The 57357-nt window shown below is 61.5% G+C and carries 50 protein-coding genes, 1 tRNA gene and 1 pseudogene (1 of these 52 only partly in view); 32 read left to right on the plus strand and 20 right to left on the minus strand.

Features of this window, described 5'->3' with window-relative positions; all coding sequences use genetic code 11:
- Nucleotides 1-68: 68 nt before the first annotated feature.
- A complete protein-coding gene (locus tag IM760_RS07820) occupies nucleotides 69-1424 on the minus strand; it encodes a KamA family radical SAM protein (protein ID WP_204428113.1) in 1356 nt (451 codons plus the stop codon).
- 317 nt (nucleotides 1425-1741) lie between these two features.
- On the opposite strand from IM760_RS07820, the gene IM760_RS07825 reads away from it, so the two are divergent.
- Together IM760_RS07825 and IM760_RS07830 are read left to right on the plus strand one after the other, a co-directional pair.
- Nucleotides 1742-3193, plus strand: coding sequence for a phospholipase D-like domain-containing protein (locus IM760_RS07825; RefSeq protein WP_204428115.1), 1452 nt, complete (start codon nucleotides 1742-1744; stop codon nucleotides 3191-3193).
- Between the two features lie 25 nt (nucleotides 3194-3218).
- Nucleotides 3219-3707, plus strand: coding sequence for a hypothetical protein (locus tag IM760_RS07830; RefSeq protein WP_204428117.1), 489 nt, complete (start codon nucleotides 3219-3221; stop codon nucleotides 3705-3707).
- A gap of 17 nt (nucleotides 3708-3724) precedes the next feature.
- Here IM760_RS07830 and IM760_RS07835 read toward each other — a convergent pair whose 3' ends face one another.
- Nucleotides 3725-3904, minus strand: coding sequence for a PLD nuclease N-terminal domain-containing protein (locus IM760_RS07835; RefSeq protein WP_204428118.1), 180 nt, complete (start codon nucleotides 3902-3904; stop codon nucleotides 3725-3727).
- Nucleotides 3905-4137: 233 nt separating this feature from the next.
- On the opposite strand from IM760_RS07835, the gene IM760_RS07840 reads away from it, so the two are divergent.
- The 7 genes from IM760_RS07840 (at nucleotide 4138) to IM760_RS07870 (ending at nucleotide 7772) form a co-directional block, all read left to right on the plus strand.
- A tRNA-Arg gene (locus tag IM760_RS07840) sits at nucleotides 4138-4214 on the plus strand.
- 94 nt (nucleotides 4215-4308) lie between these two features.
- Complete coding sequence (locus IM760_RS07845; RefSeq protein ID WP_204428120.1) at nucleotides 4309-4539, plus strand: hypothetical protein; 231 nt, start codon at nucleotides 4309-4311, stop codon at nucleotides 4537-4539.
- Nucleotides 4540-4638: 99 nt separating this feature from the next.
- A complete protein-coding gene (locus IM760_RS07850) occupies nucleotides 4639-4860 on the plus strand; it encodes a hypothetical protein (RefSeq protein ID WP_204428122.1) in 222 nt (73 codons plus the stop codon).
- Nucleotides 4861-4979: 119 nt separating this feature from the next.
- Nucleotides 4980-5942 carry an arsenosugar biosynthesis radical SAM (seleno)protein ArsS gene (gene arsS, locus IM760_RS07855; protein ID WP_204428124.1) on the plus strand — a complete coding sequence of 321 codons (963 nt, stop codon included), beginning with the start codon at nucleotides 4980-4982 and terminating at the stop codon, nucleotides 5940-5942.
- Entirely contained in the window at nucleotides 5939-6646 is a 708-nt protein-coding gene (locus tag IM760_RS07860; RefSeq protein ID WP_204428126.1) for a TIGR04283 family arsenosugar biosynthesis glycosyltransferase, read from the plus strand. Before arsS ends, IM760_RS07860 begins: the two co-directional genes overlap by 4 nt.
- Before the next feature lie 2 nt (nucleotides 6647-6648).
- The gene (locus IM760_RS07865; RefSeq protein ID WP_204428127.1) at nucleotides 6649-7308 is read left to right on the plus strand and encodes a TIGR04282 family arsenosugar biosynthesis glycosyltransferase; all 660 of its coding nucleotides are present in this window, start codon (nucleotides 6649-6651) and stop codon (nucleotides 7306-7308) included.
- Between the two features lie 119 nt (nucleotides 7309-7427).
- On the plus strand, nucleotides 7428-7772 hold the full coding sequence (locus tag IM760_RS07870; RefSeq protein ID WP_228234228.1) for an Hpt domain-containing protein: 345 nt from the start codon (nucleotides 7428-7430) through the stop codon (nucleotides 7770-7772).
- Between the two features lie 575 nt (nucleotides 7773-8347).
- On the opposite strand, the gene fdxA is transcribed toward IM760_RS07870, so the two are convergent.
- Nucleotides 8348-8677, minus strand: coding sequence for a ferredoxin FdxA (gene fdxA / locus IM760_RS07875; protein WP_204428128.1), 330 nt, complete (start codon nucleotides 8675-8677; stop codon nucleotides 8348-8350).
- Nucleotides 8678-8880: 203 nt separating this feature from the next.
- Nucleotides 8881-11406: a DNA mismatch repair protein MutS gene (gene mutS, locus IM760_RS07880; RefSeq protein ID WP_239549692.1), complete on the minus strand. Its 2526-nt coding sequence runs from the start codon at nucleotides 11404-11406 to the stop codon at nucleotides 8881-8883.
- 305 nt (nucleotides 11407-11711) lie between these two features.
- Between mutS and IM760_RS07885 the strand changes: the two genes are divergently transcribed.
- Nucleotides 11712-13061 carry a tyrosine-type recombinase/integrase gene (locus tag IM760_RS07885; RefSeq protein WP_204428130.1) on the plus strand — a complete coding sequence of 450 codons (1350 nt, stop codon included), beginning with the start codon at nucleotides 11712-11714 and terminating at the stop codon, nucleotides 13059-13061.
- A 10-nt stretch (nucleotides 13062-13071) separates the two neighbouring features.
- Here the strand turns inward: IM760_RS07885 and IM760_RS07890 are convergent, their stop codons facing one another.
- Nucleotides 13072-13596: a hypothetical protein gene (locus IM760_RS07890; RefSeq protein ID WP_204428131.1), complete on the minus strand. Its 525-nt coding sequence runs from the start codon at nucleotides 13594-13596 to the stop codon at nucleotides 13072-13074.
- A 407-nt stretch (nucleotides 13597-14003) separates the two neighbouring features.
- Between IM760_RS07890 and IM760_RS07895 the strand changes: the two genes are divergently transcribed.
- From IM760_RS07895 to IM760_RS07905, 3 genes are all read left to right on the plus strand, one after another.
- Entirely contained in the window at nucleotides 14004-15380 is a 1377-nt protein-coding gene (locus tag IM760_RS07895; RefSeq protein WP_204428132.1) for a helix-turn-helix domain-containing protein, read from the plus strand.
- 348 nt (nucleotides 15381-15728) lie between these two features.
- Nucleotides 15729-16295, plus strand: a complete 567-nt coding sequence (locus tag IM760_RS19120) for an inovirus Gp2 family protein (protein ID WP_420838121.1) — start codon at nucleotides 15729-15731, stop codon at nucleotides 16293-16295.
- A gap of 48 nt (nucleotides 16296-16343) precedes the next feature.
- On the plus strand, nucleotides 16344-16559 hold the full coding sequence (locus tag IM760_RS07905; RefSeq protein ID WP_239549693.1) for an AlpA family phage regulatory protein: 216 nt from the start codon (nucleotides 16344-16346) through the stop codon (nucleotides 16557-16559).
- Between the two features lie 153 nt (nucleotides 16560-16712).
- Here the strand turns inward: IM760_RS07905 and IM760_RS07910 are convergent, their stop codons facing one another.
- Nucleotides 16713-17630, minus strand: a complete 918-nt coding sequence (locus IM760_RS07910) for a GTPase family protein (RefSeq protein WP_204428136.1) — start codon at nucleotides 17628-17630, stop codon at nucleotides 16713-16715.
- A 92-nt stretch (nucleotides 17631-17722) separates the two neighbouring features.
- A complete protein-coding gene (locus IM760_RS07915; RefSeq protein ID WP_239549694.1) occupies nucleotides 17723-20506 on the minus strand; it encodes a PKD domain-containing protein in 2784 nt (927 codons plus the stop codon).
- A gap of 253 nt (nucleotides 20507-20759) precedes the next feature.
- On the opposite strand from IM760_RS07915, the gene IM760_RS07920 reads away from it, so the two are divergent.
- A complete protein-coding gene (locus IM760_RS07920) occupies nucleotides 20760-21086 on the plus strand; it encodes a helix-turn-helix domain-containing protein (protein WP_204428139.1) in 327 nt (108 codons plus the stop codon).
- Between the two features lie 48 nt (nucleotides 21087-21134).
- Here the strand turns inward: IM760_RS07920 and IM760_RS07925 are convergent, their stop codons facing one another.
- The 7 genes from IM760_RS07925 to IM760_RS07955 form a co-directional block, all read right to left on the minus strand.
- The gene (locus IM760_RS07925) at nucleotides 21135-21575 is read right to left on the minus strand and encodes a hypothetical protein (protein WP_204428140.1); all 441 of its coding nucleotides are present in this window, start codon (nucleotides 21573-21575) and stop codon (nucleotides 21135-21137) included.
- A gap of 69 nt (nucleotides 21576-21644) precedes the next feature.
- A complete protein-coding gene (locus IM760_RS07930; RefSeq protein WP_204428141.1) occupies nucleotides 21645-22604 on the minus strand; it encodes a DUF932 domain-containing protein in 960 nt (319 codons plus the stop codon).
- 94 nt (nucleotides 22605-22698) lie between these two features.
- Nucleotides 22699-23199 (minus strand): JAB domain-containing protein, encoded by a 501-nt coding sequence (locus IM760_RS07935; RefSeq protein WP_204428142.1) that lies wholly within the window; start codon nucleotides 23197-23199, stop codon nucleotides 22699-22701.
- Nucleotides 23200-23697: 498 nt separating this feature from the next.
- Nucleotides 23698-23853 carry a hypothetical protein gene (locus tag IM760_RS07940; protein WP_204428143.1) on the minus strand — a complete coding sequence of 52 codons (156 nt, stop codon included), beginning with the start codon at nucleotides 23851-23853 and terminating at the stop codon, nucleotides 23698-23700.
- A gap of 232 nt (nucleotides 23854-24085) precedes the next feature.
- Complete coding sequence (locus IM760_RS07945) at nucleotides 24086-24484, minus strand: YkvA family protein (protein ID WP_204428144.1); 399 nt, start codon at nucleotides 24482-24484, stop codon at nucleotides 24086-24088.
- A gap of 181 nt (nucleotides 24485-24665) precedes the next feature.
- Nucleotides 24666-25709 carry a helix-turn-helix transcriptional regulator gene (locus IM760_RS07950; protein WP_204428146.1) on the minus strand — a complete coding sequence of 348 codons (1044 nt, stop codon included), beginning with the start codon at nucleotides 25707-25709 and terminating at the stop codon, nucleotides 24666-24668.
- 202 nt (nucleotides 25710-25911) lie between these two features.
- Entirely contained in the window at nucleotides 25912-26802 is an 891-nt protein-coding gene (locus IM760_RS07955) for a helix-turn-helix transcriptional regulator (protein WP_204428148.1), read from the minus strand.
- A 212-nt stretch (nucleotides 26803-27014) separates the two neighbouring features.
- Here IM760_RS07955 and IM760_RS07960 point away from each other — a divergent pair, with 212 nt between their 5' ends.
- Nucleotides 27015-27461 (plus strand): hypothetical protein, encoded by a 447-nt coding sequence (locus IM760_RS07960; RefSeq protein WP_204428150.1) that lies wholly within the window; start codon nucleotides 27015-27017, stop codon nucleotides 27459-27461.
- A gap of 84 nt (nucleotides 27462-27545) precedes the next feature.
- Here IM760_RS07960 and IM760_RS07965 read toward each other — a convergent pair whose 3' ends face one another.
- Together IM760_RS07965 and IM760_RS07970 are read right to left on the minus strand one after the other, a co-directional pair.
- Nucleotides 27546-27821 (minus strand): type II toxin-antitoxin system RelE/ParE family toxin, encoded by a 276-nt coding sequence (locus IM760_RS07965; protein ID WP_204428152.1) that lies wholly within the window; start codon nucleotides 27819-27821, stop codon nucleotides 27546-27548.
- Complete coding sequence (locus IM760_RS07970) at nucleotides 27821-28093, minus strand: CopG family ribbon-helix-helix protein (protein WP_204428154.1); 273 nt, start codon at nucleotides 28091-28093, stop codon at nucleotides 27821-27823. The genes IM760_RS07965 and IM760_RS07970 overlap by 1 nt, the downstream gene beginning before the upstream one ends.
- Before the next feature lie 235 nt (nucleotides 28094-28328).
- Here IM760_RS07970 and IM760_RS07975 point away from each other — a divergent pair, with 235 nt between their 5' ends.
- The 6 genes from IM760_RS07975 to IM760_RS08000 all read left to right on the plus strand — a co-directional run bounded on the left by IM760_RS07975 (nucleotide 28329) and on the right by IM760_RS08000 (nucleotide 40406).
- Entirely contained in the window at nucleotides 28329-29258 is a 930-nt protein-coding gene (locus IM760_RS07975; protein ID WP_204428156.1) for a metallophosphoesterase, read from the plus strand.
- Nucleotides 29259-29348: 90 nt separating this feature from the next.
- Entirely contained in the window at nucleotides 29349-30011 is a 663-nt protein-coding gene (locus IM760_RS07980) for a HEPN domain-containing protein (RefSeq protein ID WP_204428158.1), read from the plus strand.
- A gap of 46 nt (nucleotides 30012-30057) precedes the next feature.
- A complete protein-coding gene (locus IM760_RS07985; protein ID WP_204428160.1) occupies nucleotides 30058-31404 on the plus strand; it encodes a hypothetical protein in 1347 nt (448 codons plus the stop codon).
- Entirely contained in the window at nucleotides 31395-34271 is a 2877-nt protein-coding gene (locus tag IM760_RS07990; protein ID WP_204428162.1) for a helicase-related protein, read from the plus strand. The genes IM760_RS07985 and IM760_RS07990 overlap by 10 nt, the downstream gene beginning before the upstream one ends.
- Entirely contained in the window at nucleotides 34258-37278 is a 3021-nt protein-coding gene (locus IM760_RS07995; protein WP_204428164.1) for a site-specific DNA-methyltransferase, read from the plus strand. Before IM760_RS07990 ends, IM760_RS07995 begins: the two co-directional genes overlap by 14 nt.
- The gene (locus tag IM760_RS08000) at nucleotides 37278-40406 is read left to right on the plus strand and encodes a BPTD_3080 family restriction endonuclease (protein ID WP_204428166.1); all 3129 of its coding nucleotides are present in this window, start codon (nucleotides 37278-37280) and stop codon (nucleotides 40404-40406) included. The genes IM760_RS07995 and IM760_RS08000 overlap by 1 nt, the downstream gene beginning before the upstream one ends.
- Before the next feature lie 345 nt (nucleotides 40407-40751).
- Here the strand turns inward: IM760_RS08000 and IM760_RS08005 are convergent.
- A pseudogene (locus tag IM760_RS08005) lies at nucleotides 40752-41138 on the minus strand (IS66 family transposase); the annotation flags it as partial.
- A 129-nt stretch (nucleotides 41139-41267) separates the two neighbouring features.
- Here IM760_RS08005 and relB point away from each other — a divergent pair.
- The 9 genes from relB to IM760_RS08050 all read left to right on the plus strand — a co-directional run bounded on the left by relB (nucleotide 41268) and on the right by IM760_RS08050 (nucleotide 51156).
- On the plus strand, nucleotides 41268-41561 hold the full coding sequence (gene relB, locus IM760_RS08010) for a type II toxin-antitoxin system RelB family antitoxin (RefSeq protein ID WP_204428168.1): 294 nt from the start codon (nucleotides 41268-41270) through the stop codon (nucleotides 41559-41561).
- A 600-nt stretch (nucleotides 41562-42161) separates the two neighbouring features.
- A complete protein-coding gene (locus tag IM760_RS08015) occupies nucleotides 42162-42431 on the plus strand; it encodes a CopG family ribbon-helix-helix protein (protein ID WP_204428170.1) in 270 nt (89 codons plus the stop codon).
- A gap of 56 nt (nucleotides 42432-42487) precedes the next feature.
- Nucleotides 42488-42715 carry a type II toxin-antitoxin system RelE/ParE family toxin gene (locus IM760_RS08020; protein WP_338021387.1) on the plus strand — a complete coding sequence of 76 codons (228 nt, stop codon included), beginning with the start codon at nucleotides 42488-42490 and terminating at the stop codon, nucleotides 42713-42715.
- Between the two features lie 41 nt (nucleotides 42716-42756).
- Complete coding sequence (locus tag IM760_RS08025; RefSeq protein ID WP_204428174.1) at nucleotides 42757-43029, plus strand: winged helix-turn-helix domain-containing protein; 273 nt, start codon at nucleotides 42757-42759, stop codon at nucleotides 43027-43029.
- 67 nt (nucleotides 43030-43096) lie between these two features.
- On the plus strand, nucleotides 43097-44629 hold the full coding sequence (locus IM760_RS08030) for a type I restriction-modification system subunit M (protein ID WP_204428176.1): 1533 nt from the start codon (nucleotides 43097-43099) through the stop codon (nucleotides 44627-44629).
- A complete protein-coding gene (locus IM760_RS08035) occupies nucleotides 44619-45839 on the plus strand; it encodes a restriction endonuclease subunit S (protein ID WP_204428178.1) in 1221 nt (406 codons plus the stop codon). The genes IM760_RS08030 and IM760_RS08035 overlap by 11 nt, the downstream gene beginning before the upstream one ends.
- A 348-nt stretch (nucleotides 45840-46187) precedes the next feature.
- Nucleotides 46188-47123, plus strand: a complete 936-nt coding sequence (locus IM760_RS08040) for an Abi family protein (protein WP_204428180.1) — start codon at nucleotides 46188-46190, stop codon at nucleotides 47121-47123.
- 3 nt (nucleotides 47124-47126) lie between these two features.
- Nucleotides 47127-50414 carry a type I restriction endonuclease subunit R gene (locus IM760_RS08045; protein WP_338021382.1) on the plus strand — a complete coding sequence of 1096 codons (3288 nt, stop codon included), beginning with the start codon at nucleotides 47127-47129 and terminating at the stop codon, nucleotides 50412-50414.
- Nucleotides 50407-51156 (plus strand): M48 family metallopeptidase, encoded by a 750-nt coding sequence (locus IM760_RS08050; protein ID WP_204428182.1) that lies wholly within the window; start codon nucleotides 50407-50409, stop codon nucleotides 51154-51156. Before IM760_RS08045 ends, IM760_RS08050 begins: the two co-directional genes overlap by 8 nt.
- A gap of 34 nt (nucleotides 51157-51190) precedes the next feature.
- Here IM760_RS08050 and IM760_RS08055 read toward each other — a convergent pair whose 3' ends face one another.
- The gene (locus IM760_RS08055; RefSeq protein WP_204428184.1) at nucleotides 51191-51982 is read right to left on the minus strand and encodes an AraC family transcriptional regulator; all 792 of its coding nucleotides are present in this window, start codon (nucleotides 51980-51982) and stop codon (nucleotides 51191-51193) included.
- Between the two features lie 109 nt (nucleotides 51983-52091).
- On the opposite strand from IM760_RS08055, the gene IM760_RS08060 reads away from it, so the two are divergent.
- Nucleotides 52092-53486, plus strand: a complete 1395-nt coding sequence (locus IM760_RS08060; protein ID WP_204428186.1) for an MFS transporter — start codon at nucleotides 52092-52094, stop codon at nucleotides 53484-53486.
- A gap of 24 nt (nucleotides 53487-53510) precedes the next feature.
- Here the strand turns inward: IM760_RS08060 and IM760_RS08065 are convergent, their stop codons facing one another.
- Nucleotides 53511-54110, minus strand: a complete 600-nt coding sequence (locus tag IM760_RS08065) for a YqaA family protein (protein WP_204428188.1) — start codon at nucleotides 54108-54110, stop codon at nucleotides 53511-53513.
- Between the two features lie 92 nt (nucleotides 54111-54202).
- Between IM760_RS08065 and IM760_RS08070 the strand changes: the two genes are divergently transcribed.
- Entirely contained in the window at nucleotides 54203-55402 is a 1200-nt protein-coding gene (locus IM760_RS08070; protein ID WP_204428190.1) for an MFS transporter, read from the plus strand.
- Here IM760_RS08070 and IM760_RS08075 read toward each other — a convergent pair whose 3' ends face one another.
- On the minus strand, nucleotides 55403-57357 hold the 3' portion of the coding sequence (locus tag IM760_RS08075; RefSeq protein ID WP_204428192.1) for an ATP-binding protein. Its footprint extends 1696 nt past the window's final position; the window shows 1955 of its 3651 coding nt (coding positions 1697-3651); its start codon lies beyond the right edge, outside the window; it ends in the stop codon at nucleotides 55403-55405.

Raw genomic sequence — 57357 nt, forward strand, 5'->3', positions numbered from 1 at the left:
CGGGCTGACAGGGGATGGTAGCTAATCATCTCCCTGCGGAGAGACACAAGGAGCGGCTTGGCGCGGGCTCAGTTTTCCAGCGCCGCCAGTTCCTCCTCGAAGAAGAAGCGGTCTTCGCCGAGGGCCGGCTCCAGGTGGTTGAGCCAGGTGGCGTCGGGATTGTATTTGGCGAAGAACGGCCGCTGCACCCAGTCCGCGTTGCGGCCCTGGATCAGGCGCAGCACGAACACCTTCTCGCCATGGATCTCGGTGACGCCCTGGATCTCCACCTTGCCCGGGTGGCTGGACATGCTCGGGCCGCGGGCGGTGCGCGCCAGGCCGGAGACCTGCTGCATGGCGTCCCGGTAGATCTCCCAGGCGCGGGCCAGGGGCACTTCGAAATAGTGGCGGGCGCCGGTGTCGCGCTCCACGAACATGTAGTAGGGCACGATGCCCAGTTCCACCTGGGTCTGCCACAGCCGTGCCCAGTCCTCGGCGTTGTCGTTGATGTGCGCCAGCAGCGGGCCCTGGGCGCGGATCTGGGCGCCGGTCTCGCGCACCCGGCGGATCGCTTCCCGGGCGATGGCCGGTTCCATTTCCCGCCAGTGATTGTAGTGGGCCATCAGCGCCAGATGCTTGCCGGCGGCGCGCACTTCGCGGAACAGGGCCAGCAGATCGTCCGCGTCGGCGTCGGACACGAAGCGCTGCGGCCAGAAGGTCAGTGCCTTGGAACCGATGCGGATGGTGCGCACCTGCTCCAGTTCCAGCAGCGGCTCGATATGGGCGCGCAGGTTTTTGGTTTTCATCACCAGCGGGTCGCCGCCGGTGATCAGAATGTCGGTGATTTCCGGGTGGGCCTGGACGTACTTCTTGAGCTGGCCGGCTTCCTTGGTGGCGATCTTCAGGTCGTTGTCGCCGATGAACTGGGCCCAGCGAAAACAGAAGGTGCAGTAGCTGTGGCACACCTGGCCCTGGCTGGGAAAGAACAGCACGGTTTCGTTGTACTTGTGCTGAATGCCGTCGATCTTCTCGCCGTCCACTTCCGGAATATTGTGTTCCATCTGGCCGGCCGGGTGCGGGTTGAGCGCCTCGCGCACCGCCGCCACGGTGGCGTCGATCTCCGCCTTGTCGCCGCCGCGCAGGGCCGCCGCCACGCGCTCGAAATGCTCCGGAGCGAGCATGTCCTTTTGCGGAAAGGTGAGCTGGTAGATGGGGTCGTCGGGCACCCGGTCCCAGTCGATCAGTTCCTCGATCACGTACTCGTTGACGCGAAACGGCAGCACGCTGGCCACCACCCGCATGGCGAACCGGGTGTCCTCGTCCAGGCGTTGCAGCGGTTCGATCTTGTCCAGTTGGCGCGCGGTGAACACCTTGAACCGGCGGGGTTCCCATTGCTCCGCTCGCGGCTGTTCGCGCAGGGGGATGATCTTGTTGGCGTTTGACATGGTTTTCGCTCCTGATCATGTGCCGGCGTCGACACACGCGCGCCGGTACACTGGCCGCTTAACCAGCGTTGTGGATGTACATCACTGACGACGGCCGGTGACACCGGCCGGAAAACGGGCTCCGGGAGCCCCATGTGGCTCCGGCGGAACAGCGGCCGGAGCAAAGGCGCGTAACGGGACGCGGCGGGTATCGAAGGGCGGCGGGCCGGCCTTCGAGGCGGCGTATTCTACGGTCCACCCCGGCAAAGCGCAAAAACGCGACGGACCGCAACGACGCCATCCGTGTTATGTTTCTCCCCGTCATCAGGGAGGGATCCATGCAGGATTTGATCATCAGGCTGGCGGCGCCGTTGGAGCACGCTCTGGCCTGGCTGTACAGCTTCTGGCCGGCGGTCGCCGGGGTGGTCGGCATCACTCTGGCGGTGATGGTCACGCTGCATGTGGCCCAGCACAAACGCGACGCCCGCGCCGCGGCGGCCTGGACCGGGCTGGTCTGGCTGGTGCCGTTTCTGGGGGCCGCCCTGTACCTGATGCTGGGCGTCAACCGTATCCAGCGCCGCGCCCGGCAGCTCACCGGCGGCGGCATCGACGCCGCCCTGCGCGCCGGCCAGGAACAGGGCACGCCCCTGCAGACCGACCGCCTGCAGGTGCTGGCGCGGCTGGTGGGCCGGCTCACCCGGCTGCCCCTCACCGGCGGCAACCGGGTCACGCTGATGGAAGCACCGGAGGCCCTCGACGCCATGGTGCGGGCGGTGGATAACGCCACCGAAAGCGTCTATCTGGCCACCTATATCTTCGGCAACGACGCCGCCGGCCGCCCCCTGGCCGACGCCCTGGCGCGGGCCCACCGGCGCGGCGTGCGGGTGCGGGTGCTGCTGGACGGGGTGGGCGCCCTGTATTCCCTGCCGCCGATCACCTTCCGGCTGCGCCGCCAGGGTGTGTCGGTGCAGCGGTTTTTGTATTCCATCGCGCCCTGGCGCATGCCCTATATGAACCTGCGCAACCACCGCAAACTGATGGTGGTGGACCGGGCCCTGGGCTTCACCGGCGGCATGAACGTGCGCGCCGGCTATGTGGCCGAGCCGGCCACCATCCAGGACCTGCACGCCCGGGTGGAAGGCCCGGCGGTGGCCCACCTGCTGCTCAGCTTCGCCGCCGATTGGGCCTTTACCTGCCGGGAAGAACTGAACGACAACTTTGCCGGCGACATGGACCTGGGCACGGTGCAGGCCCGCGGCGTCAACACCGGCCCGGACGCCGACTTCGACAAGCGCCGCCTGACCATACAGGCCGCCATCGGCGCCGCCGAACGGGAAATCCGCCTGGTGACGCCGTACTTCGTGCCCGGTCAGACCCTGCTGGCCAGTCTGCAGCTGGCGATCCTGCGTGGCGTGCGGGTGGTGATCCTGGTGCCGGAGAAGAACAACCTGCGGCTGGTGCAATGGGCCAGCCTGCACGCGCTCAAATGGCTGGCCAAGGAAGGTGCGGAAATCCACGCCTCGGCGCCGCCCTTCGACCACACCAAGCTGTTCACCGTGGACGGCCACTGGGTACAGCTCGGCTCCGGCAACTGGGATGCCCGCAGCCTGCGTCTGAATTTCGAGTTCGACCTGGAATGCTATGATGACCCCCTGGCGGCCGACGCCAACGCCCTGATCGACCGCAAACTGGCCCGGGCCCGTCCGCTGGCCGACGCCGACTTCCGCGCCATGGCGCGCTGGCGCCACGTCCGCAACGCCCTGGCTCACATGCTCGAACCCTATCTCTGACCCACCGACAAGGACCCGAGACCCTATGCGCCTGCCCCGTGCCCCGGAACTGCCGGATGCTCTGGTGACGCTTTCCCGACTGCAATTTCTGCACGGCTTCGTGGTGGTGGCGGTGGCCTCCGCCATCTGGCTGCCCGACCCGGTCACCGCCCGGCCCTGGCTGGACATCGTGCCGCTGCTGGCGGCCCTGTACGTGCTGCTGCAGACCGGACTCTACTTCGGCGCGGAACTGGCCCGGGAGGGTCGCACCCTGGCGCCGGCGGCGAGTCTGCTGCTGGTGATGGCTACGGCCACGCCGTTCCTGCCGGCCTGGCTGTCGGTGCCGCTGATGGCGGTGGCGGTGATGATGCTGTTCGGGCTGGAGAAGGTGGGGGCGGTCCGCGAGCACTGGCCGGAAGCCTGGCTGCGCGGCCGCAAACAACACATGCAGTTCGTGATGGTGTCCCTGGCCAGCGTGCTGTTCTGGCTGATCAGCCAGGACAACCGGGCCCTGCTGAACGCCGCCGGCGGCTGAGCGCCGGCGGCGGCCGGTCACTTCTTGGCGGGCCCGCCCGGGCCCAGCAACGCCCAGATGATCAGGCCGATGACCGGCAGCACCAGCACCAGAATCACCCACAGAATTTTCTCGCCGGTGCTGGCACCGGACTGCACGATCTTGATGATGGCCAGAATATCCAGCACCAGAATGATCAGACTGATGATCTTGCTCATGTCCCGCTCCCTAGGTGTGATTGAACAACCCCTCCGACGCTAGCCCGCCCCCGCCCCCCGGTCCAGCGCCGCAAGGTAAAAGCCGGTAAAGCCCCGGACTGGCGTCCCCCCACCGAATCATTACAATGGACCGCCGCGAAGCTGAAGCCCGAAGGGCGAGCAAGGGCCGCATAAAGAGTGCTTGCTCCAGCCCAAGTGCGATGAACTTGCACATACAATGACAGTTTAAAAATGCCCCGGTAGCTCAGTCGGATAGAGCAAGCGCCTCCTAAGCGCTAGGTCGCAGGTTCAATTCCTGCTCGGGGCGCCATCTTCCGACCGATCCGAATTTACCCACCTTTACAGACACCGCCCGCCGCTCGCGGCATGCTTTGCCGCATCCCAGACAGCAGTGGTGAAGTCTCATGAACGTCAGCACCTTGAACCCGCGACGCGGCCGGTTCTTCAACAGCACCGATCAGCGGGAAGTGGAGCGCCTGGCCCGGCAGTACGGTGACCACAGCGAGCAGGTGCGGGCGTTTATCGACGAGCTCCGCTCGGTGGACGAGATCGACCATCTGACCCATCAGGCGGTGCATCAACTGGTGGCCAGCGAGCTGGCACTGCCGTTGCCCCGGGGCTACGCGGCGGCCTGATCCGGGTGATGTGAAATTTTCTGAAAGAAGGTCAACGACTTTCACGTGAAAATGACGTGACCGGCCTCATTCTCCTGGCACCACCCAGGAGGTCGCGTCATGATCGGCTTCACCTTTCTCAGCAAGCGGTTCGACAGCAGCAACCCGGACGATGTGGACGCGATCGCCGACCCGTACGGCGTGTTCGCCGACGACGTCCGCGCCTTTATCGATGAGGCCCGCCGCCACGGCGAAGTCGACAAGCTGAGCCACCAGGAAGTGCACCGCCTGATCGCCAGCGAACTGGCCCTGCCGGTACCCGACGCCGGCGTGACGCTTTGATCCAGTCTGGCTGATCCGATCCGGTTCGCGCCGGGACGGCTTTTGACGTAACGTTCCCTCCGATCGTGCATCCATGGTTCCATACGCCCAGGATCGCCACCCACCCGGAGGAGCCCGCCATGAAAGACACCCGGCCTCTGCTGCTGCGCAGCGGCACCGACTTTCCGCCGGTGCGGCGGCGGCGCACTCGTATTCTGCAGGTCAATCTGGGGTACCTCTGCAACCTGAGCTGCGTGCACTGCCACGTGAACGCCGGGCCCACCCGCACCGAGCAGATGAGCCGGGAGGTGGTGGACCAGGTGATCGCCGTGCTCGACCAGGGTCAGGTGCGGGTGCTGGACCTGACCGGCGGCGCTCCGGAAATGAATCCCCACTTTCGCGATCTGGTGCGCGCCGCCCGTGCCCGGGGCGTCACCGTGATCGACCGCTGCAATCTGACCATCGTGCTGGAGCCCGGCTACGAGGACCTGCCCGCCTTTCTGGCGGAGCAGGGCGTGCAGATCGTCGCCTCGCTGCCGTGCTATCTGGAAGACAACGTCAACCAGCAACGCGGCAAGGGCGTCTATCAGGGCAGCATCGAGGCCATCCGCCGGCTCAACGCCGCCGGCTACGGCGACGATGACGCCCTGCCGCTGGACCTGGTGTACAACCCGGTGGGCGCCCACCTGCCGCCGCCCCAGGCCGCCCTGGAGGCGGACTACAAACGCGAACTGGACGAGCGCTTCGGCGTTCGTTTCAACCGGCTGCTGACCATCACCAATATGCCGATCAGCCGCTTCGGCGCGGTGCTGCTGGCCCAGGGCGCCTTCAACGACTACATGCAACTGCTGCGCGACAACCACAATACCGCTAACCTGGACGCGGTGATGTGCCGCGACACGCTCAGCGTGGATTATCGCGGCTATCTCTACGATTGCGATTTCAACCAGATGCTGGATCTGCCCCAGGGCGGCGGCCCACGCCACCCCCATCTCGGCGAGCTGCTGGCGGCGGATAAGGACGGCGAGGCGGTGTTCGTGGCCGACCACTGTTTTGGCTGCACCGCCGGCGCCGGCAGCAGTTGCGGAGGAGCCCTGGAATGAGTGTGAGCGTGGTGGTCCCGGTGCTCGACGAAGCCCGGTGCCTGGACGATTTTCTCGCTGGTCTGCGCGAGCGCCTGGGCGAGCAGGACGAAATCATCGTGGTGGACGGCGGCAGCGAAGACGGCAGCCCGCTGATCGCCCGCGAGCACGCCGACCTGGTGCTGCACTGCGACCGGGGCCGGGCCCGCCAGATGAACCTGGGCGCGGAGCGCGCCAAGGGCGACTGGCTGTGGTTTCTGCACGCCGACTGCGGCAGGGTCAAGCGCGGCCACCTGGCGGCGCTGCGGGCGCTGCCCGAGGACGCCCAGTGGGGCCGCTTCGACGTGCGCCTTTCCGGTGATCACCGTCTGTTCCCGGTGATCGGCCACGCCATGAACCTGCGCTCGCGCTGGACCGGCATCGCCACCGGCGACCAGGGCATCTTCGTGCGCCGCGAACTGTTTCTGGAGCTGGGCGGCTTTCCGCTGCAGCCGCTGATGGAGGACGTGGCCCTGAGTACCCGCCTGCGCGGCCGCGCCCGGCCGGTGTGCCTGCGCCCGCGTCTGGTGGCGGACAGCCGCCGCTGGGAAGAGAACGGCGTGCTGCGCACCACCTTGCTGATGTGGCAGCTGCGCTGGCGCTACTGGCGCGGTGAGGATCCGGCGCGTCTGCACCGGGACTATTACCGCCACCATTACCGTCAACCGCACACCGGCACGCGCTGACCATGGGCGCGCCGGACCCGCGTTCCGACACCCTGCTGATGGTGTTCGCCCGGGCGCCGCGCCTGGGCGAGGTGAAGACCCGGCTGGCCCCGGCCCTGGGCGACCAGGGCGCCCTGGCGGTGTACCAGCGCCTGCTGGACCGCACCCTGACCGTGGCCGCCGGCCACCCGGGCCCGGCCCGGCTGATGCTGGACCGGGACGACCCGGCCCTGGCCCGTCGCGCCGAGGCGCTGGGGCTGACCGTGGGCCGCCAGCGCGGCGCCGACCTGGGCGAGCGCATGGCCCGGGCTCTGGCCGAAGGCCTGAGCCAGGCACCCCGGGTGCTGCTGGTGGGCTGCGATTGTCCGGTGCTGGATCAAACCTACCTGGCCCTGGCCGACGATCACCTGCGCCGCCGCCGTGTGGTGCTGGGCGCCAGCGAAGACGGAGGGTTCGTGCTGATCGGCGGCAGCGACGCCACGGTCTGGCGGCCGGACCGGTTCAACCGGGTGCGCCTGGGCGGCGCCTATGCCCTGGCCGATACCCTGGTGGCGCTCAACGACGTGGCGCTCAACGACCTTTCCCAAGACGACGAAACCGGCGTGGCGGTGCTGCCGCCGCTCTGGGATGTGGATCACCCGGAAGACGTGGCCCGGGCCCGCCAGTTGGGCGTACTTCCCTGAAATCGTCCCACTCCTTGGGACGCCGACGATGAGCTGGTGATTTTTTGGCCGTATACTCGGGAACCATGGCGGTGCGTCCCGGTGTCCGGGCGCGCCCCCCGCATTCAAGGGAGTGACACATGCAAGAGCCAGCGGTGCTCAACGACGGCGTGATCGCCGAACTGCGCGATATCATGGGCGGCGATTTCGAAACCCTGGTGGAATCCTATCGTCAGGACGGCCGCCAGCGGCTCGACGCCCTCCAGCAGGCGATCCGCGAAGGCCACGCGGAAGGGGTGCGCCAGCAGGCGCACAGCTTCAAGGGCAGCAGTGGCAATCTGGGCGCCCAGCGAGTGTCGGCGCTTTGTCTGGAAATGGAACAACTGGCCCGGGACGATCAGGTGGACGCCGCCGGCGACCGGCTGGCGGCGCTGGAACAGGCTTTCGAGGAATCCTGCCAGGCCCTCGGCGCGCAACCCGCCTGAAAAGCAGGCCCCAAAAAAAACCCCTCTTCCAAAGGGGGTGGAAGAGGGGGGGTTGTGAGCGCTATTTCTAGCGCCTTGGGGGGATACCTGTTGATGTGTTAAATGCTACCGACCATCACCCCCGGGTGCTGTAAAAACCGGTGAGCGATTGTAAAAGTTGGCGATAGTGTGGCGGCAATCTGTAGCCCGCCGTCGACGACGAACGGGGGATCCGTACCGCCCGTTGATCGGAATTTGTAAGAGATATCTTACAAGGCTGTAAGCATTTGTACCATTCTTACGTGCGTTTTTGTCTCTTCGTTACCTCACGCCTTTCTCTAAGCGATTGATTCCAAAGAGCTATCACTTTTTCGGTGGTTTTTCGGGCCCAGATTTTATGGATGTTTAACCCGCGGCGCGGAAACGGGTTGCTATAGTGTCTCCCGTGTTCAGGGAAATCAGAGCACAGGGAATGGCTAAGGAAGGCGGACACGGAAGTCCAGGTGAGCGCAATCGGGTAAGGACAACTCGACGCAAAAGGGCGGCAGGATGCCGCCCTTTCTCGTTTCCGGCTACCGAATTACCGGTTCACCGAATCACCATTCGCGAATCAGCTTGTCACGCTTGTTGGGCACGCCATCCCACTCCTCGGCGTCCTCCGGCGAATCCTTCATCTCGGTGATGTTCGGCCACTTCTCGGCCAGCTCCGCATTGATTTCCAGGAAGTCCTGCTGATCCTCCGGCAATTCGTCCTCGGAGAAGATCGCGTTCACCGGGCACTCCGGCTCGCACAGCGCGCAGTCGATGCACTCGTCCGGGTGAATAACCAGGAAATTGGGGCCTTCATAGAAGCAATCCACGGGGCATACTTCCACGCAGTCCGTGTGTTTGCACTTGATGCAGTTTTCACCTACTACGAACGTCATTAGCCTGTCCTCGCCAGGGGTGTTCTCGTCTCGTTCCGCGCCGGCGTCGCGCCGACGCCATGCGACTTGGGGGCGGCGCTAGTCTACCGGACTGCCAGCTTCAGGCAAGCGCCGCAACCGGTCCGCGAACGCATATGGATATAACGCCTGCACCGCCCGATCAACGCCGGCGGCAGCGGCTTCAGCCGCGAAACGCCGCGAAATCATTCCTTCAACGCCTTAAGCGCGTACAACCGCTCCAACGCCTGCCGGGGGGTCAGCTCGTCCGGGTCGATGTCCGCCAGGGCCTTCTCCACGGCGCTGGGCGCGCCGAACAGATCCGCCTGGGCCGGCGCCGTGGCCGGGGCGGGGGGCGCCGACTTGGGTCGCTCGCCCTGTTCCAGCTCCGCCAGTTTGTCGGTGGCGCGGCGGATCACTCCCGCCGGCACCCCGGCCAGCTGCGCCACCTGTAACCCATAGCTGCGGCTGGCCGGCCCCTCCTGCACCCGGTGCAGAAAGACGATGCGGTTATCGTGCTCGCTGGCGGTCAGGTGGGCGTTATAAACCCCGGGCAACTGCTCCGGCAACTGGGTCAGCTCGAAATAATGAGTGGCGAACAGGGTGAATGCCTTCAGATTAAGCGCCAGATGCTCCGCCGCCGCCCACGCCAGGCTGAGCCCGTCGAAGGTGCTGGTGCCACGGCCGATCTCGTCCATCAGCACCAGGCTTTCACGGGTGGCGTTGTTGAGAATATTGGCGGTCTCCGACATCTCCACCATGAAGGTGGAGCGGCCGCCGGCCAGATCGTCGGAGGAACCGATGCGGGTAAAGATGCGGTCCAGCTTGCCCACCCGGGCGCTGGCCGCCGGCACCGCGCTGCCGATATGGGCGAGCAGGGCGACCAGGGCGGTCTGGCGCATATAGGTGGACTTACCGCCCATGTTCGGGCCGGTGATGATCACCATGCGGCGCTGGTCGTCCAGATGCAGGCTGTTGGGCACGAAGGCATCGTCCAGCACCTGCTCCACCACCGGGTGGCGACCGTCGACGATCTCCACCACCGGCTCTTCCACCAGATGCGGCTGCACCCAGCCCAGCGCCTCGGCGCGCTCGGCGAAGGCGGCCAGCACGTCCAGCTCGGCCACCGCCGCGGCGCTGCGCTGCAGCCCGGCCAGCTGTGACGCCAGGGTCTCGATCAGCTGCTCGTAAAGCCGTTTCTCCAGGGTCAACGCCTTGCTCGACGCGGACAACGCCTTGTCCTCGAACTCCTTGAGTTCCGGGGTGATAAAGCGCTCCGCGTTCTTCAGGGTCTGGCGGCGCTGGTAATCCATGGGCGCGTTGTCCGCCTCGCGGCGGGACAGCTCGATGTAGTAGCCGTGCACCCGGTTGTACTTCACCCGCAGGGTGGAGAAGCCGGTGCGCTCGCGCTCCCGGGTCTCGATGTCCACCAGCACCTGGCCGGCGTTCTCGCTGATCGAACGCAGCTCGTCCAGCTCGGCGCTGTAGCCTTCGGCGATCACGCCGCCGTCGCGGATCAGCATGGGCGGGTTCTCGATCACCGCCTCCGCCAGCAGCGCCGCCTGCTCGGGAAACTCCCCCAGCCGATCGTGCAGCGCCGCGAACGCCTCGTCGTCCGGCAACGCCGCGTGCAACGCCGGCAGCGCCTCCAGGCTGGCGCGCAGGCGGGTCAGATCCCGCGGCCGCGCCGAGCGCAACGCCACCCGACCCAGAATCCGCTCCATATCGCCGATCCGGTCCAGCACCTCGCGCACCGCCTCGAACCGCCAGCCGTCGCGCAGCGCCGCCACCCGCCGCTGGCGGTCGCCGAGCACCGCCCGGTCGCGCAACGGCCGGTGAATCCAGCGCTTCAGCAACCGCGCGCCCATGGCCGTCTCGGTGCTGTCCAGCACCCAGGCCAGGGTCGGCGACTCGTCGCCGTTGAGCGTCTCGGTGAGCTCCAGATTGCGGCGCGTGGCCGCGTCCATGGCCACCCCATCGTCGAACGCCTCCAGGGCCAGCCCGGTCACATGGGGCAGGCTGCTGCGCTGAGTATCCCGGGCGTACTGCAACAGGGCACCGGCGGCGGCCACCGCCACCGCCGGCGGCTGCCCGAACCCGGACAGATCCTGCACCCCGAACTGCTTGCACAACTGCCGCAATGCCGCCTCGCCGTCGAACTCCCACGGCGGCCGCTTGCGGCACCCGGCGCGCTCCACCAGCACCACCGGCAAACCATGGTCCTCGCACACCAGCAACTCCGCCGGCTGCCAGCGCTCCAGCAACGCCTGCAACTGCTCGTGCCCCTCCACCCGGGTCACCACGAACCGCCCGGCGGCCAGATCCAGACTGGCCGCCCCCACCGCGGACCCGTCCTCGAACAGGGCGCACAGCAAGGTGTCCCGCCGCTCCTCCAGCAACGCCTCATCGCTCACCGTCCCCGGCGTCACGATCCGCACCACCTTGCGCTCCACCGGCCCCTTGGCCAGCGCCGGATCGCCGATCTGCTCGCAAATCACCACCGACTCGCCCAGCTTCACCAACCGCGCCAGATACCCCTCCGCCGCGTGATACGGAATCCCCGCCATGGGAATCGGCTTGCCGTTGCTCTGCCCGCGCTGGGTCAGGGTGATGTCCAGCAACCGCGCCGCCTTCTGCGCATCACCGAAAAACAGCTCGTAAAAATCCCCCATCCGGTAGAACAGCAACTGATCCGGATGCTCGGCCTTCAGGCCGAGATACTGCTTCATCATAGGGGTGTGTCCGGAAAGATCTTCCTTAGGCATATCAGCGTTTTTCCTTGATTCTGGCCAATTATTGCCAGATAAATCAGTAGCTTGTGTTGTGTCTCGTAATCTGCGCTGGTCCGTCTGCGTCCGTGGGAATCCGTGGGAAGCGCATGACTGGGTGTAGGTTTTGATGTAGGTTTGAAGCTGAGGCTCGGCAGGGACATTCCGGGGGCGGACAATCCAGGGAAACCTACACGTACTACCGCGCGCCCACCACGGAAAGGGCTAGGTGGGCTGCCTGAACACGACCAGCGAAGTGAGAGCGAAAGATGGAGCATAACAAACGCAACACCAAGCCTCTATCGGCCCGAGCGGTGGAGACCATGCGCCCGGGCGACGCGGACAAGACCGATGTCGGTGAGAACACGGGTCTCAGAGTCACCTGTGGCTCCACCGGCGTGCGAGCCTTCATCTATCGCTACAAGAGCCCGGAGACGGGCAAGCTTACCCAGGTAAAGCTGGGAAACTATCCGGCGATGACGCTCACCGAGGCACGTATGAAACTGGCGGAGCTGAAGGCCCTGCGCGCCAGCGGTGTCTGCCCGAAAGCGGAACGGACCCGCCTGCGCCGGCGCGCTGAAGAGGAGGAGCGTGAACGTGAGCGGCAGGAACAGGCCGAGCGCTTCACCGTAGCCGACTTGGTTGAGCTCTATCTGTCCGAGGTGATCGAGGACAGGGTGGTCGTCGATTCCCGCACCGGCGAGCGTAAGCGGCTCCCCGGGGCGCGTAAGCCCAAAGGCCAGGCTGAGACCCGGCGTACCCTCTACAACGACCCTGTCCGCGTGCTGGGGCGCCGTAGTGCCGGTTCCCTGACTCGCAAGGATGTGGTGGCCATGGTGAAGGAAATCCTGGATCGTGGTGCTAACGTGCAGGCCGGGAACGTGCTGCGTGAGCTGACCGCCGCCTACGAGTACGCTATAGGGCTGGACCGCTTCCCGGACGACTTCGCCAATCCAGCGCTGTTGGCCAGGGGAAGTCTGCGACAGAGCCGAGTGCGGCTGACCCCGCAGAAGGGCAAGCGGGTGCTGTCCGACAACGAGCTCAAGGCGGTACTGGCTTGGCTGCCTGGCTCCGGGTTCTCCGCCACGCAGAAAGATGTCCTCTTCCTGACCCTGTGGACCGGCTGCCGGACCGGAGAGGTATGCCAGGCGGAATGGCGGGATATGGACCTGGACAACGGCACTTGGCACCTGCGCGAGTCCAAGAACAACGCCGAGCGATACGTCCAACTCTCCCGCCAGGCCGTGGCCTTCCTCCGCCAGCTCCCGGCCAACGGTAGCCCCTATCTCTTTCCTTCCTCGCGAACAGGCCTGCCGATCCAGCAGAAATCGCTTTCCGAGATCAAATGGCAGCTACGCAACCCTGACAAGGTGAAGGAGAACCGGGCCTTCCGGCCGGAGCAGTGCTGGCTGGAGACGATCAATGACTGGTCGCCGCACGACCTGCGGCGTTCCGTGCGTACCGGCCTGGCGAGGCTGCGCTGCCCCAGTGACGTCGCCGAAGCGATCCTGGGGCACTCCCAGAAGGGTATTGAGGGCACCTATAACCTGCATGGCTACGAGGAAGAATGCCGGGAGTGGTTGCAGCGGTGGGCGGACCATCTGGATACGCTGCGGTAAATGCTGGCTTTCAGGCTGTATTGTTATCCGGGGGTGGAGGAATGCGGGGTAAATCGGCTCGGGGGCGTCTACGGGCCTTTGGGATTCTGGATAGCTCGCCCTGATACTCTTCGCGGATGCTGCGGGCTCTTTCCTCGACCAAATCCTCGAACGCTTCGCGCGCTTCTGGGTCCGTCTGGGCCGCTATGGTGGGATCTTCTACCTGGAGCTCCAATCGTGCGGCCCGGTCGGTTAGCTGAGCGATAACACGTTGGTGTTGCTCAAGGCGCTGTTTCTGCAACTCTTCTTTGTGCTCCGCTTCCTGAACCGCTTTCTGGCTTGCTTCTGCAAGGCGCTGGTCCATTTCGGCCCTAAAGTCCCGGCTCATGCTGTTCTCTCGGCGCACTAGATCCTCAAGAGCCTCGCCGATAGTCATCTTCTGTTTTGTGGCAAGTTGGCGTAGCAGAGTTCGTAGATCTTTGCTCATCCGTAAGTTGTAGGTGCTGAGGTGTTTATCTTCCTGTCTCTTTTTCCACTGGTAGTACGCGGAGCGCATTCTCAGCTCCAGCATAAGGTAGGGAGAGTACGCGGGATCTTGGGGCGCTTGGTTGGCGTGATCGCGCGGTGGCCAATTGGCTAACAGTCCACTCAGACGCAGCCCAAATGACTTCCACTCGTTGGAAGGGGGTACGGTATGACCGCGCTGTCCTAGGTACCTGGCGGCCCATTCGCAGTGTTCTTGGTCCTCGACCTGAAGCCAATCCAGCCATGCCCTTCCCATTGTAGCCCCCTATGCACATGTCGGGTTCGAGATGTCCGAAATCTTATTTTCCATTGTATTATTACACATCAAAGATTAGATTTGTGACGTGTTTTAATTCCATTTTTAATAGGTGTAAGTCATTGGAAATATGGGGACCAGGAGGCAGCCAGGCTGGCTTGATATGGTTACTGGAAACGGAAATGCCGCAGTTATCGCCAGAGGCTAAGTACCTGCTTGCGAGAGTGTGGTTTGCGTTCGGAACCTCTCCGGTGAGGTTGAAGGTTAAGCAGCTGGAGGCACTATTCGGGATCAGCCGAAAGACATTTCTCAATGCCAGGGACGAGCTGCTGGCGGACCCCCGATCGAAGAGGGAGAAGCCTTACCTGGTGAGGTGCTATCGGGACGATTGGGATGACGAGCGATTTGGTGAATTCACTCGGGGGCGTCCTGTACGGGAGTTCCGTTTAGAGAGGGCTTTTGGCGCAGAGCTGGCGAGCGCGCCGGCGGGTGGACGGGTGGTGAGCCAGGCGAACAAGGCAGTCGCGGCTCTTCAGTGCCGGACGATACAGCTACGCCAAAGTACTGAGCCCGGCAATGAGCGCGTGGCGGCTGAGGCTGAGGAGCTTTCTCCTCCTCGCCTCGCCGTTCCGGGCAAGCTGCTGTTGGCGATTCTATGGTCTGTGGCGGATAGGCGAGGGGTGGTGCACGACGCTGGGCTCCGTCGCCTCTCTCGGCTAGCGGGGATGTCCCTCTCTCGCGTTCGTAATCATCTTAACCGTCTGGAGCAATTGGGGTTCTTCACGTTGAGGGTTTCTGGTCTGACCGGGCGGTTCCTGCCGGGTAAGGTGCCGGGTGCCCTGGTGTTGAACGGAGCCGCCATTGGCTATTCGCGCACTGTCTCTAAGAGCCGCATTCTGGACTTGGGCGAGCTTGAGTCGATAGCGTTTGTACACAGTAAGAGCGACCAAGCTCTGAGAAAAAGGAAGGTTGCCGCTGGCGGTAAAGCAAAGGGGGGCGACTCGGATCAATGGATTGAGGCGGAGGCTGCGGCTTATCCCTGGCAACCACCGAACCAGAAGAATCAGAGGGATGAGAAAGAGCGCAAGGAGAAGCCACCACCGCTATATACGGTATTCGCTGGTGAGCCCCGCCGTGCGGAGATTCGAGAGTACCTGCTGTTCAAAGCTTGCGCCTATGTGACCTGGCTGGTTAATGAGCATCCAACCCAGCTGCTTGCCTGGGGGGCTGACAAAGAGGATGAACCTGAAGCGGCTAGGCTCCTCTTGGCAACGGTACAGGAGGAATTGTTGTCCAATGGTTCATTGATCGCCAAGTTTGAGAGCGGAAGGGCATTATTGGTACGTTGGTTCTGCCTTCATGTTTGGCGAAGGGCTCGGGAGGTTATAAGCGCCATCGCGGTGGCTGAGAAAGATGAAGGCTTCGAATCGGTAATCGGGAGTATCGGTTCGCGTTACTCGGATATCATCGTGCTGCCGATGCGGGGGTACACCCTTCAACTGCTCACCTATGAGTTGAAGGGAGACGTAGCCAAGGTTGAGGCGGAGAGCCAGCCGTAGCGGCAATATAATTGTACGATGGCGTGGTTGGAGTGGTGGCTCTCCGGGCCGCTAGCCATAGGGAGCTCGCCTCCGAGCGGCGGGTGATTTGTGTCGGTCTAGTAGTATATACATACTCGTCTGTTGTCTATGGCATGCCCTTCATCGACCACCGTCATGAACTCTCAACCAATAAATAAATAGTTTCCCTGAGGTTCCTATGCGAAGACGCATAGGAGAATCGTAGTGGAACCCCACCCGGACAACCGTAACTTAACACTCACCGATAGCCCGTTCTGGAAAGGTTGGCCGCTTTGTCCTGGCCACATGCCCTTCATTTGTGAGTATCTGGACCGCTTACTTGAAACCATGCAGGAGGCCTTGTCGGCCTATAATCGAGTCTGCGCATTCCGATTTGACCTGCACTATCCCCCTGAATTGGCGGTTGTGCCTGAGTCAGCGATCTCAAGGTTTTTCCATCAGCTACAGAGAGAAGTGGAAGGGGATATGGCCATGAGGGTACGGAGACACCCCTGCCGCGTTCGTTACGCCTGGGCGGCTGAACGGCACCTATCTACCCGAAACCACTATCACGTGGTCATTCTTGTCAATAAGGATGCATATCACTCCTGGGGTCATTTCCCAAACTTAGTGGGCGGCGGTAGGGATTGCAGGTATAGAGCAGGCATGGCGCATTGTGTCATCCGGGCATGGGCTCATGCCTTGGGCGTCCCACCTGAGACAGTGGTCGGCAGCGTCCATTTTGCGAGCAACGGCGTCTATTACTTGAACAATAACGGACCGGACAATTCCAGCCAGTTTGCGGCTATATTCGAGCGTGCCAGCTATCTGGCCAAGGCGAGCACGAAGGTTTATGGCCAGGGGGCGAGGTGCTTTGGCTGTTCCCGCCGTCGGCAATCCTCTGTATTCCAGTAATTTTTAATGGGCGCTCCTCATCCCGTGTAGGATTATGAGGAAAAGCAAATGAAGATCATGCGATTGGAAGAAGTCATGGCCTGCACGGGCCTGGGGCGGTCGTCCATCTACAAATTGATGGCTGATGACGCATTCCCGAAGTCGGTGCCGCTGGTGAACCGCTCGGTGGGATGGGTCTCCCATGAAGTGGAGGGGTGGATCAAGGACCGTATTGATGAACGGGACCGGAAACTGGCGGGGGAAGAAGAGAGCCTGCCGGCATGAAAAAAGCCCGCCGACCGCCGATAGGGCAGTGACGGGCTTTCGCTTGGGTCGCTGTGATGTAGTGTGTTGGTTACTTTCTATCGATAATGCACCCTCCTTGTCCGTTTCTTAGATATCCCGGTCCGCTTTAGGGCGGAGATTGGGAGGAAGGCGTTACCACTGTTTCTTGGCAATCCAATCGACGACGATCCTAGAGATTCTGGAGCCGTAGCGGACGGCGGTCTCAACGACGAAGTCGGTCAAGAATTCCTTGGCGTAATCAAAGCCCGCGCCGATCTTCTCCGCCAGGTAGTCCAGGATGCCGGTTTCGGAGGCGGCAATGGTCTCATCGGAGACGTTCTCCTCCTTGGCCTCGCGAACCAGGGAGGCCTTCTTGTCATTGGGGAGAACCTCGACGATGGTGCTCACCAACAGATCCAGGTTGTAGTTTTCCTCGGCGGACACCGCCACCAGCTGGGTGCCTGCCAGATCAAATTCCCGGGCGATGTGCTGTTTCTTGATTTCCAGGTTGTGCTTTTGACGCCCACTGGGTTGGCGGCGTTGCACGTCCCACTCGCGGCACGGTTCAATCTTGTCCGCCTGGGTAATCACGAAAACCACCGGGCATTTGGCCTCATGGGGTCGGATGGCGGTGCGGTAGGCCTGCACGGCGGAGGCGTAGGCGCGGTCGTCGGCCTTGATGGCCCAGAGGATCAGGTCGAGTTCAGGGGCCAGGTGCTGATAGAGCTCGATGTACTCCTTATCCCGCTCCAGGTTCTCCCCCACACCGGGTACGTCCACCAGGATCAGGCCGCCGCCTTCGTCGTCGGTGACCAGCACCTCCTGGGGGTTGCGGGTGCAGGCGGCCACATCGCTGACCTCGGCGATCTCGCGGCCGAACAGGGCATTGCAGAGGCTGGATTTGCCGACTCCGGTAGTGCCGAATACACCGATCTTGGGTGTATAGGTGCGAATACGTTTTATCTCCCGCTGAATGAAGTCGCGGATTTCCTTTTTGTGGCTGATGTCCTGCGGGTCGGGCAGTGCGTCCTCGGCGTCGCCCGGCAGATCGGCCGCGTTATTCTCGTCCATCGTTCAAAATCCTTGTCTTAAGGTAGAAAGTCCCGATTGGCGGGGTGTAGCGGCCGAACCCCCTTGCATTGCGCAAGGGGGCGGCCAGGGGGTTAACGGAAATTCAAGGTGTAGCGGCTACTGAAGGTCTCACCGGTCCCGTCCACCTCGAAGGCGAAGTCGAGCTGCACCGAGGCGTTGACGTTCTCCACCAGCAAGCTGAAGGTCCGCGTCTCGCCGGCTTCGACGGTGTCGTCGCTGACCAGACCGGAGAAGCGCGGGTTGAGGCCCGGTGGCAGGGTGCCGCTGAGGCGGGTGACCCGGACGTTGCGCAGGGTGTAGCTGCGGCCCTTGGCTTCCAGGCGGAAGCGGGCCAGTTCAACGGTCCCGCACGAACCGCTGCAGGTACGGTTGAGGCTGCTACCGCTGCTGTAGGGCAGGCCCACGTTGTACCAGCGCGGCGGGTCGAAGGCGCTGCCTTCGTCGTACTGCTCCATGGCCAGGTCGGGCTGCAGGGCGGTGATGCGGACCGTGTCCTCCTGGCTGGTCTTCTCGCCGTCGTTGACGGTCAGCTTGATGACGTAGTCCCCGGCCTGGTCCGGCGTGAGAGACGGCCGCACCGTGGTCGCGTCCACCAGTGTCACGGCACTGCCGATGGGCAGGCTGCTCGTCGACCAGGCGTAGCTCAGCGCATCGCCTTCCGGGTCGTAGGAACCGCTACCATCCAGTTCCACACGGTTGCCGGTGTAGACGGTCTGATTCGGTCCGGCATCGGCCACCGGCGCGTTGTTGACGGTCTCGGCGACGACCTGAACGCGGTCGCCCGCGCTGTCCAGCTCGCCATCGTTAACCACCAGCTCCAGCACATAGGTGCCGTCCAGGTCCGGTGTGAACGACGGCGATGCCGTGCTCGCATCCACCAACGCCGTGGTGCTGCCGTCGGGCCGGGACACGAACCGCCATTGGTAGGTCAGGGCATCGCCGTTGGCGTCGGAGCTGGCGGAGCCGTCCAGCGTCACCAGCGTGCCGGTTAGGGCGTTCACATCGCGGCCGGCGTCGGCCACCGGCGCGGCATTGGCCTCGGCGGCCACCACCGTCACACGGTCCTCGATGCTGTCCAGCTCGCCATCGCCGACGATCAAGCCCACCACATAGGTGCCCGGCAGGTCGGCGGTGAAGTTGGGGGCCGGGGCGACCTCATCGGACAGCATCGCCGCGCTGCCATCGGGCGTGGAAATGAAGCGCCAGCGATAAGACAGAGAATCGCCATCCGGGTCGCTGCTGCCGCTGCCATCCAGCAGCACGATATCGCCCTCCACCACCGACTGGTCCGGACCCGCATCGGCCACCGGTTTGACGTTGGCCCGGGTCACGGTGACCGTCACCGTGGCCGGCGCGCTGTCGAGCTCGCCGTCGTTGACCACCAGCTCAAGCACAAAAGTGCCGGGCAAATCGGCGACGAATTCCGGCGTTACCCCGTTGGCGCGCGTCAGGGTCGCGCCGCTGCCGGCGGGCCGGCTGACGAACCGCCACTGGAAGGACAGCTCATCGTCGTTGGCGTCGGAACTGGCGGACCCGTCGAGACGCACGGTGGCGCCCTCGATCACCTCCTGATCGGCGCCGGCATCGGCCATCGGCGCGGCGTTACGCTCGGTGGCGGTGACCGTCACCCGGGACGATTCGCTGGTCGCCTCTCCATCGCTCACCACCAGGCTGATGACATAGCTGCCCGGCAGGTCCGCATGAAACGTCGGCGCGACCGTCTCCTCGCCCTGCAAGGCGGCCTGGCTGGCGTCCGGCACGGAAACGAACCGCCACTGGTAGGTCAGCGAGTCGCCGTCGGCGTCGGCGCTTGCCGCCCCGTCCAAGGTGACACTGTCACCGGCCACCACGGCCTGATCGTTGCCCGCGTCCGCCACCGGCACGGCGTTGGCCGCCGCCACGGTCACCACCACATTGTCCGGCGCGCTGTCTTCGCTGCCATCGTTGACGATCAGCTCGATCACATAATCACCGGCCTGGTCCGCCTCGAAGCTGGGGCGCGCGGTGTCGGCACCGGTGAGCGCGGCGGCGCTGTCGGCCGGGCGGGAGACGAAGCGCCATTGATAGGACAGCTCGTCGTTATCCGCGTCGGTGCTGGCGGCGCCGTCCAGGGTTACCGTACTGCCCGCCATCGCGTTCTGGTCCGCGCCAGCATTGGCTATGGGCGTGCTGTTGGCGGTGGTGGCCGTGATCACCACCTCGTCGGCATCGCTCTCGATCAAACCGTCACTGACCACCAGGGCGAGGCGGTATTCGCCGTCCAGATCCGGGGTAAAGGAGGGCTCAACGCTCGCCGCGTCTTGCAGCTCGGCGCTACTTCCCACCGGCGTGGCCACGAAAGACCACTGGTAGCTCAAAGGGTCGCCATCGGCATCGCTGCTGGACCGGCCATCCAGACGGACAAGGTCGCCGGTAGCGACATTCTGGCCCGGGCCGGCATTGGCCATCGGAGCGCTGTTCTGAATGGAGGCCGTGACCTCGACGGAGGCCGGCTCGCTGTTCAGCTCACCGTCGCTCACCACCAGGGTGGCCACATAGCGCCCGGTCGCATCCGCCTGAAAGCGGGGCTTGGTGCTGGTGATATCGGACAGATTGGCGGTGCTGCCATCGGGCAGCGTTGCCAGCTCCCACTGGTAGGTAAGGGGATCACCGTCGGCGTCGCGGCTGCCGCTGCCATCCAGAATTACGGTATCGCCCACCTTAACGTTCTGGGCGGGGCCGACCTGGGCCACCGGGGCAGTGTTGCCGGCGCCGGGTCCGCCGGAATCCACGGCCGGCGAGTCCGAGCCGCCTCCACCGCCACAACCACTCAAGATAAGGCCGGCGAGCACGCCGTAACCGATCCTTCGAATCATTGTTCTTACTCCATTTTGTATTGGGTCTGGGTGCTCCGTCGTGGCCTGGGCCAATCATCCCCAGCGCACCGCTCCTGCTGGCGGAGCGGGCCGGACCTCGAAGCAATGGGTGATGCTCTGGACTGAGCGATGGTTCACATTCCCCGTACCCGAAAGTATGGTTTAGGTGAACATGTGTGGTCAAGATAGACCATACGACAGAGGTAAAGCATTGCCGTAGCTTGGGAGGGCAGATCATCATCGAGGCCCCCCAATGGCAGGTTTTCACGAGCGTTTGAAAGCGGCCCGGCAAGCGCTGGGCATGACCCAGGAAGCCCTGGCCGAAGAGCTGAACGTGACCAAGGCGTCGGTATCCGCCTGGGAGAACGACCGAGAGAAGCCAGGCTTCCGGCTGCTCGCCAAAATCCGCGATGTTCTGGGCGTATCCCTGGACGATCTGGTGTGCGGCGCCGAGACGGAAGAGGCGCCGGCGAACGACCCCCAGCGGGTGGCCCGTAACGACGACGAAGCCGCCTTGCTAAGGGCCTATCGCAAATTGCCTGCCAAGCGCCGCCAAGCACTGCTGAATCTTCTGGGGTGAGAAGAGGGGGCGGCCAACGCCGACCGTGTGAAACGGCCGGTAAAAGGCCTACTGCGGAGGAACAACCGGCGCCGGGCCGTCATCGTCCTGGAAAAAGTCGTCCAGCAAATCCTGAATCACCAGATCGGCTTCTTCTTCGGAAGGCAGTTGTCCGCCGTTCAGGATCAGGTGATAGCCCAGCAACTCCCCGAACGCCGAGACCACCTCATACTCAAAAACGCCTTCCGGCCGCGACTGTCGTGGCCAGCGCTGGCGGCTCAGCGCCCAGATGCGATCCAGATATCGGCTGCTCCGCACAATCAGCTCGATGCGATCGGCCTTCCAGAGCGCCAGGACGTGCTCCCGCCGTTGGGGGTTACGTGCCGAGGTCAGCAGACCCTCGAACAGAAAGGCGCCCCACACCGGCGCAACGGTGAGGGGCAGCTCCTTGCTCTCCAGATCCCGAGCCCGCCCAGCCTGGCGGTAGGGGGTGAAATCATCAGGGGGCATCTTCTTCTCCTTCCAATGCGATTCCCGGTGGCGCTTGGTGCCACCGGGAGTCCTTCTTGTCCATTCGGGTCAGGCCACCAACAGCGAGGCCTGCTCCAAGGCTTTTTGTTTTAGGGCGGCACCCTGGCCGAACCAGGCGGAATCCAGACGGTGGCCGGCGGTGCGCGCCCGGCGCTGGTGGTCCACGAACTCGGTGACCGCATTGAGCAGTCCATAAGCGGTGCCCTGAGCCGACGCGAGCCCGGCGCCGCGACCGCTGCCTTGATAAAGAGCCTGTACCGACGCCATGGCCCTTTCATTGGCCCGAGTGCGCGATGAATCGTGCGCCCCCTGGAAGACCCGATGCAGAAACGCCTTCATCTCCGCATCCTTCAGCCGGCGCTCGCTCAACCCTTTTAAGCGGTACATAAAGTCGTCCCAACAGGAAACGGACAGCCCCAACCGGCTTTTCACCGCCTCCGCATCAAAGATGGAGCGATGGGATACCTTTACCGCCTCCACCGCGCCATTCAGCGCCACCGCCAAGGTGTTATTGCAGACCACCCGCACGCTGGTGAATTGCGCGGTGGTGGCCATGGTGCCGTCACAGGCGGTGGCCAGCAGCACGTAGGCGTCCGTGCAGTCGTTCCCTCTGAGCAGACCGCTTTGCCCGGTCCGGGCCAGCGCCCAGATCTTGCGGCCGCCCTTGAGCACGCCGGCGGTCTCCAACTCAAAACCGGACACCTCGGTGAGATCCCGGTAGAACTCCAGGATCTGCCGTGGCTGAACGACACGATAACGCCGGCTTACGACAGATAGTGGCGCACGGGTGTCGGAACGGTACAAAACCTTATGATCGTCGAAGCTCAACAACTCACCAGGCTGATTCGGGGCCCCAGAAACGAAGCGTACCGGGCTCTCCTCGATGGCCCAGTCCAGGCCGGCCTGTTGCAGCCAGACCTCCAGGGGTTGCTGGCGGGCCAGGCGGTTACCCAGGCCGTGCCACGGCGTGCGGCAGACATAGGCCATTTGCTCCACGAGATGGCTCATGGTCGTTCTCCTTGTAAACGGCATAAAAGCACCCGCGCCAGGCAGGCGGGGCGATGGAAGGACGAGAAAATGGAGGAAAAGGAATGCGGGCCAGTCAGACCCAGCCGCGCCGGGAAAGGCTCTCCCAGCCGGATTGAGATACGATCAAATGATCCAGTACCCGTACGTCGATCAGCTTCAGCGCCTTTACCAGCAGATCGGTGACTTCCCGATCCGCACGAGACGGCTCGCTATGACCGGAGGGATGGTTGTGGGCCAGGATCACTGACGCGGCGTTATATTCAAGCGCCTTCTGCACCACGACCCGGGGATGAACGGTAGTGCCATCGACCGTACCGAAGAACAGACGCTCGAAGCTCAAAACCTGATGCTTGTTGTTCAGGAACAGCACCGCGAAGTGCTCATTCTTTTCATTGGCTAAGGCCATCTGCAGGAATCGGGCGGCATCCTCCGGATTGGTTAAGGCATCGCCGCGCACCAGGCTCTCCTGAAGGATGGCGGCGGCGGTTCGCACAATGGCCTCAGGCGTAATGGGCCCAAAGGCCTGGTAAAAGCCCTTTTCGCTTTTCACGAAGGTGGTCTCGCAGTCGCACATGGGGATCTCCAGAAACAAAAAAGCCCGCATAAGCGGGCTGGTGGGATAAGAGGGAAGGGGGCTTTACTCCGGTTCGACGCTGAACCGGTAGCCGCACTCCAGGCATTCGAGAGTGTTCAGTACGGTGTCGTCCATCAGGTCACCAACGGCCGCGTCGGTGGTGTTCAAGGAACCGGTCGGACCGGCAACGTAGGCAAGTGATAGTCAATGTGCCTCCAGGGGTAGATGAATTGAGGATAAGCACGAAGGACCCGGCTATCGGGCCGGTGATATGTATCTGAAGATTTATTGAGTAATGTTTCGTTTATTGCGCTTCAGAGATGCAGCTGTCGCCGCAGCCGCGCCAGCGCGCGTGCCAACCCGGTTGTCTGCTCGCGCTCCAAATCCGGCGACTGGCAGACTGGGCACGCTGAGAAAAAATCCCCGGGCATCAAGGCGTCGGACTTCGGTGCCAGCGTCTTGCGCCAACCGCAGTCCGAACAGCGGTAGGTATAAGGCTCAGGGGGCCACATTGCCGTCCGCCTGTTGCTTTGGCTTGCGCTCCGCTTCGGCGCAAGCGACTTTCTTCTTTAAATCCTGAAACTCGGTGTACCAGTCGTACCCCTTGCGGCAGACGACCAGAAGGCCGATGGCAGCGAGGATGTTTTGGAGCATAGACTTCTCCTTTTTCGGGGTTATTCGGTGCTATCGGGCGAGTCTAGATAACGGAGGCGACAAATTGTGTCGGAGATTTGCACACCGCCGAAATGACCACTAAAAAAGAGTTGGAGTCTGTAGCAATAAAGCTAGAGCTCGATAAAATAAAGTAATGGCTATCTGTCTGGATTGGTGGCGGGGAGGGCGAGCCCGGCGGTGAGAAACCACCGCCGCGATCCGATTTTTCGTATCAATTTCGAGATGATGCTTGCCAAGCCTCAAAGTCAGCGAGGTCTTGTTTAACAAGTTTTAGGCAGGCGGCAATCACAAATGCATCATCAACCAAACCCAAAATGGGTATGAAATCAGGTATTAAATCGATAGGGCTAAAAACGTAAAGCAGGGCAGCAACGATGGCGGCAATGGTGAGCCATGGTATTTCTCTGTATTCTCCGCTCCAATATGCCTTTAGCAAGGAAAACATCGTTTTCACTGCATCAATATATTCCTTTAAGGGGCCTTCCCCTCTGACTTTTTTCTCGATTTCATCTTCTCTATTGAGAACTTTTCTAATGTCATCTTCCGTGACTTTTTTTGTCTTTTCTCTGAGCTCTTTTTCAGCATCCTCAGGTTTTATATTCTTGGGCATGTTGTTTTCCTTTTTTTAGGTTGGTCTGCCGTTGGGGTGGTAAGGTTTTGGTTTTTTAGGAGGCTGTCGGTCCGCTGATGTACCGGTTCCACGCCTGAAGAAGTTGCCATGGCAGTCTGCCGATTCAATCTCAGGGATAAGTTTTTTGTATTTTATCTGACTTGTAATTAAAATGAGAAATCTAATGGGAATTTGATTTTTTTTCCCAAATCAGTTGATAAGTTTGTGCCGTCTCTTCCAGTGCCTCTTTAATCTGTGCCACCCAATCCCCTGGTTCCAGAACCCGGATCTGACTATTCAGCCCGAGTATCCACCATAAAGTTTCCTGATCTTTGCCGACGGTGGCGGTGAGACGGTGCCAACCGTTGTCTTCATCGCCGATGGTTTGGTCTTCGCTGAGAGGTGTTTCCTGAAGTAACCAGGCCAATTGCGGGCGGATATCCGCGACAAGCGTGGTCTGTTCAGGCTCGCCGGTTTGCCAGCCGAAGGCGCCGCTGTCGATGTATGCGTCCAAGTCGAAGTCGTCGGCAATGGCGGATGGGTCGTCCAGCACCTTGGCTTGCTTAATACGATGCAGGGCGAATCGGCGCAGGTCCTCGTATCCAGCGACGTTGGCGATCAGGTAGGTAATGCTGTGGCGATTAACCAGGCCGGCCGGATTCAGCGTCATCTCGCTGACTTTGGACTGGCTGCGGCTCAGGTATGTGATCGAGAGCTGTTTTTGCTGTGCCACGGCCGTCGATACGTGTTCCCAGACTTGCGGTTCCAGTGGCGCCGGTAGCAGGGCTTTGCCATTGGGAAGACTGCGCACACGCCTCGTCCAATGCTGCAGCGGATGCTGGTGCAAGCCGTCCAAATAGCGCCGTGCGGTTTGGAACCGAGGGCCCAGGTAATCCACGACGTTTTGCGGCAACAGCCTGTCCAGATGCTGTTCGACCAAATAATAGGCGAGGGCCCCCGGTGGGCTCTGCGCCAGATCCGGATGGTCGAGGTCCGTGTTCGCGGTCTTGTACCAACGATAGGGAAGCCGATCATCGTGGCAGCCGATAGGAAAATGCCGTGCGAGTTTCTTGAGATCGCGTTGCACCGAGCGGGGACTAATCTGGAAACCGCGATCCTTGAGCTTTTCTTCCAGAGTGCGAGTGCTGATTCCCACGTCATTTCGGGGAATCAACGCATAGAGCACCAGCATCCGCGCCAGCGTTTCAGATGAAGGGGTGTCCATGTTCTACGGGTATCCTTTTTGTTTCTTTTAATGTCCTGGTGAGACCCGGGTCACACTTATACCCGGTCCGCTGGAGAAAAACCAGCACACAGGAGCCGCGCTCTCTTGCGTTTTCGCCGCGCAAAGATTGCAAAAAAGATTCTGCCGGTATTCTGCGACGGATAATGTCGCAGTTAGGGTAAGAAAAGAGAATGCAATCCGATCAGCCGGGCATTACGCTCCATTGGCGTACTTCTTCTGGATTCAGGACCACTACCTGCTGCGCTTCCGGGGATCGCTGGTTTGTCGGGGTATCCACGCGCAATTGCTGCAGCAAATAACTCACCAGCGCCCCACGAGTCTTAAGACGTAACTCGCCACTCTGCATGCCATAATCCCGCGCGATCAGGGCTTGCTGCGCTGAAGTCAGGCGAGGATCGGGCCCCAGGCGCACAATGACTCGGGCCTGCCAGGCGTCGTCGTCCTCCGCTCGCTGGGTGGCGGCGGTGACCAATTCGGGCTGGTCGCCGATGCGGCTGAGCACGAAATCCCGAAAATCCCCGTTCTTCTCGCACCAGGCCCGCACATGCCAGCGGTAACCGGTATGAACCACGGTGTGCGGCTGGATCACCCGGTACTCCGGTTCCGGGTTGGCCAATGAGGCGTACTCAATCTCCACCCGCTTGCGCTCCCGGCAGGCTTGCAGCACCGGCTGAAGTACCTCGGGGCGCAGATCCCGGGCCGGCGGCAGCAGCACCTCGGTGTTCAGCTCACGCACCGTCAGCGCCTCGAACGAGCTGGCCAGGTCCTCCCGGGCGTGCATCATCTGCAGGTACTCGTCCGCCACGCCCCGGGTAAACACCGGCCGGAAACCCGGCGTGGGCCGATACCCCTTGAGGAAGCGGTCGTACACCAGATTTTCCGGCCCGTAATCCGAAAGGTAGGTGTTGATGTCTTTGCTGGCTTGCTGCCGCCCAATACCGAAGGCGCGCATCAGGTGATTGGTGGTGAGGCGGCCTTCCCATAAAGCGATGACTTCGATCAGCCGATAGCGCAATAACAGATCCCAACGTACCGGCCAGTCCCCGGCGCTCTTGCGGCTAACATGGGCCATGAGGCTCTCCTGCCTGAAAAGTGGACATGTTCATGTAGTCAGTATAGTCATGTCTTTGGTGAAGGCATAGAGTGCGAGCTGTCACGGATCGACCACTGGGGCAGGGATGCCATTCTGGCCTCGAGGCCGGTGAGGTACGTTGCGACAGGTAATGTCGTGGGAACGCAGCAAGATGGCCAGCGGACAAGGCCAGCAAAAATAGGGAAAGAGCAATGAGAGACTATAACGCCATCCGGGAGCCGGTGGTTCGATGGGCCAGTGAACATTACCAGATCATCCAAAACACGGGGTCGTCGCTAAGCGACGAGGGCCTGGCCCTGGCGAGAAGGGTTGGGGTGCTTGAGCCGGAGCGGATCAGGGTGCTGCTGGTCGATGAGATTCCGATCCACAACGACCCGCTTATTGCCGGCCTGGCCAAAAGCGCGGGCATGCTGGATGGGACGATAGAAGGGATCACATTCGGGCACTCGATTTACATTGCCCGGGGACGCGAATCGGCACGCCTGTATTCCCACGAGTTTCGCCACGTTCATCAATACGAAAAATACGGATCAATCCCGGCTTTTATGGACGAGTACCTGCCTCAGGTGTTGGTGCTGGGCTACAGTGACGCGCCTTTGGAACGGGATGCCCAGGCGTTCGAAGTTGAAAGGGTGTGAACGCGTACCATGCTGGTTCCACGATTCTCGTCTCCATGAGAATCTGAGCGGCATTCTCCTTTCGGAAAACACGCCGGCTGTCTTTTACCGATCCTCACGGGTATGCCATAGACGCAGGATATAAACCGTGCCGTTGGCGATCTCGTAGCGCATTTCGTAATGGCCGATGAGGAGGCGTCGCACCACCCTGGGCTGGAACCCGTCGAGGCGCTCGCCGAGGCGAGGATTCGCCAACAGGGCTGCCGGCGCCTCGGTCAGTTGCTGAACGGTTTGGGCCGCCGCGAGCGGATTGACCGCCGCCAGAAACTCATAAAGCCTGACCACGTCGGACAGGGCTTTGCTGGTCCACTTCAGTTCCATCAGCGCGGTACGGGCAGGGGGGAATCCGTGCTCAGGCTCTCGGCCCACTCGCGGACCGCCTGATGGTCGATCACATGGCCAGCGTCCACATTGGCCAGGGCTTCGCGCGTCAGCCGGTCGCGCTCTTCTTCCTGGTCAAGCCAGTCGGCCAGGGCTTGCCTGACGATCCAGTTTTTGGATCGTTCCAGGCGCGTGGCGATCTCATCGATCCGGTCGGCCAGTTCCACGGGCACGTGAGCCGTCACCGAGCGTGTATTGGCAGTCGTTGACATGAGGGGCACCTCCAATCGTGGATAAGCAAACTGATTTTCTATTAATCGATATTAATCATCAGGGTCCCTGTTGTCCATGAACCCGCCAAATGCGGACGCCCGGACTCTCCTGCCTGAAAAGGTGACATGTTCATGTAGTCAGTATGGTCATGTCTATAGTGAGGGCATAGAGTGGAAGGTGTCACGGACCGGCACTTGGGGCACGGACGTCCATCCCCGATAAAGAAGGCGAGTTATGTACGACATCATCGGCGACATTCATGGCCATGCCGGGCCGCTCAAGCAGCTTCTGGACCGGCTCGGCTATCGGGAGACAAACGGCGTCTGGCGTCATTCCCACCGCAAGGCCCTGTTCCTAGGCGATTACATCGACCGTGGACCGGAGCAAGTGGAGGTGGTGCGGGTGGTGCGCGCCATGGTCGATGCCGGCGCGGCCCTGGCAATCATGGGCAATCATGAGTTCAACGCCGTGGCCTGGGCCACGCCGCACCCGTCGCATTCAGGAGAGCATCTTCGGCCCCATACTGCCAAAAACCGGCACCAGCACCACGCGTTCCTGGAGCAGGTGGGGGAGGGCTCGCCGCTCCACCAGGAAGTGATCGATTGGTGCCGGACCCTGCCTCTGTACCTGGACCTGCCGGAACTGCGTGCCGTGCACGCCTGTTGGCACCCGGTGCACATAACGACGCTCTCCCGGGAACTGGACGATCGACAGCGCGTGCCCGTCGACGCCTGGGGGCGCGCCGCCACCGAAGGCAACGCCCTGTTCGACGCGGTGGAAACGACCCTCAAGGGGCAGGAAATCGAACTGCCGGACGGCGCCGGCTTCCACGACAAGGACGGCCACCATCGTCGGCATGTTCGCACCCGCTGGTGGCAATCCACACCGGCGACTTACCGGAGCGTGGCGCTGATCCCGGACAGCGCCCGCGCCACCGTCCCCGACCAGCCCCTGCCAGATGGCCTCTTGCCTGGCTACGAGGGCGACAAGCCGGTTTTTGTTGGCCACTACTGGCTCAGCGGCACGCCCGCGCCGCTTACTGGACACGTCGCCTGCCTGGATTACAGTATTGCCGCCCGTCATGGCGGGCGTCTGGCCGCCTACCGCTGGGATGGCCGGCATCCCCTACATGAAGACGCCTTTGAATGGGTAGCCCATGACTGAATCATCGCGACTGGCCAGTCTGGCCCGGCCTCGAGAGTGTGATAAGGTTCACGGTATAAGACCGGGAAGAGCCGGCTAGGGATGGGGGACATGGAGAGAACGTTCGAAGGGTTGAAGGCGCGTCAACGCGCCGAGCGGGATGGCTACCCGGACAATCTGAGCCTGCGCGTGCATCGCGCGCTCAGCTGGCTCGACCGCGCCGAACGGGACGATGACCCGGACAGCCGCTTCATCTTCCTGTGGATCGCCTTCAACGCCGCCTACGCCACGGAAATCGACGACCGCGTTCACCTCAACGAACAAGCCACCTTCAACGCCTTCCTGGAAAAGCTCTGCGAGCTGGATGGCGAAAAGCGCCTCGACGAGCTGGTGTGGACCGCCTACCCGAACGCCATCCGCGTGCTGCTGGACAACCCCTATGTGTTCTCCTGTTTCTGGGACCACCAGAAAGGTGTCCTGACCGAAGCCCAGTGGAAGCGCAGCTTTGATGGCGCGAAGAAGGCGGCACACACCGCTCTGGCTCGGCAGAAGACCCCAGCCGTGCTCTCCATCGTCTTCAGCCGCATCTATACCTTGCGCAATCAGATCATCCACGGTGGCGCCACCTGGAACGGCCGCGTTAACCGCGACCAGATCCGCGACTGCGTGGCGATTCTGGCGGACCTGGTGCCGGTGGTGATTGAAATCATGATGGATAATCCCCGTACGCTCTGGGGAGCGGCGAGTTATCCGGTGGTTTTACACAAAGGATGATGGACATGGGTTGCCCTAAGTCGAAGTGCCCAAGGCTCGCTTGATCATGAATACCGCGATTCTCCAACAAGCAGAGCAACTGTTCCGGGCAGGTCGCCGGCAGGCCGCTGTGGACATGCTCGAAGAGCATATGCACTCCTGCCCCGCCGATCGCCAGGCGGCAACTGTGCTGGGTCGCATATACGTGAACCTCCGCCAGCCTGAGAGGGCGGCGTACTGGTTGCGACTTTCGCTTCAAATGGACCGCCAGGGTGTGTTGCGCGCACGCGGCTCGGAACAGCCGCTGGATGAGCCTCTGGGGGCCGACGAGCTCGACCATATCCATGCCAGCACTGACACCCCTACCGAATTCGACTTCGCTCACGAGTATGGTTTCGATGCCAGCCCGTCGGATCAGGTTGATACCCCCAAGGAGCCGAGGAGAGAGACAGATCCGGCGCCCAGCGGGCTACCCCTAATTACCGCTGACGATGATGAGGCAGCGTCAGAAGGCGGAGCGGACTTTACAGAGGAAGACCTGGCTTTTTTCGGCGCCTGTGAAGATAGCCAGAATGGCGATCAGGAGGTGCTACCTAAAACCACTGCAGATCCGCTGGAAGGTGATTACGATTCATACCTCTCGAGTGAAGGCGGCGCGTTGCTCGGCGATGAGGACCTGGACGAGCTCCCCCCCGCTCTTGAGGATGCTGCTCAGGCGGACGAAGACACGGACTGGGTAATACATACCCTCAGTTTCGATCCGCTGGATACCTCTGAAGAGGACTCACTCGAAGAGCTTCCGGTGAGTGCCGCAGTCGTTAGCGATTACCGCAAGGCGCGGCAGGTCGCCGCCGAGCTCGCCACGGAGGCTGGCTGGTCACTCGATGATTTGGCGAAGCTGGTTGAGGTGCTGCTCCATCATCGCAGCCATGGCAAGACCCGCGTGGCCCTGCGTCAGTTGCTGCAGGATGAAGAGGTCACTCCGGATGAGTTGACCATAATGCATGACTTGCGGCTTCAGTGGGGTGGAGGGGGGTACAACCGTTGTTTTCGCAGCGGAAAGGCGGAGGATGGCTGGCCGAACGTCTCCTGGCAGCTCGCTCTGCGTCTTCTGCGTGAGCTGCAGGCGGACTCCGCCGAGGAAATCCTGCTGTTTGTGGAAGATTGCTTTCAGCAATGGAATGACTCGCCCCGGATGCTGAACGCGTTTCCTATATTTGCTTATTACCTGAACAATGTTATCGAACACATGCGTCGTGTTGCCGAAAACTGTGGTGAGCGTATGCCGCCCTATGTTGATTTCGACCTGTTCCCTGACTATGAGGGCGATTACGACAGTTGGCGACTGGGAGGGTCTCGTTTCCCCTTTGGCTATAGCATTGATACGGTCATCCCGGAAAGTGAGTGGTTGTGATCATGATTACACCAGTTCTCGATGCCTTCGTTCGGCTGAAAACGGATACTGCCGGCCAGTCGCCGGGTTTAGTGCGGTCTGTTGGCGAGCAGGGAAGTGAAAAGGTCAAGGTATATTGGCCAAGAAAGAAAAGCACCAGCTGGCACCGGGCCGACGAATTGACTTCCGGTTTCCTTGCCAAAATGGAAGTGTTGCATGAGCCAGTGAGCCGAGCACAGCAGTCGTTGGGCTGGGGCGTCGTGGTGGCCACCCGCGACGTGGCCGGATTCGCTCAGGTCCTCGTTGAGTTTCCGGACGCAGGCGAGCGCCGCTGGCTACCCTGGCAGCGCCTGCGCATGGTGCGGGGGATCGCTCACGCTTTCAATACCGTCCGCTTCGAGCAAGGTGATGCCGCTGAACGCCAGCGGCTACGCCTTCTCGCCTGGGCAACCCGCTTGTGGAATGAAAATACAGGCGCGCTCGCCACCTTCGATATTGACCCTTTGCCGCACCAGATACACCTGGTCCACCACATACTGGCTTCCGGGCAATATAACTGGCTGATCGCGGATGACGTCGGCCTCGGCAAGACCATTGAAGTCGGTTTGCTTCTGTCGGCCTTACGGCAGCGGGACGAGGCTTGCCGGGTATTGATCATTACCCCAGCCGGTCTAACGCGCCAGTGGCAGGAGGAAATGTCTGGAAAGTTCGGTCTGGATGAGTTTCGTATTTACGGCGATGACTTTCTTATCAATGAGCCCCGTCACTGGAAAATGTACGATAACGTGATTGGCTCCATGGACCGCCTGAAGCAGGGAAAACACCTAGAATCCCTCCTGCAGGCAGAGTCTTGGGATCTGATCATTGTCGATGAAGCCCATCGCCTCTCGCGCCGTCAATATGGTAATCAACTCGATGCCAGCCAACGCTATGACATGCTGGAGAAACTGCGTCAACACACTGAATCAGTGCTGCTCCTCTCAGCGACCCCGCACCAGGGTAAGCAGGACAGCTTCGTCGGGTTGCTGGAGTTGTTGCACCCGGAACGCAAGGAAGAGTTCGATACCCTCGCCCTCAATCCCGAGATCATCGGCGAAATGGTGTTCCGAAACTACAAAGCGGATGTCACCGACATGGAGGGCAAGTTCATTTTCCATGGCAAAACCGTGAAGCAGATCGAGGTGCCACTCTCCGATCAGGCGCGGGCCTTTGATGAAAATCTGCGTGGCTACCTGCGCCGTGGCTATGCGGCAGAAGCAGCAGATGGTCGAACCACCAGCCGCGCTATTGGCTTTGTGATGACCGTATACAGGAAACTGGCCGCCTCCAGCGTGGCAGCTATCCATACCTCGCTGCTTCGGCGTCAGGCGCGCTTGCGAGGCGAGCTGCTGGAACAACGTCGCCGCGAGGAGGACGAGCGTTACCAGGGCGAACTGGAGGAGCTGGAAGCCGCACTGACTCAGGCCACCCCCTTCTTCGACGGCGAGGAGGAGCTTTTGCAGGACCTCATCGACGAGGCCGGGGCCCTGGCCCAGCATGACATCAAGCTTCAGGCCTTTATGGACGGCCTTGTGAGCACTGTCCTGGGCCAAAACTCGTCGGAAAAGATCCTGATCTTTACCGAGTACCGCAGCACCCAGGCCTGGGTGCAAGACGCACTCAAGCAGCGCTTTGGTGAGCAAGCTAGTGTGCTCATCCACGGCGGCATGGATATGGATGAGCGCCGGGAGGCGATTACCAGTTTTGAGGAAGAAGCAGGCGCTCAGTTCCTGGTTTCCACCGAAGCGGGCGGCGAAGGCATCAACCTCCAAGAGCGCTGCCACATCATGGTCAACTATGACCTGCCCTGGAATCCGATGCGTCTGGTGCAGCGTATCGGTCGCCTGTACCGCTATGGCCAGAAGAACCGCGTCGTGGTGTTTAATGTTCACCAGTCTGACAGCGCCGATGAACAGATTCTCGATATCCTCTATCAGCGGCTGGACAGAGTGGCTGAAGACATGGCTACGGTGCAGCGCCACGAATTCAACGAAGCCATGAAGGAAGACATTCTCGGCGAACTCGCCGACTTGGTGGATATTGAAGAGGTGCTGGCCACCGCCAGTCGGGAGCGTGTAGAGCGTACCGCCGAGCGTATCGATGAAGCACTGGGTCGTGCCCGCGATGCGGCCGGCAAGCAGCAGGAACTGTTCCAGCATGCCGCGGGCTTCGACCCTGACGAAACTCGTGGTGAGCTGGCAATCACCGTTGTTCACCTGCAGGCCTTTGTCGAAGGCATGGCGAACCTGTTGGGCATCGACATCGTCGAGCGCACACACAAGAACCTGGTGTGGGACCTGCGCTTGCCCGAGGCACTACGCGAAAGCTTCGGTGTCAGCAAGACCCGCTGGAAAATCACCTTCGACCGCATGCTGGCGGCGCGCAACCAGGATTGGATGCCGATCAATATGGATAACTGGTTCTTCCGCCGTTTGCTGGACATCGCTGTGCGCTACGACTTTGGCGGCACGGCGGCACTTACCGACGGCCTGCAAGGTCAGGCGCTGTTTGCCGGTGTGGCCCGCTGGCAAAATGATCGCGGCCGCCGTGCGCGCCAGGAGCTCGCCCTGATCAGCATTGACAGCGAGCGGGCGCATCTCAACCCTGCCTGGGCAAGTGATTGGCTGGTGACAGCCCGCAGCTCGGTAAACGGCCAGATCCCCGACAAACAGGAGGCAACTGCCGCTTTCGAGCTTGCTGCTGCCCGTCTTGAAAAGATGCTGGCCAACCAGGCCGGCAGAACACTTTTGCCCGATCAGCCTCAGTGGCTGGCCGGCGGCTGGCAGACAACTGGCCAGCAAAGCCCACAGACAAACGCATCACAGGAACCACCCGATGAGCAATATTGAACAGATTAAGGCCGCTATCCTTGCCCAGCTGCCGGATGACGGCACCCAGATCGGCAACCGGAAGATGCAGACCCAGTTGGTGATGGTGGATGAGCTGAAGCTCAGCGAAGAGGATTACCGTCAGGCCTGTGATGAACTGGTGGCCGAAGGCCTCGTGGCCAAGGGGCGCGGACGTGGCGGCGCGATTCGTCTGGCGGGAAAAAAGGCAGAGGCCGGCAGCGGATCAGGCGCTACTTCGGCAGGTAGTCGCCGCAATAAGAAAAAGCAGTGGAACGCTGCTGGCACTGCCAGTACCCCCGCCCCAGGCATTGGCGACGCGGCGGGGCCCTACGGCAATTACCTTCACGATGCCGCTGCTATCAGCCGACCGGACGTTGGCGTTCAGGCACAGTTCAATGTACGGCGCGAGCCAAAGACCTACCGCTATGATTCTAGCCTGGCGCCGGAGCTGTGCTGGGACGAAAACGCCGAGCGCGATTTTGCCGAATGGTTGTTGAACCTGGTGGAAGAATCCGTCGAGAAAGGCGAGGCAGAGGTGTTTGCCAATGAGCAGGTCTGGAAGGGCACCGGTGATCGCTTTGCCAGCCTCAGCCAGTGTGTCGCGCGGCTGAAAAGCCTCACCCAGCCGCTTCTGAACTGGGCCGGTAAGGCGGAGAGGCAGCAGATCAGCGTGCCCACGGTGCCGCTGTTTGTGCACGAGCGGCATTCCACCGAAACCATTCTCAAGACACTCGAATCTCATCGCGCCAGCGGCACCAACCTGGATCTGTTTGGCGATGAAAACGAAAAGGATATTGCCGACCGGCTGGATGCTTACTCCCATACCGAAGAGTGGCAGAACCGGCTTGTCCTTGGTGACTCGTTGCAGGTGATGAACTCGCTGCTGGAGTATGAAGGGCTCGGTGGTCAGGTGCAGATGATTTATATAGACCCCCCGTATGGGGTTAAGTTTGGCTCCAATTTCCAGCCGTTTGTACGCAAGCGTGATGTGTCCCATGGCAGGGATGAGCAGATGATTCGCGAGCCAGAGATGGTCAGGGCCTATCGCGATACATGGGAGCTGGGATTGCACTCTTATCTCAGTTATTTGCGTGATCGGCTTCTTCTAGCGCGTGAGCTTTTGACCGACAGCGGCAGTGTTTTCGTGCAGATATCAGATGAGAACCTTCATCATGTCCGGGAGGTTATGGATGAAGTTTTTCCTGGCGGCTTCGTGTCCCAAATTAGCTTTCAAACGACCTCGGGCTTCGAGTCAAACACTCTCCCAACGTTGGGCGACTTTTTGCTTTGGTATGCAAAGGATAAAACACGGGTTAAGTATAACCGGGTCTATGAGGATCAGCCCGTTGTTTTAGGTTCAGGCAATGCAAAATGGCTTTTATTGCCCAATGGCTCTTATCGGGGAGTGACGGCGGCTGAAAGGCGAGGAGAAGTTGAGTTGCCGGAGGGGGCACGTCTTTATAATCCAGGGGATCTTCAGTCACAGGGGGCTTCTTCGGAATCACAACCTTTTGAGTTCGAAGGCAAGATTTACAACCCCGCCTCCAACTCTCATTGGAAGCCCAGTTATCCGGAAGGGTTGAAGCGGCTAGCTGACGATGGGCGCATCCATGTTGCAAAAAATAGTTTGCGCTATCGTAGGTTTTCGGATGATTTTTCATACCAGCAGATTGGTAATATCTGGACCGACACTCTTACGGGCAGTTTCACAGATGAAAAGCTCTACGTTGTGCAGACTGGTTTAAAAGTTGCGGAGCGCTGCATGCTAATGGCAACGGATCCTGGTGACGTGGTCTTAGATCCCACCTGCGGCTCCGGAACCACCGCTTACGTCGCCGAGCAATGGGGCCGCCGCTGGATCACCTGTGACACTTCCCGTGTGCCGCTGGCCCTGGCTCGGCAGCGGCTTCTCACTGCCACCTTCCCTTGGTACGAACTGAAAGAGCTACAGCGAGGTCCGGCGGGCGGCTTCGTATACCAACGCAAGCAGAACAGAAAAGGCGAGGAAGTCGGCGGACTGGTCCCCCGCATCACTCTAAAATCTATCGCGAATAACGAGGACCCTGAGACCGTTACCCTGGTGGACAGGCCCGATGTGAGGAAGGGCATCACCCGAGTATGTGGGCCCTTTACGGTAGAAGCTACCATCCAGGCTGCCCATTCACTTGCAGCGCAGGGTGAGCGTGCTGAGTCTGAGAAGCATGCAGGTTACGATGCACGCACCTACCTGGATCGCATGATCGAGATCGTGCGTCGCAGCAAGAATCTGAATCTGCCCGGCAACCGGGTGCTCAAACTCGACGGCGTACGGCCGGTGGATAGTGAGCATCTACACGCCGAGGCAGTGGATGAGAGCGGCAAGCGTGTCGCGCTGATGTTTGGCCCCGAAGATGGCGCTATCCACTCCCAGCAGGTGTTCGACGCCGCCAGCGAGGCTTATTTCCTCAAGTACGATCAGCTCTATCTGTTTGGTTTTGCCATCCAGGCCAAGGCCCGCGAGCTGGTGGATGACCGCGCCCGGCTGCGACTGCCCTGCACCTATATCAGCGTCAATCCGGACGTGGCCATGGATGACCTGCTCAAGACCAGCCAGACCGATCAGTTGTTCTCCATTACGGGCTTGCCTGACGGGAAGCTTAAAAAAGCCGGTAAAGCAGACGACGGCACGCCGCTGTATAGGGCAGAGATCAAAGGGCTGGACACCTTCCTGCCTGACAGTATGAAAACGGAATCTTTGGCGGCGGAGAACCTGCCTTGCTGGATGCTGGATACCAACTATAACGGTATGGTGTTTTGTGCATCACAGGTGTTCTTCCCGCGTACGCAGGCCTGGGACAATCTGCAGAAGTCCCTCAAGGGTCAGTTCAACGAATCGCTTTGGGATCATCTGGCTGGTACCGAGAGTGAGCCTTTCGCTGCCGGCAGTAACGGTCAGGTCGCGATCAAGGTCATCGATGACCGTGGTAACGAGCTGATGCGGGTCTTCTCGGTTGGGGAGGCGCAATAATGGCGGATCAGCCGATTACCGAGGTTCCGGAACCGATTATCAACTCTCCCTATTACGAGCCAACTAGCCATTGGCAGGTGGAACATGGGGCGCAGCCAGTCAAGGCCAATGGCCGCAGGCCGGCCTATTACTATTACCGATTGCCCGAAGGTGCGAGTACCGGTCGTGCCGGTCGTCGCCAGACGGACATGCTTAGTGATGTGGATGTCGGTGAGCGCGAGGAGCTGGGCCAGGTCAACCTGATTCGCCAGAAAGTACGCGAGTGGCGTGAGGGTACGCTCACTGGTGTGCCCTACGACGGCGTCGGCCGCGTAACCCGGGAGCTGCTGGAACTTTGGCGTTCAGAAGACCGGGGCCAGCGGCTGTTCTTTGCCCAGATTGAAGCGGCGGAAACCGTGATCTTTCTGGTGGAGGGCAATACGCTGTATCACAGGGGGCTGACGAAGATCCCTCTTGATGAGCCGGGTGCGGCTGCAAGGGAAAAGGGCTACCGCTATTTCCTGCGTTATGCCTGCAAGATGGCCACCGGTACCGGCAAGACCACGGTAATGGGTATGCTGGCGGCCTGGTCGATTCTGAATCGCGTGGCAGCGCCCACCGATGATCGTTTTTCGGATACCGTCCTGATTGTCTGTCCGAACGTGACCATCCGCGAGCGCCTGCAGGAGCTTGATCCGTTGCTTGGAGATCTGTCCCTGTACCGCACCCGGCAACTGGTGCCGCCGCAGCGTATGGAAGAGCTGCGTCGTGGTGAGGTGATGATAGCCAACTGGCACCGGTTGGCCAGGCAGGAGACCAATAGCGTCAATGGCGTTTCCTCAAAGGTGGTGAAGACTGGCGAGCCAGTCGAAACCGTCAAGAAGAGTGGAAAGGACAAGGGCAAGATAGAGGTGCGCTACTTTGAATCGGACAAGGCCTGGTTTCGGCGCATTCGCCAGGAACTGGGTTCTGGCCGTGGCCGCAGCCCGCACTGGCTGGTGTTCAATGACGAGGCGCACCATGCCTACCGCCGGGGGGATGCCGACAAGGATGAGTCTTCCCTGGAGGAGGACGCCACCATGGCGAAGAAAAATGCCCGCGAGGCGACCATCTGGATCGAAGGCCTAGACCGGATAAACAAGCTGGCCAACGGCAAAAGTCGCGGCATCAATCTCTGCCTGGATCTGTCGGCGACACCCTTCTACATCCAGGGCTCGGGCAACGAGGTGGGGCGACCGTTCCCGTGGATTGTCTCGGATTTCGGCCTACTGGACGCCATTGAATCCGGCCTGGTGAAAATACCTGAACTGCCGACAGCGGATGCGACCGGCGCCGAGGACGCGGCGTATTTCAATATCTGGCGCTGGGTGCAGGCTAAGGCTGAACAGGACGGCCATGGCAGTAATGTTAAACCGCAGATGGTGATGACCTATGCGAGCCGGCCGATTACCTTGCTCGCAGCAGACTGGTATAAACACTTCGAGCGGTGGCAGCGGGTGATGAAAGACCGTCAGCGTTACCCGGTGCCCCCGGTGTTTATTGTGGTGTGTCGGGATACCAAAGTCGCCAAAGAGGTATACAGCTGGCTCGCATTGAATGAGGGCGGCTATGGTGAAAGCCCGGAATGGTTTCGCAACGAAGCGGGCAAAGAACTCACCGTACGGGTCGACTCCAAGGTGTCAGAGGATATGGAGGCCGGTGGCGGTAGCGACGAGGTGAAGCGTATGCGTTTTATCCTCGATACGATTGGTAAGCCCGAATGGCCCGGTGGCAAGGTGCCGGCGGAGTGGTCTGAGCTGGTACGCAAGCACAATGACAAGCTCTCGTCTGATGATGGCGACGCCGAGGAGCAGGGTCAGTGGCTGGACGAAAAAGTGCCGCCGGGCCGTGATATCCGCTGCATCGTTTCGGTATCCATGCTCGCTGAGGGCTGGGATGCCAATACCGTCACACATATTGTCGGCCTGCGCCCGTTCGGTTCCCAGTTGCTGTGCGAGCAGGTGATTGGTCGCGCCCTGCGACGTCAGAGCTATACCATCGACGATGGAAACGGGCTGTTTACGGAGGAAACCGCCAAGGTATTCGGTGTGCCCTTTGAGTTGGTGCCGTTCAAGAAACGGCCGGTGGGCGACCCGCCGGAGCCCAAAGAGGTGCACCATGTCTACTCGGTGCCAGAAAAGGAGAGTTATCGCATCGATTTTCCTGTGGTCACCGGCTATCAGGAAATCGACTCCCTCGAGATCAATATCGACTGGTCACAGGTGGCGCAGGTCACCATTGATCCGATGGATATCCCCGACAGCGTTCAGACGGGTCAGCTGACCGCCCCGGACGGTTCTCTGGTGGCTTTTGCAGCCGGGAAGAAGGCCTATTTAACCTTGGGGGAATGGCGCGATATGTGGCGCGACCAGCAGGTGGCCTTCGTGCTGGCGCGGGAGGTGTGCAAGCAGTGGATCGAGGAACGTGGCAGCGACGCCGTGCCTCTTGCCGAGATATTCCCCAAGGTGCTCCATGCCAGCATGCGGTTCCTCCAGGATAAGCTGGTACTTAAGAGCAGCGAAAGCCGAGCTTGTGATGTGCTGGCCGCAGGCAAGTATACACAGGGGGTAATCGGTAGCCTGCTCAACGCCATTCAGCGAGGCTCAGCGGAGAAGCGAGGACTCCTGCCGGTGGTCCCGAAAGGCGCATCTGGCATGGGCAGTACCCTGTATGTGGATTTTCACACCACCAAACCGGTACGTGCGGTGACCAAGTGCCATCTGAACCTGATGGTGGCGGATACCCGCAAGTGGGAGCAAAGCACCGGCTATCTGCTTGATCAGCATCCAGGGGTGGTCAAATGGGTCAAGAATGACCGCCTCGGTTTCCACATCCCGTACCGGCATAACAATATCCCGCACCGCTACGAGCCCGACTTTATCGTCGAGCTGGATACCGGCATGCGCCTGATCATCGAGACCAAGGGCCAGTACGGGGATGATGCTGACCGGAAGGCCAAGGCCGCACAGCGCTGGGTCGAGGCAGTGAACTTCGATGGCCGGTTCGGCCTCTGGATGTATGTGATGGTGACGGACCCAAGTCGGTTGCTTAAGGAGCTGAATCAGCTGTCTGGAGAGACGATGGCGGCTGCTCAGTTTGAGCTTGAGTAAGCGGGCGAAGTGGACAAAAAAGGGAAAAGATGATGCTACATCAATCAGAAGCACGCACCCTGCGTGAAGCAAAGTCTATTAAGCAGCTCTGAGATATAGCTGGTTACTACGAGTTGACTTGAAGTGCGGAAAAACCTCGCTGACGTTGACAAGGTGAAAGTGAAGCTAGCCAACGGCAATACGCGCACTATCCAGCACACGGGCGCCAGCGGCTTCTGGAGCCCGGACGGTAATCCGATCTCCGCCGCTTTTGGGGCCCCGGATACCCGCCGCCAATTGCTGGAGGGGCTGGAGAAAAAGAGCTACGGCATAGAATAACTGTAAGCGTCCGGTGATCCCACCTTGTCAGTCGGTGACCGGTGTCCAATTGTGAGGCAGGAGCTCGTCGATTGGCGCTGCTCTTCTGCGTCGGCAGCCGGGTCAACACGCCCTTGAGGTAAGTCTAGGGATCGCTGCCGTTCGGCTTCGCAGATGGAATCAGGCTCATGACGGTGGCGGCGCGCTGGCGGAGCTCACGAACAGCCCGTTGTTGCGCCACCGCGCCCTGGGCCGAATCTGGTTTTCCTCCCGCTTGTTGTTGATCGGCACCGCGCCATCGTCCAGGTAACGCGTCAGCGCCGCCCAGCGTTTCAGGCTGTAGTCCAGGGCCTTGGCCGTGCCCGAGCCGTCCGGGACTTTTTGCCGTTGCGCGATCATCCATTGATGCAAGGCATCGGCGATGGGCCGGGTTTTATATCCACTTTGTCTAGAGAGATGCTTTCTGGCGGGCTTATTCATCTATTTCGGGCCGGCTGACTACTCATATTGACTGTATCTCATTTGAGATACAAAATAGCGGCATCCACCACAGGAGGACAAGCCATGGCCACTCAAACCTCGATGCTCCACGTCCGCATTGATGAAAAGCTCAAAGCGGACGCCACCGAAACTCTGGCCAGTGTCGGTCTCACGGTATCCGATGCCGTGCGCATCCTGCTGACCCGGATCACGAAGGACGGCGGCCTGCCGGCCGGCCTGACGATGGACCCCGCCGCTCACGATACCTGGTTCCGTGAAAAGGTATTGGAAGCGCTGGCCGACACTCGCCCCGGCGTTCCGCACGACCAGGCCATGGCCGACGTGCAAGCCCTGATCGACAGGAAACGCCGTGCCTGAATTGGAATGGGCAGCCTGGGCGCTTGCCGACCTGTTGGCCATCGTGGAATACATCGTCGAGGACAATCCTGACGTGGCCAACGTTTAAAATAGCGCATGTACGTGCTCTCCGAGCAGCTTACATGCCTCCGCTTTCTCCTTCGCGTAGTCATGGCGCAGGTAGTGCCGCCGGTCCAGATGGCGCATTCGCGGGCCGGGTCTCCTTTTGGGTGGCTGCAGCCTGTTCGGCTCAATCTTAGAGCAACGAAGGGATAAGAGAGTGTCCGATCCGCAGAGGTCCACTCGTGTTCGCTTGAATCCAAGAAATAAGTGTAGGTTATAGGGTGGGTTTTTCCAAAAATGTCGGTAAAAGTCTTATAAATCAAGTCTAACACACCCTTTCATCATCGGGGTGTGGCCGGAAAGGTCGTCCTTTGCCATAAGCGCGGTATCGCCTGTTTTCTGGAGACTGTGGGTGACGGCCCGGGAAGAGGGCGGGCCAAGCGGGAGAGAATAGCAAACCCTTGCGCATGGCTCTATTGGCGGGCGCCGGGAGGATGGACAGGACCCCCTCAACCGCCTAGGGTATCACCAGGTATTACCTTTCGATACGAGGCCGTCATGGCAACTTCCATCAAGATTGACGACGAACTGAAAAGCCGCGTCCAGGCATTGGCCAGCCAGCGCCGCCGAACTCCCCACTGGATCATGCTGGAGGCCATCAAGCAATATGTGACCCGCGAAGAGGCCCAGGAGAGCTTCAAACAGGAAGCCCTGGAGTCCTGGCGATCCTACCGCGAGACCGGGCGCCACCTCACGGTCCAGGAAAGCAACGAGTGGCTGGAGTCCTGGGGACGCGACGATAAGGCGCCGCCCGAGTGCCACGAGTAATCATCACCGAAGGCGCCGTGCGGGGGCTGGCGCGGTGCCGGGCTTTCCTGGAAGCCGTGGAAGCTGGAGAATCGGCCGTCCGTGCCGGTCGGACCATCGCGCGACATCTGCGGATGCTGGAGACAGTCCCGGACATGGGCCGTCCCGACGACGAGATGCCGGAACTGCGGGAGTTGATGATTCCTTTCGGCAAAGCCGGTTATGTGGCGCTTTACCGCTACCGGCCCGGTGACGATGCGGTGTATGTGTTGGCGGTGCGCCATCAGAAGGAAGCGGGCTACTGAATGTCCGCTGGTGCCGCGATAGAATTATAAATGGGGACTGTATGGCCATACCCGACTTCCAAACCGTCATGCGGCCGGTGCTGGACGCAGTCAGTGATGGCCAGCCCCGGACCCTCGGCGACGTACGCCAGCACGTGACGGAGACGTTCCTGCTGAGCGACGAAGAGCGCAAGCAAAGGCTGCCTTCCGGCCGCCAGACTGTGATCAACAACCGGATCGGCTGGGCCCGAACCTATCTAAACAAAGCCGGCCTGCGGCATATCCCGGAGCGTGGCCACGATAAGGCGACAACAAGATGCCCCTTCAGCGGGTGATTAATACCTCATAGCAGTCGTCGTGAGGCAAATGCCACGTTACTCATCAAGAACACAAGAGAGCGGAATGAGCGAAACAAACATTAACCAGGGCCAGATCAACAAGGCCGTGTGGCGGGCCTGTGACACCTTCCGTGGCACGGTGGACCCGAGCATTTACAAGGACTATGTGCTCACCATGCTGTTCGTGAAGTACCTGTCGGACGTCTGGCAGGATCACTGGGACGCCTACCAGAAAGAGCATGGCGATCACCCCGATCTGATTCGGGAACTGATGAAGAGCGAGCGCTTTGTACTGCCGCCGGCGGCGAATTTTTACTCGCTGTATGAACACCGCCATGAGCCGGGCAATGGCGAGCGCATCGACAAGGCGCTGCACGCCATTGAGGAAGAGAATATCCAGAAGCTGAGTGATGTGTTCCAGGACATCAGCTTCAACTCCAACAAGCTGGGTGACGAGAAGCAGAAGAACGAAATCCTCAAGGCGCTGCTGGAGGATTTCCATAAGCCGGAGCTGAACCTGCGGCCCAGCCGCATCGGGCGGCTGGATATTATCGGCAATGCCTACGAGTACCTGATCGCCCAGTTCGCCGCCACGTCCGGCAAGAAGGCCGGGGAGTTCTACACACCGGCAGAGGTCTCGGAATTGATCGCCGAGCTGATGGCACCGGCGGAAGGCGACGAGATCTGTGATCCGGCCTGTGGGTCCGGATCACTGTTGCTGAAATGCGCCAACCAGATCAAGAACGCCCACAACGGCTCCAAGCGTTTCGCCCTGTATGGCCAGGAGGCCATCGGCAGCACCTGGGCGCTGGCGAAGATGAACATGTTTCTGCACGGGGTGGATAACCACAGGATCGAGTGGGGTGACACCCTGCGCAACCCCAAGCTGCTGGACGACAAAGGCCGGCTCCGGCTGTTTGACGTGGTGGTGGCCAATCCGCCGTTCTCGCTGGACAAGTGGGGCCATGAAGGCGCCGGTGACGACCCCCATGGCCGTTACCGCCGGGGTATCCCGCCCAAGACCAAGGGCGATTACGCCTTTATCCTGCACATGGTCGAGACGCTGAAGCCCGGCTCTTCGGCAAAGAAAGGTGGCCGGATGGCCGTGGTGGTGCCCCACGGCGTGCTGTTCCGAGGCTCCAGCGAAGGGAAGATCCGCAGGCAGCTGATCGAGGAAAACCTGCTGGATGCCGTGATCGGCCTGCCGGAAAAGCTCTTTTTCGGCACCGGCATTCCGGCGGCGATCCTGGTGTTCCGCCAGGACAAGACCGACGAAAACGTGCTCTTTATCGACGCCAGCCGCGAGTTCCGGGCGGGCAAGAACCAGAATGCCCTCTCCGAGGACAATATCCGCAAGATCGTCAAGACCTACACCAACCGCGCCGATGTGGACAAATACGCCCACCTGGCCACGCCGGAGGAAATCGCCGAGAACGATTTCAACCTGAATATCCCCCGCTATGTGGATACCTTCGAGGAAGAGGAGGAAATCGACCTGATGGCGGTGCGGGCCGAGCGTAAGCAGCTCAAGGAGAAGTTGGCGTCCCTGGAGCGAGAGATGGACGGTTATCTGAAGGAGCTGGGTTATGGTTCCTGACGGGTGGAGCGCACAAAGTGTCGGAGAATTTTGTGAGTTTTTTAATGGAAATGGATTTAAAGCTTCCGAATGGTCCACCCAGGGCTGGCCGATCATTCGTATCCAAAATTTGAATGGCTCAAGTGATTTTAATTACTTTAATGGTGAGGTTAAAGATAGGTGGGTTGTCGAGCCTGGAGATATTCTGTTCGCTTGGGCTGGCACAAAAGGCGTTTCATTCGGTGCCAAGCGTTGGTCCGGGCCCAGAGGGGTCTTGAATCAGCATATTTTCCGTGTAGAGCCCAAGATGAAAGTTAATCCAGATTGGCTTTATTTTGCTTTGATTAGAGTTACAGAGTGCGTTGAAAATAAAGCTCACGGATTTAAAGCTACTCTTCTACATGTCCAGAAATCAGACATTGCGGAACAAGTCATCCCCGTCCCTCCACTTTTAGAACAAAATAGAATTGCTAGAATACTTTCCACCTGGGACGAAGCCATTGCCACGACGGAGCAGCTTCTGGCCAACAGTGAGCAGCAGAAAAAAGCCCTGATGCAGCAGTTGCTGACGGGGAAGAAGCGGTTGCCGGGTTTTGAGGGTGAATGGCAAAGCCACGTTCTTGGTGATTTGGGGTCCACTTACCCTGGGCTAGCTGGTAAGAATAAAGAAGACTTTGGTGATGGAAAACCATACATTAGCTACATGAAAGTTTTTTCTAGTTTGTCAATCAATACTGATATTTTTGATAGGGTTCGAATCGAAAGAGGTGAGCGCCAACACAGAGTAAAATACGGTGATGTTTTGTTCACAACGTCTTCCGAAGTTCCGGAGGAAGTGGGAATGACTTCCGTTTTCTTGGGAGATATGGATGAGCTATATCTGAATTCTTTTTGTTTTGGATTCCGCCTCCATGATTTTGAGATACTTCTTCCCGAATTTGCAAAGTTCAAGTTACGTGAGTGGACAGTAAGAAAGACTATCGCTCGAATGGCTCAGGGGGCAACAAGATACAATCTTTCTAAAAAGCAGTTGCTTACATTGCGCCTCCAGTTGCCAGGATTGGCGGAACAACGGGGTATTGCTCTGGTGCTTGACTTACAGGAAGAGGAGCTGGACTTGATACGCAGAGATGTTAAGCGTCTGAAAGCGGAAAAGAAAGCCCTAATGCAACAACTCCTCACCGGAAAACGCCGCGTCAAGGTCGACGAGGCTGAACGAACCAGCGCCTGAGGCGTATTATGCCCAGGGATGGGAGGGTATTTTGTCACGGAAGCTAGCCCCCAACACCAGTGAACGTTACGCCGCCCATGTTCCGGCCGGGGCCCCGCTAAACCTGGCGCTTCTCTTGCCGGCGGTGGACGTTGGTCGGGGCTTTGGCGCCGGTTGGAGCCCGGGTTGGGAAATCGGGTCTCAGCCCATTCCCTCCCGGGGCGGCGGCCACTTGCGTTTGCTGGCCGGGATTCGTTATATTGTCGGTAACACAGCCACCACGCTTAGTGCCCTCCTTGGGGGTGTCGCGCAACCTTGGTGGCTTTTTTATGTCCGCCGTTTACCGGTCGGCGGGCCAGGGGCCGTCCGATGCTGAAGCCCTATACCAAGCCCCCTCTTTCGTTCGCTGAGCAGTTGCAACTTCTGGAATCCAGGGGTCTTAACATCCCCGACCAGACGCTGGCGCTCGGTCATCTGAGTTCGATCAGCTATTACCGCCTGAGCGCTTACTGGTACCCGTTTTTGCAGCGGGGCACGAACGGGCAGGTGACCGGCGTGTTCGAGCCGGGTACGGACTTTGATCAGGTGGTGCGGCTGTATGAGTTTGACCGTCACCTGCGGCTTCTGGTGATGGATGCCATCGAGCGGATCGAAGTGCATATTCGTACCGTGGTGACCTATCATCTCGGCCATCGGTATGGGGCGTTCGGGCATACGGATTGCGCCAATTTCCACCCTGGATTCAATCACGCTATCTGGCTTGCGAAGCTGGAGTTCGAAGCCCGGCAGTCCAAGGACGTGTTCGTCGAGCACTTCAAACGTAACTATAAAGGGTTTCCAACTCTGCCGATCTGGATGTCCACCGAGGTCATGTCTCTGGGGTCATTGTCGTTCTGTTACACCGGCCTGAAAAACCCGGATAAGAGGCTGATCGCGGAACAGCTCGACGTTCATCACAAAAGGCTGAAAGACTGGCTTCATACCCTGACTTACATCCGCAACCTGTGCGCCCATCACGGCCGTCTTTGGAACCGGGAGCTGGCCATCAAGCCGGAGAGAGTGCGTGAACCAGAGTGGAATCCACCGGTAACGCCCCGTCACGACAGACTCTTCTATGCTCTGCTGATTCTGCGGGTGTTGCTCCGTAGTAATCACAATGGCGACACTTGGGCGGGGTCTTGTAACGAGCTGCTGGAGACTCTGGCAAGCGAACAAAGATACCGGGTTGCAATGGGCCTCCCTGCCGACTGGAAGGCTCATCCGTTATGGCATGACATGGATCGAAAATTCGGGGAAGGGGAATAATAAGTGAAAAGCGATACCCCCAACACCAGCGAGCTCTACGCCTCGCACATTCCGGCCCTGGTGACGCTGATGAAGCTGGGCTGGGCCTACCGCTCGCCGGCGCGGGTGATGGCATGGCGGGGTGGCTCCACCCGTGAGGTGTTGCTGCGCCCGTTGCTGATGGATTTTCTCCGCCAGCATCGCTTCGAGTACAAGGGCGAGAGCTACCCGCTCTCCAGTGACGGCATCCAGCAGGTGGTGGCCACCCTTTCGGCGCCGGGCCTGGCCGAGGGCCTGATGTCGGCCAACGAGGCCGTCCATGACATGCTCACCCTGGGCATTACCGTCAATGAGTTCATGCCGGACGGCAAGCGCCACGCCACCACGGTGCCGTTGGTGGACTGGAATGGTCTTGAACACAACAGCTTTCTGGTCACCGAGGAGATGGAGGTTCAGAACGCCTCGGCCACCGGTCACCGGCGCCCGGATCTGGTGGGCTTTGTTAATGGCATTCCGGTGGTGGTGATCGAAGCCAAGCGGGCCGCTTCCGGCAACCCGAACAAGTCCATGATTGATGAGAGCATCAGCCAGATGCTGCGCAATCAAGGCGTGCAGGAGATTCCCCACCTGTTCGCCTTCGCCCAGGTGCTGATGGCGGTGAGCCAGACCGACGGGCGCTATGGCACCACCCGCACGCCGAGGAAGTTCTGGTCGCTCTGGGAAGAGGAGCGGGTTAACGAGGAAGAGCGCAAGGCGGTAAAGAACCGGCCGCTCAGTGACGAGCAGATGGATACGTTGTTCGCCGGCCGGCCGCCGCGGGTCCGTCAGTATTTCGAGGCGCTCTGGTCCGGGCCGGTGCTGCCCACGGAACAGGACGAGCTGCTGATTGGCGTGCTCAGCCCGGCGCGGCTGCTGGCGTTTCTGCGTTACTACATCCTCTTTTACAAAAACGACAAGATCATTGCCCGCTACCAGCAGTTCTTCGGCATTGAAGCCTTGCTGGACACGATCAGCCAGGTGGATGCCAGTGGCTCCCGCCAGGGTGGCGTGATCTGGCACACCACCGGTTCGGGCAAGTCCTTCACCATGGTATTCCTCAGCAAGCTACTGGTGCTGCACGAGGCTCTGAAACAGTGCCGGGTGGTGGTGGTGACTGATCGGGTGGATCTGGAGAAGCAACTCTCGCGCACTTTTGCCGCCGCCGGCGCGCTGGGCCTGACCTCGGTGAAAACCGGCAAGGCCGGCAGTGCGCGGATGACCTCGGGGCGCGAGCTCGCCCGGGAGATCGGGCAGGGCAACCAGCGGGTGCTGTTCACGCTGGTGCAGAAGTTCCTTTCCGCCATCAAGCACAAAGAGTGCTACAACCCCAGTGAAAATCTACTGGTGCTGGTGGACGAGGGCCACCGCGGCCACGGCGGGGAAAATCACCAGCGCATGCGCAAGGCGCTGCCCCATGCCGGTTATCTCGCGTTCACCGGTACGCCCCTGCTGAAAAAGGATCGGCAGGAGACGGTGGACACCTTCGGCCCGATCGTCCACGCCTACACCATGCGCCGGGCGGTGGAGGACGGTACCGTGGCGCCGCTGCTGTACGAAGAGCGGCGCCCGGCGCTGGATGTGAATCAGGCGGCCATTGATAACTGGTTTGAGACCATTACCCGCGGGCTGACGGACCAGCAGAAGGGCGACCTGAAGCGTAAGTACGCCAAGCGCGGGGCGATCTATGGCGCCGAGAACCGTATCCGGCTGATCGCCTGGGATATCGCCCTGCACTTCAATACCAACTTCAAGGAGCTGGGTAAGACCCTCAAGGGCCAGATCGCCTGCGACAGCAAGCTGTCCGCGATTCGCTACAAGCGGTTCCTGGACGAGACCGGGCTGGTGAGTTCCCGGGTGGTGATCTCGGCTCCGGACACCCGCGAGGGCCACAGTGAGGTGGACGAGGCGGAACTCCCCGAGGTGCAAAAGTGGTGGGCGGACAATGTTACCGGCGATCCGTACGAGTATGAACGTCAGACCATTGAGCATTTCGGCATGGAAGGGGCCCCGGATCTGCTGATCGTGGTGGATAAGCTGCTCACCGGCTTCGATGAGCCTCGCAATGCCGTCCTGTATATCGACAAACCGCTCAAGGATCACAACCTGATCCAGGCGATTGCCCGGGTGAACCGGCTGCACGAGGAAAAGGCCTACGGTCTGCTGATTGACTATCGGGGCATCCTCGCGGAGCTGGATACCGCCATCAAGAAGTATCAGAACCTGGAGGAGCATACCCAGGGCGGCTATGACATTGATGACATCGACGGCCTGTACCGCAACGTGGATACCGAGTACAAGCGCTTGCCCGGGCTGCACAAGCACCTGTGGTCCTTCTTCGGGTATGTGGATAACGCCTGGGACATGCAGGCCTTCCGCCAGGTGCTGATGCCGCGCTATGAGGCCGACGAGGAAGGTAAGGAATATGACAGCCGTCAGAAGCTGCGCGAAGACTTCTACCAGGCGCTGACGGATTTCGGCATGTGTCTGCAGGTGGCCCGCTCATCGCGCTCGTTCTTCGAGGATAAGGCGTTTACCGACGAGATGATCCGGACCTATAAACGGGATCTTAAGTTCTTCACCGAGCTACGCCATGTTGCCCGACAAGACGCCCAGGAAACCGTGGATTACAGCGCCTACGAGAAGCAGATCCGAAAACTGGTGGACCGGGATGTGGTCGGCGTCGAAGTGAAGAACAGCGATGAGGTTTATGTGGTGAACCGGCTCGGTGAAGAGCCGGCGGAGTGGGACGCCCAAAAAACCCGCAACGAGGCGGATACCATCCGAACCCGGACGCGTAAAACCATCGAGCAGGACCTGGGCGATGATCCCTATGCCCAGAAAGTGTTCTCCGAGTTGTTGAAGAAAGCCATCGAAGAGGCGGATGCGCTGTTCGACTATCCGGGCAAACAGTACGCCCTTCTCCGGGAATTTGAGGATCAGCTGAGCGAACGCCGTACTCCGGGGATTCCTGAGGCGTTGGCCAAGGAGCGTCATGCCAAAGCGTACTTCGGTGTCTTCCGGCTTGTCCTCGGTGATGAGGAGGTGGATTCCGCAATCGAGAAGGATGCGGATGCTCTGGTCAATCTGGCCCGTGAAATCGATGGTATCGTGCGAAGCGTGGTCGCGGAGAATACCCTGAACCCCGGTGGTATTGATGCCGGCATCCGTAAGGCCCTCTTGCCACAGCTGTTCGAGCGTTTCGGATTGAATAACGCCAAGCTGATTCTCGACCAGGTAATACACATCGTCCGGGTGGGCCTGAGTCATGACTGAGGTCCGTCAGTCCCAGGAAAAGACCTATGCGGTACAGTACGGAGATCGGCGTCTGCCGTTCCGGTGGCGCTTACTGAGTGTCGACGGTGGCAAAGCGCGGATTCATGTTTATCCGGACGGCCTGGTGGAGGTGGAGACACCCCAACACACCACCCTCGCTGATGCCAAGAAAGCCCTTCTCAAACGCGCCCGCTGGGTAACCTTGCATCTCACCGATATCGAGGCGCGCCGGGCGGAGGTGCTGGAAAGGGAATACGTCAGCGGTGAGACAGTGTTTTATCTGGGCCGCAGATACCGGTTGAAAATTGTTCAGTCGTCCGGAGAGCGGCACGTCAAGATGCTTAGGGGGCAGGTGCGCGTCACCACGCCCGATACCTCGAAGAAATCGATCAAGCGCAGCCTGTATGCATGGTATCGGGACCGAGCCAATGATGTATTCGCCCGCCGGATAGCGATGGTGGGTGAGCAGCTGTCATGGATAAAAGAAACGCCATCCTGGTCTATTCGGGACATGAAAACGCAATGGGGGAGCTGCTCACCGTCCGGTGCCATCCTCCTTAACCCGCATCTGATTAAAACCCCCACTCGGTGTATCGACTATGTGATCCTTCATGAACTGTGCCATCTGAAAGAGCACAACCATAGCCAGGCTTTTTACCGCCTGATGGCTCTTGGGATGCCGGACTGGGAACGGGTCAAAGCTGATTTGGATCAGTTGTCGGAGTTGTATTTGAGTGAGTAGCCCCGGCTCGGCCTTTCGGTATCGATAACGGCCCTCATCCCATAAACCCCGAAGGCGTCCCCCCGGTCACCTGCCGGAACGCATACGAAAACGCCGCCGTACTGCTGAACCCGGCCAGCCCCGCCGCCTGGGCGATGGTCTTGCCCCGCGCCAGATGGTCGATGGCCCGGACGATGCGCGCCCGTTGCCGCCAGGCGCGGAAGGTGAGGCCGGTTTCGGCGGGAAAGAGGCGGCTGAGGGTGCGCACGGAGGTGGCGGCGCCGGCGGCCAGGTCCGGGGTGGTGAGGGCGAGACCGGTGTCGGTGAGGGCCAGTTGGGCGACGCGTTGGCCCACCGGGCTGGTGGGCAGGGGCAGGTAGGTGGGGGCGTCGACCACGGCGCTGAGTTCGTGGAGGATCAGTTGGCCGATAAGAAGTTGCTTGTCGGCGTCGGTGTCCGGGGCGAAGGCGGCGCGGGTGAGTTCGCGCAGCAGGGGCGAGACGCGCAGGGCGAATTCCCGGTCCAGGGGCAGGGCGGGGGCCCAGCGGCGCAGGGCGTCCGGGTGCCAGTGGAGCAGGCGCATTTCGGCGCCGGAGAGCACGTCCAGGCGGTGGGTGATGCCGGCGGGGATCCAGACGGCGAGCTGCGGGGGCACCAGCCAGCGGCCGGTGTCGGTGTGAATCTGGGTGGTGCCGGAGAGTGCCAGAATCAGTTGCGCTTCGTCGTGGTGGTGGGGGTCGATGCGTTCGCCGGGTCGGCGGGCCCTTTGCCGGATGTGAAAAAGGGGCTGGATGCGGAACAGCGGGTGGAAGGCGCCGGGGGCTGCGTAGTCGGGTTGGCGTGTCATCGATAATCGTTGGCGCAATTTCAGTTTCCGGCGATGCTAGCATGGCCCGATTGCGACGGTCGACCGGGCGTTCCGGGCCGCGGTCCGTCGCCGGGAGCCTGCCAGCCAGATGAGTGACACCACGCTTTCTTCTTCCTCTTCCTCTTCCATGAATGACGGTCTGCCGGCCCGCGAGCGGCGCTGGGCGGCGGTGGCCGTGTTGCTGGGCATCGCGCTGAGCAATCTGAGCACGGCGGTGGTGAACATCGCCCTGCCGGATATGGCTCTGTCTCTGGGCGCCAGCGACGCGGCCACGGTGTGGGTGGTGAACGGTTACCAGCTGGCGGCGGTGGTGTGTCTGCTGCCGGTGGCGGCGATGGTGGAGGCGCTGGGGCTGAAGCGGTTGTTCGCCACCGGGCTGGCGGTGTTCACCCTGTCGTCGCTGGTGTGCGCGGTGGCGCCGACCCTGGGTACCCTGGTGGCGGCCCGTTTGCTGCAGGGCGTCGGCGCGGCCCTGTTGTCGGTGGCCGGGGTGGCGCTGGTGCGGGTGATCTATCCGCAGCGGCTGGTGGGCAAGGGCATGGCCTGGCTGGCCATGGCGGTGGCGGTGCCGGCGGCGCTGGGGCCGACCTTCGCGGCCATGGTGCTGGCGGTGGCGTCCTGGCCGTGGATTTTTCTGATCAATGTGCCGCTGGGCGGGGTGGCGTTGTGGTTGTTTCTTCGTACCGTGCCGGGCAGCGAGCGCACCGCCCACCGGTTCGACGGGCTGGGCACGTTACTGAACGGGCTGGCCTTCGGTCTGCTGGTGGTGGGCGTGGGCACCCTGGGCAGCGGCGACCGGCGTCTGGCGTTGGCGGAGATCGCGCTGGGGCTGGTCTGCTTTGTTCTGTTGTTCCGGCAGCAGCGGCGTCATCCGTCGCCGATGCTGCCGTTCGATTTGCTGCGGTTGCCGGTGTTTTCCCTGGCGGTGCTGACCTCGTCCTGTTCCTACACGGCGCAGATTCTGGCCTATGTGTCGCTGCCGTTTCTGTTCGAGCGGGTGCTGAATATGACGCCGGTGCAGAGCGGGCTGCTGATCACGCCCTGGCCGCTGACCACCGCCATCGCCGCCCAACTGGCCGGGCGGCTGGTGGTGCGTTATCCGGCGGCGGTGCTCAGCAGTCTCGGGCTGGGGATTCTGGCGGCGGGGCTGGTGCTGATGGTGTTTCTGCCGGCGGAGCCGGCCTATTGGCAGATCGCCTGGCGCATGGCCCTGTGCGGAGTCGGCTTCGGCCTGTTCCAGACCCCGAACAACACCGCCATGATGACCACCGGCCCGGCAACGCGCAGCGGCGCCGCCTCCGGCATGAACGCGGTGGCCCGGTTCGCCGGCTGGACCCTGGGGTCGGCGCTGGTGACGCTGCTGTTCGGCCTGGGCGGCGAACAGGGGCCGGCGCTGTGCCTGGCGGTGGGCGCGGCGTTCGCCGCCAGCGGCGCGGTGGCCAGTGCCGCGCGCCGCTGGCGGGAAGTACGCGCCGCCGGCTGACATTTGCCGGGGAGACCAGATGGGTTACAGCACCCGTCCGGCCAGCCACTGCATGGCCAGCGCCAGGCCCAACACGGCGCCGCCGGCCATCAGGCTGGTGGTCAGCGCATGGCGGCGCCATTGCGCCTCTACCTTGGGGCCGAACCGCCACACCAGCCAGGCCAGGCCGTAGTAGCGGATGCCCCGGGCGATCAGGGCGGCCAGCACGAACAACGCAATCGGGTAGCCGGACAGACCGGCGGTGATCATCGCCACCTGAAACGGGATCGGCAGAATGCCCAAGGTGAGGATGGCGATAAAGCCGTACTGGTCGAAGAAACCCTGGAAGCCCTGGTAGGCGTTCTGCATGCCCATGGCTTCGATGAACCAGGTGCCCAGCGACTGATAGAGCACCATGCCGACGCCGTAACCGAGCAGCGAGGCCAGCAGGCAGCCGGCGGTGGTGACCGTGGCCAGCCGCCAGAGGCGCTCGCGGTTGGCGGCCATCAGCGGGATCAGAATCAGCTCGATGGGCACCGGCAGGATGATGGTCTCCAGAAAGGAGAGCACGCCCAACAGCCACGGCATGTGCCGGGAGCGGTTGAGGCGTTCCAGCCAGCGCTGGGTGCGGTCGGTGGTGGGCATGGCGCGCTACTTTAGCCGGTTTGATCCGGTTTGTCCGTGGCGGCGAATCGGACAACAATAGCCGGCTTCCTTTCCTGCCAGGGCCAATACCGATGGACACCGTTTCGTCCGAGCTTCCCGATCACGTTCAACGCGGCAATATCTGGCGGCTGTCGGTGTCCCAGGCCCTGGCCGGCGCCAACGCGGTGGTGGTCTACGCCACTGGCGCCATTGTCGGCGATGCCTTCGCGCCGTCGCCGGTGCTGGCCACCTTGCCGGTGTCGATTTTCGTGGTGGGCATGGCGGCGTCGATTCTGCCGGTGGGCGTGATCGCCCGGCGGCGCGGCCGGCGCACGGTGTTCCTGCTCGGCGCCGGGGCCGGCGTGCTGGCCGGTGCGGTGGCCACGGTGGCGGTGCTGGTGGCGTCGTTCTGGCTGTTCTGCCTGTCCACCTTCTTTGGCGGTGCCTACGCGGCGGTGGTGCTGTCCTACCGCTTCGCGGCGGCGGACGGGGTGACGCCGGCGCGGCGGGCGCGGGCCCTGTCACTGGTGATGGCCGGCGGCGTGGCCGCCGGGGTGATCGGGCCGCAGCTGGTGACCTGGACCATGGACCTGTGGGCGCCGTTCACCTTCGCCGCCACCTTCGTGGTGCAGGCGGCGGTGGCGGCGCTGTCCGCCTTGCTGCTGGTCGGCGTGCGCCTGCCGCCGCCCACGGCGGCGGAGCAGGCCGGCGGCCGGCCGCTGGCGATGATCGCCCGCCAGCCCCGTTTCGTGGCGGCGGCGGTGTGCGGCGCGGTCTCCTATCTGGTGATGAATTTCCTGATGACGGCGGCGCCGCTGGCCATGCATCTGTGCGGGCACTCCCAGGCCGCCGCCAATCTGGGGCTGCAATGGCACGTCATCGCCATGTACGCGCCCAGCTTTTTCACCGGCAACCTGATCGCCCGCTTCGGCGCCGGCCGGGTGGCCGCCGTGGGCCTGGTGCTCACCGGCGTGTCCGCCGCCGTCGGGCTGCTGGGCCTGGAGGTGCGCCACTTCTGGTGGATGCTGGTGCTGCTGGGCCTGGGCTGGAACTTCGGTTTTCTGGGTGCCTCCGCCATGGTGCTGGAATGCCATCGGCCGGAGGAAAAGACCCGCGTGCAATCGCTCAATGACTTTATCGTCTTCGGGCTGATGGCGGTGGGCTCGTTCTCCTCCGGCGGCCTGCTCAGCGCCTACGGGTGGGAGCGGGTGCTGTGGGTGTCGTTCCTGCCGCTGGTGCTGGCGGCGCTGGCGCTCACGGTGGCGCTGCGCCGCCGCGCGCCGGCGGCCTGATCACCCGATTTCTTCCATGAAATCCAGCGCGCCCTGCTGGCGGATCACGCGGCGGTGCTGGTCCCAGAGTTCGCGGATGCGTTCCTGGTTGAGTTGCTGGCGGTCCAGCAGTACCCGGGTGTTGAGTTCGCCCACCGGGGCGGGGCTGGGCACCTTGCTGAACACGAACTGGTTGCTGATCAGGTCCAGGAAGGGGCCGGCCTTGCTGGTGGGCATGATGAAGATCAGCTGCAGGCCGAGGGTTTCGGTGAGGTAGCGGATCACGCTTTTGGAGCGGCTTTCGTCCATGTGCATGAAGGCTTCGTCGACGATCACCATGCGCAGGTGGCTGTCGCCTTCGTTGAAGCGGAAGGCGCTGGTGATGGCGGCGGCGCGGATGATGTAGGCCGGCGTTTCCAGTTGCCCGCCGGAGCCGGTGCCGTATTGGCTGAGGCTGATGGGGGCCTTGTTTTCCGGGTGTTTGAGGATGTCGTACTGGCGGTAGCGGCGGTAGTCGCTGATCCGTTCCAGTTCGCGCAGGGCCTGCTGTTCGTCACCGTCCAGCAGCAGGGCGAGCAGCCGGTCGCGCACCGTTTCCGCCTTGGCGGAAAGCGGCGTGTCGAACAGGCTGGCACCGTCGCCGAGATTGGGAATCTCGATCACTTCCTTGAAGAAATTCCAGTATTCCTTGTATTCCGGAATCCACTGCCACTCGAAGGAGAAGCGCTCCCGGTCGGCGCCGAACTGGTGATGCTCCAGTTCGGCGTTGAGGTTTTTCAGAATGCGCTCGCCGTCCTGGATGGCCTGATGAATCTGGCTGCACAGGTCGCTGACGAAGGTGGTGTTGAAGGTTTCCCGCAGGCCCTGGAGTTTTTCCTGTTTTTCCAGCAGGACGTTGTTGCTCAGCCGGTTGTGCAGGTTGTCGAGCTGCTGGTGCAGGCCGTGCACGTGGCCGAAGAAGGGCGCGCTGTGCAGTGCCTCCTGGCTGTCGGCCAGCAGTTGATCGGCGGGCTGGGCCTGCTGGTTGTACTGGTCCAGGGTTTTTTGCAGGGCCACGGCGGTTTCCGTGAGCGCCCGGGTCAGGGCCTGTTCCTCGGCGACGAAGTCGATGTCGCCGTGGGCCTGGCGCAGGCGCTGGTCCATGGCCTCGACGCGCGGGTCCACGTCCAGGCCCGGCCAGTAGCGGGTGCAGGCCCGCAGGCTGGCCTCCGCCTGTTCCTGGGCGTCCTGGTAGCGTTCGCTCTGGTCCGCCAGTTTGCCGAGGGTGGCGGTGCAGGCGCTCAGTTGGGCGCTCAGTTTGCCGTTGTCCTCGGTGAGGGTTTTCAGGCGGGTTTCCAGGTCCCGGTGACGGGTGCGGGCCTGTTGCTGCCGGTCCTCCAGGTCCTGGTGGTCGCTCAGGTCCAGGTCGGCCAGGGCGGCTTCGGTCTCCTCCAACTGGTGGCGGGTCTCCAGCAGATGGCTGGCGGCGGCGACCCAGTGCAGGGGTTGGAAGGCGCGCACCTGGTGGTGCAGCTGCCGCACCGCCTGGTAGTCGTCGGCGGCCCGCCGGTACTGTTCCTGCAGCTCCAGCAGGGCGCCGCGCTGGGCGCGCAGGTTGCGCTCCCGCGCCGCTTCGCCAAACACCAGCTGGCCGTCATCCAGGTCGCAGCGGAACAGGGCGTAGTTGCCGGAGCCCAGGCCGTCGACGGTGATGCCCCGGCGGGTGGTGCGCAGGGTATCGGCGTCGTTCACCCGCACCACGTTGCCGTAGGAGGCTTTCAGGTAGTGCTCGGCGGTGCGGTGGCTGAAGCGCAGGGCGTGAAACAGGGAATCGTCGGGCAGATGGCTTTTTTCCGCATCGCGACGGGCCTGCTCGCCCTGGATCACCCGGGCCCGGTTGCGCTGTTTGCCGGCCAGACGGCGGACGATGCGGATCGCCTCGGCCTCGTGGTCCGGTTCCACCAGGATGCCGAAGCGGGCGCCGCCGATGTAGCCCT

The organism is Alloalcanivorax marinus, from assembly GCF_016906305.1.
Taxonomy (GTDB): Bacteria; Pseudomonadota; Gammaproteobacteria; order Pseudomonadales; family Alcanivoracaceae; genus Alloalcanivorax; species Alloalcanivorax marinus.

Coding starts and splice junctions, on each gene's coding strand:
- IM760_RS07915 (WP_239549694.1), bottom strand. CDS start 20,506: ATGATTCGAAGGATCGGTTACGGCGTGCTCGCCGGCCTTATCTTGAGT.
- IM760_RS07970 (WP_204428154.1), bottom strand. CDS start 28,093: ATGTCAACGACTGCCAATACACGCTCGGTGACGGCTCACGTGCCCGTG.
- relB (WP_204428168.1), top strand. CDS start 41,268: ATGGCCACTCAAACCTCGATGCTCCACGTCCGCATTGATGAAAAGCTC.
- IM760_RS08060 (WP_204428186.1), top strand. CDS start 52,092: ATGAGTGACACCACGCTTTCTTCTTCCTCTTCCTCTTCCATGAATGAC.
- IM760_RS07895 (WP_204428132.1), top strand. CDS start 14,004: ATGCCGCAGTTATCGCCAGAGGCTAAGTACCTGCTTGCGAGAGTGTGG.
- IM760_RS07950 (WP_204428146.1), bottom strand. CDS start 25,709: ATGGACACCCCTTCATCTGAAACGCTGGCGCGGATGCTGGTGCTCTAT.
- IM760_RS08030 (WP_204428176.1), top strand. CDS start 43,097: ATGAGCGAAACAAACATTAACCAGGGCCAGATCAACAAGGCCGTGTGG.
- IM760_RS07995 (WP_204428164.1), top strand. CDS start 34,258: ATGAGCAATATTGAACAGATTAAGGCCGCTATCCTTGCCCAGCTGCCG.
- IM760_RS08050 (WP_204428182.1), top strand. CDS start 50,407: ATGACTGAGGTCCGTCAGTCCCAGGAAAAGACCTATGCGGTACAGTAC.
- fdxA (WP_204428128.1), bottom strand. CDS start 8,677: ATGACGTTCGTAGTAGGTGAAAACTGCATCAAGTGCAAACACACGGAC.
- IM760_RS08035 (WP_204428178.1), top strand. CDS start 44,619: ATGGTTCCTGACGGGTGGAGCGCACAAAGTGTCGGAGAATTTTGTGAG.
- IM760_RS07965 (WP_204428152.1), bottom strand. CDS start 27,821: ATGGAACTGAAGTGGACCAGCAAAGCCCTGTCCGACGTGGTCAGGCTT.
- IM760_RS08025 (WP_204428174.1), top strand. CDS start 42,757: ATGGCCATACCCGACTTCCAAACCGTCATGCGGCCGGTGCTGGACGCA.
- IM760_RS07870 (WP_228234228.1), top strand. CDS start 7,428: ATGCAAGAGCCAGCGGTGCTCAACGACGGCGTGATCGCCGAACTGCGC.
- IM760_RS07850 (WP_204428122.1), top strand. CDS start 4,639: ATGATCGGCTTCACCTTTCTCAGCAAGCGGTTCGACAGCAGCAACCCG.
- IM760_RS07865 (WP_204428127.1), top strand. CDS start 6,649: ATGGGCGCGCCGGACCCGCGTTCCGACACCCTGCTGATGGTGTTCGCC.
- IM760_RS07910 (WP_204428136.1), bottom strand. CDS start 17,630: ATGGACGAGAATAACGCGGCCGATCTGCCGGGCGACGCCGAGGACGCA.
- IM760_RS07980 (WP_204428158.1), top strand. CDS start 29,349: ATGGAGAGAACGTTCGAAGGGTTGAAGGCGCGTCAACGCGCCGAGCGG.
- IM760_RS08040 (WP_204428180.1), top strand. CDS start 46,188: ATGCTGAAGCCCTATACCAAGCCCCCTCTTTCGTTCGCTGAGCAGTTG.
- IM760_RS08015 (WP_204428170.1), top strand. CDS start 42,162: ATGGCAACTTCCATCAAGATTGACGACGAACTGAAAAGCCGCGTCCAG.
- IM760_RS07945 (WP_204428144.1), bottom strand. CDS start 24,484: ATGCCCAAGAATATAAAACCTGAGGATGCTGAAAAAGAGCTCAGAGAA.
- IM760_RS07830 (WP_204428117.1), top strand. CDS start 3,219: ATGCGCCTGCCCCGTGCCCCGGAACTGCCGGATGCTCTGGTGACGCTT.
- IM760_RS07835 (WP_204428118.1), bottom strand. CDS start 3,904: ATGAGCAAGATCATCAGTCTGATCATTCTGGTGCTGGATATTCTGGCC.
- IM760_RS07925 (WP_204428140.1), bottom strand. CDS start 21,575: ATGCCCCCTGATGATTTCACCCCCTACCGCCAGGCTGGGCGGGCTCGG.
- IM760_RS07820 (WP_204428113.1), bottom strand. CDS start 1,424: ATGTCAAACGCCAACAAGATCATCCCCCTGCGCGAACAGCCGCGAGCG.
- arsS (WP_204428124.1), top strand. CDS start 4,980: ATGAAAGACACCCGGCCTCTGCTGCTGCGCAGCGGCACCGACTTTCCG.
- IM760_RS07905 (WP_239549693.1), top strand. CDS start 16,344: ATGAAGATCATGCGATTGGAAGAAGTCATGGCCTGCACGGGCCTGGGG.
- IM760_RS07890 (WP_204428131.1), bottom strand. CDS start 13,596: ATGCGCTCCGCGTACTACCAGTGGAAAAAGAGACAGGAAGATAAACAC.
- IM760_RS19120 (WP_420838121.1), top strand. CDS start 15,729: ATGCAGGAGGCCTTGTCGGCCTATAATCGAGTCTGCGCATTCCGATTT.
- IM760_RS07940 (WP_204428143.1), bottom strand. CDS start 23,853: ATGCTCCAAAACATCCTCGCTGCCATCGGCCTTCTGGTCGTCTGCCGC.
- IM760_RS07935 (WP_204428142.1), bottom strand. CDS start 23,199: ATGTGCGACTGCGAGACCACCTTCGTGAAAAGCGAAAAGGGCTTTTAC.
- IM760_RS08055 (WP_204428184.1), bottom strand. CDS start 51,982: ATGACACGCCAACCCGACTACGCAGCCCCCGGCGCCTTCCACCCGCTG.
- IM760_RS07930 (WP_204428141.1), bottom strand. CDS start 22,604: ATGAGCCATCTCGTGGAGCAAATGGCCTATGTCTGCCGCACGCCGTGG.
- IM760_RS07825 (WP_204428115.1), top strand. CDS start 1,742: ATGCAGGATTTGATCATCAGGCTGGCGGCGCCGTTGGAGCACGCTCTG.
- IM760_RS07845 (WP_204428120.1), top strand. CDS start 4,309: ATGAACGTCAGCACCTTGAACCCGCGACGCGGCCGGTTCTTCAACAGC.
- IM760_RS07885 (WP_204428130.1), top strand. CDS start 11,712: ATGGAGCATAACAAACGCAACACCAAGCCTCTATCGGCCCGAGCGGTG.
- IM760_RS07960 (WP_204428150.1), top strand. CDS start 27,015: ATGAGAGACTATAACGCCATCCGGGAGCCGGTGGTTCGATGGGCCAGT.
- IM760_RS07985 (WP_204428160.1), top strand. CDS start 30,058: ATGAATACCGCGATTCTCCAACAAGCAGAGCAACTGTTCCGGGCAGGT.
- IM760_RS07975 (WP_204428156.1), top strand. CDS start 28,329: ATGTACGACATCATCGGCGACATTCATGGCCATGCCGGGCCGCTCAAG.
- IM760_RS07920 (WP_204428139.1), top strand. CDS start 20,760: ATGGCAGGTTTTCACGAGCGTTTGAAAGCGGCCCGGCAAGCGCTGGGC.
- IM760_RS08000 (WP_204428166.1), top strand. CDS start 37,278: ATGGCGGATCAGCCGATTACCGAGGTTCCGGAACCGATTATCAACTCT.
- IM760_RS07955 (WP_204428148.1), bottom strand. CDS start 26,802: ATGGCCCATGTTAGCCGCAAGAGCGCCGGGGACTGGCCGGTACGTTGG.
- IM760_RS07860 (WP_204428126.1), top strand. CDS start 5,939: ATGAGTGTGAGCGTGGTGGTCCCGGTGCTCGACGAAGCCCGGTGCCTG.
- IM760_RS08065 (WP_204428188.1), bottom strand. CDS start 54,110: ATGCCCACCACCGACCGCACCCAGCGCTGGCTGGAACGCCTCAACCGC.
- mutS (WP_239549692.1), bottom strand. CDS start 11,406: ATGATGAAGCAGTATCTCGGCCTGAAGGCCGAGCATCCGGATCAGTTG.
- IM760_RS08070 (WP_204428190.1), top strand. CDS start 54,203: ATGGACACCGTTTCGTCCGAGCTTCCCGATCACGTTCAACGCGGCAAT.